57 protein-coding genes (2 of these 57 only partly in view) are annotated in these 56,288 nt (G+C 64.4%); 28 read left to right on the top strand and 29 right to left on the bottom strand.

The genetic code is table 11. The features are described from left to right. On the bottom strand, positions 1–437 hold the 5' portion of the coding sequence (locus tag ACFOSU_RS10115; RefSeq protein WP_380689045.1) for a GbsR/MarR family transcriptional regulator. 40 nt of this gene lie to the left of the window's left edge; 437 of the gene's 477 nt are visible here — the first part of the coding sequence; it begins with the start codon at positions 435–437; its stop codon lies beyond the left edge, outside the window. A gap of 176 nt (positions 438–613) precedes the next feature. Between ACFOSU_RS10115 and ACFOSU_RS10110 the strand changes: the two genes are divergently transcribed. From ACFOSU_RS10110 to arsH, 7 genes are all read left to right on the top strand, one after another. Then, the gene (locus tag ACFOSU_RS10110; RefSeq protein WP_380689043.1) at positions 614–1,720 is read left to right on the top strand and encodes a permease; all 1,107 of its coding nucleotides are present in this window, start codon (positions 614–616) and stop codon (positions 1,718–1,720) included. Between the two features lie 211 nt (positions 1,721–1,931). Beyond that, positions 1,932–2,597 carry an HAD-IA family hydrolase gene (locus tag ACFOSU_RS10105; protein ID WP_380689041.1) on the top strand — a complete coding sequence of 222 codons (666 nt, stop codon included), beginning with the start codon at positions 1,932–1,934 and terminating at the stop codon, positions 2,595–2,597. Positions 2,598–2,699: 102 nt separating this feature from the next. Then, the gene (locus ACFOSU_RS10100) at positions 2,700–3,230 is read left to right on the top strand and encodes an arsenate reductase ArsC (RefSeq protein ID WP_380689039.1); all 531 of its coding nucleotides are present in this window, start codon (positions 2,700–2,702) and stop codon (positions 3,228–3,230) included. Next, positions 3,227–3,613 carry a metalloregulator ArsR/SmtB family transcription factor gene (locus tag ACFOSU_RS10095; RefSeq protein ID WP_380689037.1) on the top strand — a complete coding sequence of 129 codons (387 nt, stop codon included), beginning with the start codon at positions 3,227–3,229 and terminating at the stop codon, positions 3,611–3,613. Before ACFOSU_RS10100 ends, ACFOSU_RS10095 begins: the two co-directional genes overlap by 4 nt. A gap of 27 nt (positions 3,614–3,640) precedes the next feature. Beyond that, positions 3,641–4,063: an arsenate reductase ArsC gene (locus ACFOSU_RS10090; protein ID WP_380689035.1), complete on the top strand. Its 423-nt coding sequence runs from the start codon at positions 3,641–3,643 to the stop codon at positions 4,061–4,063. A 69-nt stretch (positions 4,064–4,132) separates the two neighbouring features. Beyond that, on the top strand, positions 4,133–5,422 hold the full coding sequence (locus ACFOSU_RS10085) for an arsenic transporter (RefSeq protein WP_380689033.1): 1,290 nt from the start codon (positions 4,133–4,135) through the stop codon (positions 5,420–5,422). A 34-nt stretch (positions 5,423–5,456) separates the two neighbouring features. Continuing rightward, complete coding sequence (arsH, locus tag ACFOSU_RS10080) at positions 5,457–6,149, top strand: arsenical resistance protein ArsH (protein WP_380689031.1); 693 nt, start codon at positions 5,457–5,459, stop codon at positions 6,147–6,149. 9 nt (positions 6,150–6,158) lie between these two features. On the opposite strand, the gene ACFOSU_RS10075 is transcribed toward arsH, so the two are convergent. The 9 genes from ACFOSU_RS10075 to ACFOSU_RS10035 all read right to left on the bottom strand — a co-directional run bounded on the left by ACFOSU_RS10075 (position 6,159) and on the right by ACFOSU_RS10035 (position 15,196). Beyond that, a complete protein-coding gene (locus ACFOSU_RS10075) occupies positions 6,159–6,476 on the bottom strand; it encodes a DUF190 domain-containing protein (RefSeq protein ID WP_380689029.1) in 318 nt (105 codons plus the stop codon). Next, positions 6,473–6,871: a fluoride efflux transporter CrcB gene (crcB, locus tag ACFOSU_RS10070; RefSeq protein ID WP_380689250.1), complete on the bottom strand. Its 399-nt coding sequence runs from the start codon at positions 6,869–6,871 to the stop codon at positions 6,473–6,475. Before crcB ends, ACFOSU_RS10075 begins: the two co-directional genes overlap by 4 nt. 141 nt (positions 6,872–7,012) lie before the next feature. After that, positions 7,013–8,188 (bottom strand): TDT family transporter, encoded by a 1,176-nt coding sequence (locus ACFOSU_RS10065; RefSeq protein WP_380689028.1) that lies wholly within the window; start codon positions 8,186–8,188, stop codon positions 7,013–7,015. Between the two features lie 33 nt (positions 8,189–8,221). Next, entirely contained in the window at positions 8,222–8,740 is a 519-nt protein-coding gene (locus ACFOSU_RS10060) for a DUF1269 domain-containing protein (RefSeq protein ID WP_380689026.1), read from the bottom strand. 236 nt (positions 8,741–8,976) lie between these two features. Continuing rightward, complete coding sequence (locus tag ACFOSU_RS10055) at positions 8,977–9,315, bottom strand: DUF202 domain-containing protein (RefSeq protein ID WP_380689024.1); 339 nt, start codon at positions 9,313–9,315, stop codon at positions 8,977–8,979. Positions 9,316–9,321: 6 nt separating this feature from the next. Next, positions 9,322–9,717: a YidH family protein gene (locus ACFOSU_RS10050; RefSeq protein ID WP_380689022.1), complete on the bottom strand. Its 396-nt coding sequence runs from the start codon at positions 9,715–9,717 to the stop codon at positions 9,322–9,324. Positions 9,718–9,787: 70 nt separating this feature from the next. Further along, a complete protein-coding gene (locus tag ACFOSU_RS10045; RefSeq protein ID WP_380689020.1) occupies positions 9,788–10,687 on the bottom strand; it encodes a molecular chaperone TorD family protein in 900 nt (299 codons plus the stop codon). Between the two features lie 5 nt (positions 10,688–10,692). Then, entirely contained in the window at positions 10,693–13,605 is a 2,913-nt protein-coding gene (locus ACFOSU_RS10040; RefSeq protein ID WP_380689018.1) for a molybdopterin-dependent oxidoreductase, read from the bottom strand. A 22-nt stretch (positions 13,606–13,627) separates the two neighbouring features. Then, positions 13,628–15,196 (bottom strand): 4Fe-4S dicluster domain-containing protein, encoded by a 1,569-nt coding sequence (locus tag ACFOSU_RS10035; RefSeq protein ID WP_380689016.1) that lies wholly within the window; start codon positions 15,194–15,196, stop codon positions 13,628–13,630. Positions 15,197–15,325: 129 nt separating this feature from the next. On the opposite strand from ACFOSU_RS10035, the gene ACFOSU_RS10030 reads away from it, so the two are divergent. Further along, the gene (locus ACFOSU_RS10030) at positions 15,326–16,213 is read left to right on the top strand and encodes a LysR substrate-binding domain-containing protein (protein ID WP_380689014.1); all 888 of its coding nucleotides are present in this window, start codon (positions 15,326–15,328) and stop codon (positions 16,211–16,213) included. Positions 16,214–16,262: 49 nt separating this feature from the next. Here the strand turns inward: ACFOSU_RS10030 and cyoD are convergent, their stop codons facing one another. The 7 genes from cyoD to ACFOSU_RS09995 form a co-directional block, all read right to left on the bottom strand. Further along, positions 16,263–16,595 carry a cytochrome o ubiquinol oxidase subunit IV gene (gene cyoD / locus ACFOSU_RS10025; protein ID WP_380689012.1) on the bottom strand — a complete coding sequence of 111 codons (333 nt, stop codon included), beginning with the start codon at positions 16,593–16,595 and terminating at the stop codon, positions 16,263–16,265. Continuing rightward, a complete protein-coding gene (gene cyoC, locus ACFOSU_RS10020; protein WP_380689010.1) occupies positions 16,592–17,218 on the bottom strand; it encodes a cytochrome o ubiquinol oxidase subunit III in 627 nt (208 codons plus the stop codon). The genes cyoD and cyoC overlap by 4 nt, the downstream gene beginning before the upstream one ends. 42 nt (positions 17,219–17,260) lie before the next feature. After that, positions 17,261–19,324 carry a cytochrome o ubiquinol oxidase subunit I gene (gene cyoB, locus ACFOSU_RS10015; RefSeq protein ID WP_380689009.1) on the bottom strand — a complete coding sequence of 688 codons (2,064 nt, stop codon included), beginning with the start codon at positions 19,322–19,324 and terminating at the stop codon, positions 17,261–17,263. A 26-nt stretch (positions 19,325–19,350) separates the two neighbouring features. Beyond that, on the bottom strand, positions 19,351–20,289 hold the full coding sequence (gene cyoA, locus ACFOSU_RS10010; protein WP_380689247.1) for a ubiquinol oxidase subunit II: 939 nt from the start codon (positions 20,287–20,289) through the stop codon (positions 19,351–19,353). 558 nt (positions 20,290–20,847) lie between these two features. Continuing rightward, positions 20,848–22,827, bottom strand: a complete 1,980-nt coding sequence (locus ACFOSU_RS10005; RefSeq protein ID WP_380689007.1) for a c-type cytochrome — start codon at positions 22,825–22,827, stop codon at positions 20,848–20,850. A 28-nt stretch (positions 22,828–22,855) separates the two neighbouring features. Continuing rightward, positions 22,856–24,190, bottom strand: a complete 1,335-nt coding sequence (locus ACFOSU_RS10000) for a molybdopterin-dependent oxidoreductase (protein WP_380689005.1) — start codon at positions 24,188–24,190, stop codon at positions 22,856–22,858. 187 nt (positions 24,191–24,377) lie between these two features. Further along, positions 24,378–25,454, bottom strand: a complete 1,077-nt coding sequence (locus ACFOSU_RS09995; protein WP_380689003.1) for a YeiH family protein — start codon at positions 25,452–25,454, stop codon at positions 24,378–24,380. Positions 25,455–25,563: 109 nt separating this feature from the next. Here ACFOSU_RS09995 and ACFOSU_RS09990 point away from each other — a divergent pair, with 109 nt between their 5' ends. From ACFOSU_RS09990 to ACFOSU_RS09965, 6 genes are all read left to right on the top strand, one after another. Next, positions 25,564–26,475 carry a LysR substrate-binding domain-containing protein gene (locus ACFOSU_RS09990; RefSeq protein WP_380689001.1) on the top strand — a complete coding sequence of 304 codons (912 nt, stop codon included), beginning with the start codon at positions 25,564–25,566 and terminating at the stop codon, positions 26,473–26,475. Positions 26,476–26,558: 83 nt separating this feature from the next. Then, positions 26,559–27,191 carry a PRC-barrel domain-containing protein gene (locus ACFOSU_RS09985; protein ID WP_380688999.1) on the top strand — a complete coding sequence of 211 codons (633 nt, stop codon included), beginning with the start codon at positions 26,559–26,561 and terminating at the stop codon, positions 27,189–27,191. Between the two features lie 146 nt (positions 27,192–27,337). Continuing rightward, positions 27,338–27,775 (top strand): MerR family transcriptional regulator, encoded by a 438-nt coding sequence (locus ACFOSU_RS09980; protein WP_380689244.1) that lies wholly within the window; start codon positions 27,338–27,340, stop codon positions 27,773–27,775. Next, a complete protein-coding gene (locus ACFOSU_RS09975; RefSeq protein WP_380688997.1) occupies positions 27,772–28,251 on the top strand; it encodes a DUF4396 domain-containing protein in 480 nt (159 codons plus the stop codon). Before ACFOSU_RS09980 ends, ACFOSU_RS09975 begins: the two co-directional genes overlap by 4 nt. Before the next feature lie 34 nt (positions 28,252–28,285). Beyond that, a complete protein-coding gene (locus tag ACFOSU_RS09970) occupies positions 28,286–29,098 on the top strand; it encodes a DUF1223 domain-containing protein (RefSeq protein WP_380688995.1) in 813 nt (270 codons plus the stop codon). A 97-nt stretch (positions 29,099–29,195) separates the two neighbouring features. Next, positions 29,196–29,918 carry a DsbA family protein gene (locus ACFOSU_RS09965; protein WP_380688993.1) on the top strand — a complete coding sequence of 241 codons (723 nt, stop codon included), beginning with the start codon at positions 29,196–29,198 and terminating at the stop codon, positions 29,916–29,918. Positions 29,919–29,927: 9 nt separating this feature from the next. On the opposite strand, the gene ACFOSU_RS09960 is transcribed toward ACFOSU_RS09965, so the two are convergent. The 4 genes from ACFOSU_RS09960 to ACFOSU_RS09945 all read right to left on the bottom strand — a co-directional run bounded on the left by ACFOSU_RS09960 (position 29,928) and on the right by ACFOSU_RS09945 (position 35,460). Further along, positions 29,928–31,424, bottom strand: coding sequence for a DUF3482 domain-containing protein (locus tag ACFOSU_RS09960; RefSeq protein ID WP_380688991.1), 1,497 nt, complete (start codon positions 31,422–31,424; stop codon positions 29,928–29,930). A 1-nt stretch (position 31,425) separates the two neighbouring features. Beyond that, positions 31,426–32,853: a DUF2868 domain-containing protein gene (locus tag ACFOSU_RS09955; RefSeq protein ID WP_380688989.1), complete on the bottom strand. Its 1,428-nt coding sequence runs from the start codon at positions 32,851–32,853 to the stop codon at positions 31,426–31,428. Positions 32,854–33,061: 208 nt separating this feature from the next. After that, positions 33,062–34,069: a cytochrome d ubiquinol oxidase subunit II gene (cydB, locus tag ACFOSU_RS09950; RefSeq protein ID WP_380688987.1), complete on the bottom strand. Its 1,008-nt coding sequence runs from the start codon at positions 34,067–34,069 to the stop codon at positions 33,062–33,064. Beyond that, on the bottom strand, positions 34,066–35,460 hold the full coding sequence (locus tag ACFOSU_RS09945; RefSeq protein WP_380688985.1) for a cytochrome ubiquinol oxidase subunit I: 1,395 nt from the start codon (positions 35,458–35,460) through the stop codon (positions 34,066–34,068). Before ACFOSU_RS09945 ends, cydB begins: the two co-directional genes overlap by 4 nt. Before the next feature lie 283 nt (positions 35,461–35,743). On the opposite strand from ACFOSU_RS09945, the gene moaA reads away from it, so the two are divergent. The 3 genes from moaA to ybaK are packed head-to-tail and all read left to right on the top strand — an operon-like array spanning position 35,744 to position 38,137. Next, positions 35,744–36,784 (top strand): GTP 3',8-cyclase MoaA, encoded by a 1,041-nt coding sequence (moaA, locus tag ACFOSU_RS09940; protein ID WP_380688982.1) that lies wholly within the window; start codon positions 35,744–35,746, stop codon positions 36,782–36,784. Then, positions 36,774–37,616, top strand: a complete 843-nt coding sequence (locus ACFOSU_RS09935) for a hypothetical protein (protein WP_380688980.1) — start codon at positions 36,774–36,776, stop codon at positions 37,614–37,616. The genes moaA and ACFOSU_RS09935 overlap by 11 nt, the downstream gene beginning before the upstream one ends. Before the next feature lie 50 nt (positions 37,617–37,666). Further along, positions 37,667–38,137, top strand: coding sequence for a Cys-tRNA(Pro) deacylase (ybaK, locus tag ACFOSU_RS09930; protein ID WP_380688978.1), 471 nt, complete (start codon positions 37,667–37,669; stop codon positions 38,135–38,137). 33 nt (positions 38,138–38,170) lie between these two features. Here ybaK and ACFOSU_RS09925 read toward each other — a convergent pair whose 3' ends face one another. The 5 genes from ACFOSU_RS09925 to ACFOSU_RS09905 all read right to left on the bottom strand — a co-directional run bounded on the left by ACFOSU_RS09925 (position 38,171) and on the right by ACFOSU_RS09905 (position 42,400). Continuing rightward, entirely contained in the window at positions 38,171–38,587 is a 417-nt protein-coding gene (locus ACFOSU_RS09925) for a PaaI family thioesterase (RefSeq protein WP_380688976.1), read from the bottom strand. Continuing rightward, complete coding sequence (locus ACFOSU_RS09920; RefSeq protein WP_380688974.1) at positions 38,587–39,807, bottom strand: MFS transporter; 1,221 nt, start codon at positions 39,805–39,807, stop codon at positions 38,587–38,589. Before ACFOSU_RS09920 ends, ACFOSU_RS09925 begins: the two co-directional genes overlap by 1 nt. 101 nt (positions 39,808–39,908) lie before the next feature. Further along, positions 39,909–40,778 carry a non-homologous end-joining DNA ligase gene (ligD, locus tag ACFOSU_RS09915; protein ID WP_380688972.1) on the bottom strand — a complete coding sequence of 290 codons (870 nt, stop codon included), beginning with the start codon at positions 40,776–40,778 and terminating at the stop codon, positions 39,909–39,911. Positions 40,779–40,785: 7 nt separating this feature from the next. Continuing rightward, positions 40,786–41,793, bottom strand: coding sequence for a non-homologous end-joining DNA ligase (ligD, locus tag ACFOSU_RS09910; RefSeq protein WP_380688970.1), 1,008 nt, complete (start codon positions 41,791–41,793; stop codon positions 40,786–40,788). Beyond that, a complete protein-coding gene (locus ACFOSU_RS09905; RefSeq protein ID WP_380688968.1) occupies positions 41,786–42,400 on the bottom strand; it encodes a DNA polymerase ligase N-terminal domain-containing protein in 615 nt (204 codons plus the stop codon). Before ACFOSU_RS09905 ends, ligD (ACFOSU_RS09910) begins: the two co-directional genes overlap by 8 nt. Positions 42,401–42,508: 108 nt before the next feature. On the opposite strand from ACFOSU_RS09905, the gene ACFOSU_RS09900 reads away from it, so the two are divergent. Then, positions 42,509–42,973, top strand: a complete 465-nt coding sequence (locus ACFOSU_RS09900; protein WP_380688966.1) for a nucleoside deaminase — start codon at positions 42,509–42,511, stop codon at positions 42,971–42,973. Between the two features lie 86 nt (positions 42,974–43,059). On the opposite strand, the gene ACFOSU_RS09895 is transcribed toward ACFOSU_RS09900, so the two are convergent. Together ACFOSU_RS09895 and ACFOSU_RS09890 are read right to left on the bottom strand one after the other, a co-directional pair. Further along, complete coding sequence (locus tag ACFOSU_RS09895) at positions 43,060–44,748, bottom strand: methyl-accepting chemotaxis protein (protein WP_380689242.1); 1,689 nt, start codon at positions 44,746–44,748, stop codon at positions 43,060–43,062. Between the two features lie 321 nt (positions 44,749–45,069). After that, positions 45,070–45,783 (bottom strand): RNA polymerase sigma factor FliA, encoded by a 714-nt coding sequence (locus ACFOSU_RS09890; protein WP_380688964.1) that lies wholly within the window; start codon positions 45,781–45,783, stop codon positions 45,070–45,072. A gap of 266 nt (positions 45,784–46,049) precedes the next feature. Between ACFOSU_RS09890 and ACFOSU_RS09885 the strand changes: the two genes are divergently transcribed. Beyond that, positions 46,050–47,165, top strand: coding sequence for a FliC/FljB family flagellin (locus tag ACFOSU_RS09885; protein WP_380688961.1), 1,116 nt, complete (start codon positions 46,050–46,052; stop codon positions 47,163–47,165). Positions 47,166–47,254: 89 nt separating this feature from the next. Here the strand turns inward: ACFOSU_RS09885 and fliE are convergent, their stop codons facing one another. After that, positions 47,255–47,602 (bottom strand): flagellar hook-basal body complex protein FliE, encoded by a 348-nt coding sequence (gene fliE, locus ACFOSU_RS09880; protein WP_380688959.1) that lies wholly within the window; start codon positions 47,600–47,602, stop codon positions 47,255–47,257. A gap of 285 nt (positions 47,603–47,887) precedes the next feature. Between fliE and fliF the strand changes: the two genes are divergently transcribed. From fliF to fliN, 9 genes are all read left to right on the top strand, one after another. Then, positions 47,888–49,693: a flagellar basal-body MS-ring/collar protein FliF gene (fliF, locus tag ACFOSU_RS09875; RefSeq protein WP_380688957.1), complete on the top strand. Its 1,806-nt coding sequence runs from the start codon at positions 47,888–47,890 to the stop codon at positions 49,691–49,693. Continuing rightward, the gene (fliG, locus tag ACFOSU_RS09870) at positions 49,686–50,690 is read left to right on the top strand and encodes a flagellar motor switch protein FliG (RefSeq protein WP_380688955.1); all 1,005 of its coding nucleotides are present in this window, start codon (positions 49,686–49,688) and stop codon (positions 50,688–50,690) included. The genes fliF and fliG overlap by 8 nt, the downstream gene beginning before the upstream one ends. Beyond that, positions 50,683–51,357, top strand: coding sequence for a flagellar assembly protein FliH (locus ACFOSU_RS09865; RefSeq protein WP_380688953.1), 675 nt, complete (start codon positions 50,683–50,685; stop codon positions 51,355–51,357). Before fliG ends, ACFOSU_RS09865 begins: the two co-directional genes overlap by 8 nt. Beyond that, positions 51,357–52,748 (top strand): flagellar protein export ATPase FliI, encoded by a 1,392-nt coding sequence (gene fliI / locus ACFOSU_RS09860; protein WP_380688951.1) that lies wholly within the window; start codon positions 51,357–51,359, stop codon positions 52,746–52,748. The genes ACFOSU_RS09865 and fliI overlap by 1 nt, the downstream gene beginning before the upstream one ends. A 1-nt stretch (position 52,749) precedes the next feature. Next, positions 52,750–53,193, top strand: coding sequence for a flagellar export protein FliJ (gene fliJ, locus ACFOSU_RS09855; protein WP_380688949.1), 444 nt, complete (start codon positions 52,750–52,752; stop codon positions 53,191–53,193). 22 nt (positions 53,194–53,215) lie between these two features. After that, positions 53,216–54,634 (top strand): flagellar hook-length control protein FliK, encoded by a 1,419-nt coding sequence (locus tag ACFOSU_RS09850; RefSeq protein ID WP_380688947.1) that lies wholly within the window; start codon positions 53,216–53,218, stop codon positions 54,632–54,634. A 68-nt stretch (positions 54,635–54,702) separates the two neighbouring features. Then, positions 54,703–55,197: a flagellar basal body-associated protein FliL gene (fliL, locus tag ACFOSU_RS09845; RefSeq protein ID WP_380688945.1), complete on the top strand. Its 495-nt coding sequence runs from the start codon at positions 54,703–54,705 to the stop codon at positions 55,195–55,197. A gap of 7 nt (positions 55,198–55,204) precedes the next feature. Beyond that, complete coding sequence (fliM, locus tag ACFOSU_RS09840) at positions 55,205–56,218, top strand: flagellar motor switch protein FliM (RefSeq protein ID WP_380688943.1); 1,014 nt, start codon at positions 55,205–55,207, stop codon at positions 56,216–56,218. After that, positions 56,215–56,288, top strand: the 5' portion of a protein-coding gene (fliN, locus tag ACFOSU_RS09835; RefSeq protein WP_380688941.1) for a flagellar motor switch protein FliN. The gene runs 451 nt beyond the window's last position; only the first 74 of its 525 coding nucleotides appear in the window; it begins with the start codon at positions 56,215–56,217; the stop codon falls past the right edge of the window. The genes fliM and fliN overlap by 4 nt, the downstream gene beginning before the upstream one ends.

Here is a 56,288-nt window from a genome sequence, read left to right as displayed (position 1 = left end):
GCGATCAGATCCCCGGTGTGTTCACGCGCCACATCGACGAAATTATGCATATCGGCCAGTCGTTCGCGGGCGCCGTCCCAGTCATCCGGCAGATCGCGTTCGGCGCGCGCCAGCGAATCGCGCAGGGTGCCCATGCGCTCGACGTAGCCTTCCAGCATGCGCAGGTAGTGCTGCTCGGCGAGTCGGTAATAATCCTGGCGGTCGCCGGGCACGGCGGTGGCTTCGAGCACGCCGAGGCCGCTGAGAATGCGGGCGTTGGTGCTCACGCTGGCGCGCGAGACCTGCAGATCGATGGCCAGTTGGGCCAGACTCGCCGGACCGCCGTGGATGATGAAATAGCCGAGCATGCGCCCGGCGATACGCGGCAGACCGTCGGCCTGGGCCGACAGGCCCATGCGTTCGATGAAGGCGGTGACCGCCTCGGGGGAATTTTCCATGCGCAGAGGATAGTGTCATCGGTTTGTTCAATCAATACTGAACGAACAAAAAGAAGCTGGCCCATACAGCCACTTGAGCCCGTACCCCACTACGGCCTTATCATCTGCAGCACACATTTACAGGCCAAGCCCACGGACAGTTCTGCCCGCCGGCCTGGCTGAAACGAGGGACGGTCATGGACATCTTTTCGATGCTGGGCGACACGCTCTACACCATCGCCGGCATGGCCTGGAAAATTCTCTGGGCGCTTGTACTTGGCTTCGGTATTTCGGGCGCGGTGCAGGCCTTCGTGCCCAAACGACGCATGGCCCGGGTCATGGGTGACGACGGCGCCGGCTCGCTGGCGCGGGCTGGTTTTTTCGGCGCGATCAGTTCGTCGTGCTCTTATGCCGCGGCGGCAATGAGCCGCAGCGTGTTCATGCGCGGCGCGAGTATTGCCGCGTCGGTGGCCTTCATGATCGCGGCCACCAATCTGGTGATCGAACTGGGCGTGGTGCTGTGGTCGCTGATGGGCTGGCAGTTCGTGGTCGCGGAGTTCGCCGGCGGTATCCTGTTGATCGCGATTGCGACCACGCTGGTCAAGGCGTTCAATCTGGCGCCGGCGTTCGAGCGTGTGCGCGCGGCCGAAACCGGCAACGACGAGGAGGACGACGCCGCCGTACCCAGCGTGTTCAGCCTCGACGGCTGGCGCGCCGCGGCGTCGCACTTCGCCATGGACTGGTCGATGATCTGGAAGGATATCGTCATCGGCGTGGTGGTCGCCGGCGTGATCATGGTCTGGGTGCCGCAGGGTTTCTGGCAGGCCATATTCCTGTCCGGCGGCGACAGCGTATCCCTGCTACAGATGATCGAGAACGCCCTGGTCGGGCCGATCGTCGCGGTGTTCAGCTTCGTGTGTTCGGTCGGCAACGTGCCCATGGCGGCCGCGTTGTTCAACGGCGGCATCAGCTTCGGCGGGGCGCTCGCCTTCATCTACGGCGATCTGATCGTGATCCCGATGCTGCTGGTCTATCGGCGCTATTACGGCACCCGGCTCGCGGCCATGCTCGGCCTGGTGCTCTATATCGCCATGGCGATCACCGGCTTCGTGATCGATCTGCTGTTTACCGCCGGCGGCTGGGTGCCCAAGGCCAGTGCCACGAGCGTGGGCTCGATGGACTTCTTCGCGCTGGACTACACCCTGTGGTTGAACCTGATCTTCATCGTGGTCGGCTTCGGGCTCTGGCGGCTGTCTAAACAGGCCCCCGAGCAGGCGCACTGCTGCGCCCATCACGGGCACTGAGGCATACCGCGCCGCCACGCGGCCCGTTCGAGGCGCCGGCTCATCGCAGTCGGCGCCTCGCCTGCTCCAGGCAGAGCGCAGACACGCGCGGCCGACCTGCATTGCGGTTGTCTGACTCGATCGCGGCCCCATGCTCGGCAGGGTTCACAGAGTAGAAACCACCCACGCCGGCCGCGCGCATTCGCCGCCGCCTCAGCAGAAGCCTTTCGCCATGACAGACACATCCGGGTCGCCCCCCATCGCGGCGGTCATATTCGACTGCGACGGCACGCTCGTGGACAGCGAGGGCCTGAACGCGCGCGGCGTGGCCGAACTGTTCGCCATTGACCATGGTCTCGACCTCGATGCCGATGTCCTGGAGGCCGAGTTCCGCGGCGGCAAGTTCGAGACCATGATCGAGACCCTGGCCGCACGCCACGGCGTGGCCCTCGCCAACGATTTCACGGATCGCTACCGCGCGCATATGTACGATCTGTTCGAACGGGAACTGCAGCCCATGCCCGGCGTGCGCGAGGCGATCGAAGCCATCGATCTGCCGATGTGCGTCGCATCCAGCGGGCCCGAGAGAAAGCTCGGGGTCGCGCTGGCGGCAACCAGACTGGCCAACTATTTCGGCGATCTGGTGTTCAGCGCCTACACCATCGAGATCTGGAAGCCCGAGCCGGATCTTTTCCTGACGGCCGCCGCCGCGATGGATGTGACACCTGCCGCCTGTGCGGTGATCGAGGACAGCGATGCCGGCGTCGAAGCCGGCCGGCGTGCCGGCATGCGTGTTTTCGGCTACGACCCGCACGGCGCGATCGGCCCGCATCCGGATGCCGACCTCACCCGTTTCAGCGATTTCGCCGAACTGCCCGCCCTGATCGCCGCCGGCTGACGCGAGAACCGTGGCCCCATAGCGACGCGGCCACAATCAACGCGCTTGCAATATGCGAATTTCCGTATATTCTATATTTCGAATATACGCGGAGGCATATCCATGAGCGACGTCGAGCGAACCTACAACGTACTGTTCCTTTGCCACCGGAACAGTGCACGCAGCATCATCGGCGAGGCGCTGCTCAACAGCCTCCCGCATATCCCTTTGCGTGGTTTCAGCGCGGGTAGTGAACCCGGCGAGCGTATCCACCCTCTCGCCGCCGAACTGCTGACTTCCATGCATATCCCGACCCACGACCTGTACCCGAAGCACTGGGACGTGTTCGCGCGCGACGGCGCAGCGCCCATGGATCTGGTGTTCAGCGTCTGCGACAAGACGCTGGGCCAGACCTGTCCGAATTGGCCCGGGCATCCGGTGACCGGCCACTGGGGCATCGAAGACCCTTCGCAGGTCGACGGCGACGCGACGATGCGCCGTCAAGCCTTTCGCAATGCCCTGCATGCCATGCGCACGCGCATCCAGCTTCTCGCCAATCTGCCGATCGCCTCGCTCGATCGCATGAGCCTGCAATCCGAGGTCGATGCCATCGGCCGGCTCGAGGCGGGCAACCCCGTCGGGACCGAGACATGAATACGTCTGCCACGACCGCGCGCCCGACCAGCGCGGCGGCGCCAGAGGAGGTCTTCCAGGCGCTGGCCGACAGCACGCGCCTGCGCTGTCTGGCGCTGATCGTGACCCACGGCGAACTGTGCGTGTGCGAACTGGTGCATGCGCTGGAACTCTCGCAGCCCAAGATCTCGCGGCATCTCAAGCTGCTGCGGGAGACCGGCCTGGTGGCCGACCGGCGCGAGCGCATCTGGGTGCACTACCGCCTGGCCGACACGCTGCCGTCATGGGCGCGCAGCACGCTCAACGATGTCGTCGCCGCGCACGCGCAGGACGCGCCGTTCGCCGACGACGCGCGCCGCCTGGCGCATATGCCCGATCGCCCGGACGGGCGCTGCAACAACTGACCTGCAATGCCTACAAGGAATTTGGCGATGAACATTCTCTATCTATGCACGGGTAACAGCTGTCGCTCGCAGATGGCCGAGGGCTGGACCCGTCATCTCGGCGGCGCCGATATCGCCGTACGCTCCGCGGGCCTCGAAGCCCACGGCCTGAACCCAAATGCGGTGGCGACCATGCAGGCCGCCGGCGTGGACATCAGCGCCCAGCAGTCCGCCGTGCTCGCCGATGCCGATCTGGACTGGGCCGATCGGGTGGTCACCGTCTGCGGCCATGCCGACGAACACTGTCCGCTGTTGCCGGCCGGCACTCACAAGCAGCACTGGCCGATCGACGATCCGGCCGGGGCGAGCGGCAGCGCCGAGCAGATCGCGGCGGTGTTTGCTGACACCCGCGATCTGATTCGCGGCCACGTCGAGGCGCTGCTTGCCGAACTGGGTACCGCCCGCGACTGAGCATCCGCAGCCGTGCATCCCGGTCGCGCGCCGACGGCCGGCTCGTTCCTGTCATCCGAACCAGACGCCATGTCCATTGCCATTCTCATCTTCATTGCCACCCTGACGCTGGTCATCTGGCAACCGCGCAGGCTCGGCATCGGCTGGAGCGCGGCCGCGGGCGCGCTGGTGGCACTGGCCACCGGCGTGGTGGCCTTGGGCGATATCGTCACCGTCTGGGGCATCGTCTGGAATGCGACCTTCACCTTCATCGCCATCATCCTGATCAGCCTGACCCTGGACGAGGCCGGCTTTTTCGAATGGGCTGCGCTGCACGTGGCGCGCGCCGGCGGCGGGCGCGGCCCGCGCCTGCTGGTGCTGGTGATGCTGCTGGGCGCGCTGGTGGCGGCCGTGTTCGCCAACGACGGCGCCGCGCTCATCCTCACGCCCATCGTGTTCGAAATGCTGCTGGCACTGGGGTTCTCGGCCGGGGCGACGCTGGCCTTCGTCATGGCGGCCGGCTTCATCGCCGATACCGCCAGCCTGCCGCTGGTGATCTCGAACCTGGTCAACATCGTGTCTGCGGACTTTTTCGGACTGGGCTTCGGCGCCTATGCGGTCGTGATGATGCCGGTCTATGTCGTGTCCGTGGCCAGTTCGATTCTGGTCGTGCGCTGGTATTTCCGGCACGACATTCCGGCCACCTTCGACCCGAAAAACCTGCGCGAACCGGTCGCCGCGATTCGCGACCGCGCCGTGTTCATTGCCGGCTGGTGGGTGCTCGCACTCCTGCTGGTCGGGCTGCTCGTTGCCGAGAACATCGGCATTCCGGTCTGTCTGGTCGCCGCCATCGGCGCCGCCATCCTGCTGGCGATCGCCCAGCGCGGGCATGTCATCGACAACCTCAGGGTCATCCGCGGCGCGCCCTGGGATATCGTGGTGTTCTCGCTGGGCATGTATCTGGTCGTCTACGGCCTGCAGAACGCCGGACTGACCCAATATCTGGCCGGCCTGCTGGATGTGATGTCGCAGCAGTCCCTGTGGATTGCCACGGTCGGCACCGGCCTACTCGCGGCGTTTCTGTCTTCGATCATGAACAACATGCCGACCGTGCTGGTCGTGGCCCTGTCGATCGATGCCAGCCATGTCTCCGGACTGGTGCAGGACGCCATGATCTACGCCAACGTGGTCGGCAGCGATCTCGGCCCCAAGATCACGCCGATCGGCAGCCTCGCCACCCTGCTCTGGCTGCATGTGCTCGCACGCAAGGGCCTGAAAATCAGCTGGGGCCAGTATTTTCGTATCGGCATCGTGCTCACCCTGCCGGTGCTGCTGATCACCCTCACCGCCCTGGCCGGCTGGCTGGCCGTGCTCGGCTGACTGCAACAAGAGTGCCTTTGATGGACGACCTGCGATGAACGACCTGCCCAATCTCGATAGCGACTGCCTGACGCTGCGCCCCGCGGCCGATGACAGCCATCCGCCGCGTATCCTGCTGCTCTACGGCTCGCTGCGCGAGCGTTCCTACAGCCGCCTGCTCACCGAGGAAGCCGCACGCCTGTTGCAGGCCTTCGGCGCCCAGACGCGCACCTTCGATCCGCACGGTCTGCCGTTGCCCGATGGCGCCGAGGCCGAGCACCCCAAGGTCGCCGAACTGCGCGAGCTGTCGTTCTGGTCGGAAGGCCAGGTCTGGTGCAGCCCGGAACGCCACGGCAATCTGTCCGGCGTGTTCAAGAGCCAGATCGACTGGCTGCCGCTGTCGATCGGCGGCATGCGTCCGACCCAGGGGCGCACACTCGCGGTGATGCAGGTCTGTGGCGGTTCGCAGTCGTTCAACGTGGTCAATTCGCTGCGTGTGCTCGGGCGCTGGATGCGCATGTTCACCATCCCCAACCAGTCATCGGTGCCCAAGGCCTTCAACGAGTTCGACGAGGCCGGGCGCATGCTGCCCTCGCCCTACTACGACCGCGTGGTCGACGTGATGGAGGAACTGGTCAAGTTCACACGCCTGCTGCGCGCCGAATCCGCGTATCTGACCGACCGTTATTCGGAGCGGCGCGAAGCCCCCGAGGCGCTGTCGGAGCGAGTCAACCAGCCGGCGCTGTAGGCGCGCCGATCAGTCGTCGCCAAACTGCCAGTAGTCGATCTGCCGGCGCAGGCAGAACACGTGCATTTCCTTTGCCTCGACCGCACGAATCAGCGCGTCGGCGTCGCCGCCGTCGAGTACGAACATCAGCTCTTCCGGCTCGTCGGCCAGCTCGAAGAAATGCGCGGAATGGCAATGGCCGCCGGCACCGGTGCCTTCGGCATTCACGCGCCGGGTCATGCGCGTGATGTCATGCTCCCTGGCGATGTCGACGATCGCGTCCAGCACCGGCGTACCGTCGTGGCGGCGTGACCGGGGCGCCATGAAGATCACTTCGAAACCTTTCATCGTGTGACTCCCGATATTTGACGAATCACCGCAAAGGTAGCCATGCCGAGCCCGGTCATGGCAAGCGAGCCGGCGACATGAATCGCGATGCCGGCGAACGCCCAGGCCAGCCGGCCGGCCTGGAGCTGGGTGAAGATTTCCGCCGAGAAGGTCGAGAACGTGGTCAGCGCGCCGAGAAAACCGGTCACCACCATCAGTCGCCAGAAGCTCGACAGCTCGGGCAGCGCGGAGAACGCCGCAATGGCGATACCGATCAGGAAGGCCCCGAGCAGATTCGCCACCAGCGTGCCCGGCGGCAGATGGGGCAGGTAGCTGTTCAAGCCGATGCCGAGCAGCCAGCGGATATTGGCGCCGATCGCCGCCCCGATCGCGATCGCCAGGATGGAATAGATCAGGGGCATCGTTCGATCCTCGGCATATTCGGCGCCGTCCCTGGATTCGGTAGTCTGGCCGGCGCTGTGGTGTTCGCTGATGGAAGTCTCCGGCAATCAAGCCTGACCAAATAAAGTGTAGCACGCAGGTTTATGCCGTATTTCTCATGCCGGATCCGCAGCCCGCTCGCCTGCAAGCTCGGCGTCGCGCATGCCGGTCTCGGCCGACAGACAGGGCGCACGAAACAGGGCGCCGTGATAGATGCCGGGCAGCGTACGGCTGGTCACGATCAGCCAGAAGCCGGCCAGCATGACCACAAATACGCTGCCGATGAGGTTATAGAAGCCGATGCCGGTCAACTCCGCCAGCTTGAGCGTGGCCACCGAATACACGCCCAGCGGGAAGGTGAAACCCCACCAGCCCATGTTGAACGGCAGGCCGCTCGGCAGATGATAGGCCGTGGTCATCACCGCCAGTACCAGCCACCACAGCCCGTAGCCCCAGAGAATCACGCCGCCGACAATCCCGAAGCCGTAGGCCGCATTGGCAATCGCTTGACCTTCCGGCCCCAGCAGCACCTGCGGGGCGGCCGTACCGAGCGTCAGCAGCCCCAGCGTGCCGGTGCCGATCGGCCCTAGCGACAGCCAGCTCGACACGGCCATGTCCTTGCCGGGCAGCTTGTGCAGGACCATGCGCAGAAACAGGATGACCAGAATACCCATCGCCGGCAGCACCGAGGTCGCCCACAGCGCATAGCTGAAATAGAGCATGCTGCGGGCCTCGTCGGTGGCCCCCAGATGCGGAATGATCAGGCCACCCGAGCCGGCGGTGACCTCGGCGGCCACGATCGGCAGCAGCCAGACGGCGGTCATGTTCTCGAGCGCGTGCTCCTGGCGGGTGAACATCAGAAACGGCACGAACCAGGCACAGGCCAGTGCCATGGCGGCATCGAACCACCACAGGTTCGCCGCGATCCGTACCGCGGTCTCACCCCAGTGGGCAATCCCGAACACCAGGAACCCGTTGACGAGGGTGATCAGGCCCATGGGTATGGCGCCGAAGAACATGCACATCGTGCCATGGCCGAGAATACGGCGGGCGTCGGCCGTGAAGAATATCCAGCGGGCGGCATAGAGCAGGCTGCACAGGCCGAACAGCAGCATGTTGAACCACCACAGGCCTTCTGCCAGCACGCCGAGCCCGGGCACATCGACGGGAAAGCCCGCCAGTGCGAGCGACAGGATGCCGGTACCCATGGTCGCGGTGAACCAGTTGGGAGTGAAATGCCGGACCAACTCGCGCGGATGGCTGAGCTGGGTCAGCGGTGCGGTGAATGCCATGAGTATTCCTTTAAAAACGGTTGGGCAGCCGGCTCAGGCCGCGCCCGACAACCATCGACTGCTGTAATTGATCCGGACGTTGGGATGATGGCGCCGTATATGGGCCGCGATCTCGTCCTGGCGTTCGGTTTCTATATCGATGAGCAAAAGCAATGCGCCGTCCTCGATCGCCTGGCTGAATGCCTCGATATCCTGATGCGGCAGCGATATGCCCACCATCGACGCCATCCAGGCTCCGAAACCGGCACCCGCGACCGTCGTGCCGATCAGCGCCGTGCCGCCAAGCGCGAAGCCCGCGGGCGGAAACACCAGTGCGACCAACCCAGCACACAGACCGGTGACACCGCCAGCGGCCGCGCCCTTCTCCAGCGACGGCAGCAGATCGCTGTGACGGATCTGGCCCAGTTCCTCGGCGCTCAGGTGCTCGTCGAAGCGGATATTCCGGTGCGCGACGATGCCGATGCGGCCGGTATCCACACCCGCCGTGTGCAGTTCGCCGATCACGGCACGCAGGGCGTGTTCATCGGGTAGCAGACAGTAGAGCTTGCGCATGACGCGCTCCGTTTTGTTGAATCCGCAGTCAGGCTAGCGATACCTATATAAAAATAAAATCGAATTGTAGTTATCAGATCATTCGTTTTTACTTAACTTTAGAATACTCTGCAGCCCCCACCGACCCCGTAGCGATGGGATGTTCAACAGGCAGAAGCGCTCGCCCGTGTCGTTGCTCGTCTCCGTTGCTAGGGCCTGTTCGATCGATGCAAGCGTCCCCCGGCCGGCCGTGCCCGCTACGGCTCGAACGGTACGATCAACGCGATCAGCGTACTTACGCCGAGCAACAGGGCGCCCACGGCCAGCCAGCGCACGGCGCCGGGCGCGGCCACGGGCTGGGGCAAGGGCCGCGTCGTGAGCACCCGTCGCCGCTGTGCCGCCACGCCCAGGGTGAGAATCGCGAGAAAAAGAGCGATCGCGCCGCTGAGCAGTTGCAGCCCGTTGGGCGCGCTCAGATCGTGGCGCAGCAGCAGCAGGCCGCCGTTGGCGAGCATAGCGGTGCTGGTGCGCACCCAGGACAGATCGGTGCGCTCGGCCTGCAGCCCGGGGCGATCGCCGATATCACGTGTCGACATGAACGCTCAGCGGCCGCCATCGCCGATGCCGAAGGCGATGATCGTCGCCATCAGTGCCAGACTCACCAGCAGAATCGCGCCGGCCAGCAGCCAGGGCATCAGCGTGGACGGCATCGGTTGATCGCGGCGCATGGCCTTCTGGGTGCTGTGCCAGCGCAGCGCGCTCGCCGCCACCACCGCTATGCTGATCGCGGCCAGCACCGCGCCGATGATGCGCCGGGCGCCCGGGATACCCAGCTCCGGAACCAGGTGCACGAAGGCGACCGAGCCGGCGAGCAGGGCCAGCGCCGTGCGGATCCACGCCAGAAACGTGCGCTCGTTGGCCAGCGTGAAGCGATAGTCCGGTTCGCGGTCCTCGCCTTCGGGCGGCGCGTCGCGGTCACGGTCGGTGGAATCGTTCACGAATGCGGTCCCCTTCTCTGCGCAAGTGTCTTGTGCGGCATCCATCGATCGCCGCTTGCGGTGGCTTCGATCATGCCGTGACCCGCCCGTCGACATAAGGGCGTGCCGTATCGGCCATGGCCGCCAGCGCATCTTCGCTGGCTTCGGCGCGCTGTGCCCAGAACGTCGCGGCGTGTCCCAGCGCCAAGGCCTCCACGCGGCGCGCATCCGCCTGGCGGCCGGCTTCACCGGCGAGCCAGTTTAGTGCGGCGCGCGCGTCCTGGCGCATGAGCAGTGTCAGCATGAAGACACGGCTACCACAGACCAGCGCGATACCCAGCGTCTGGCCCGCCGCGGCCAGATCGGCACGAGACAGCACCAGACCCGTGGCTGCCGGCACGCACAGCGCACCTACCGCGGCGTCGATATCGGCCGCATCGTGCCCGATCGACCAGGCCGGTACGCGGCGAAGATGCAGCGCCGGCTGCGCGGGCGCACCCAGCGCCTGTGCCTCGGCCAGACAACCCATCTTGACCAGCCGCGCCCAGCCGGCGTAGGGCGCCGGCGCCGAGCGCTGCAGCGCGTCGCACAACGGCATCAGCCAGCAGGCCAGATGTTCCCAGAACAGCGCCGTGCGCGCATGCGCGGCCTGCGCATCGGCGGCCGAGAGCGCGGTCAGTTCTGCATAGTCGGCCAGCAGTTCGGCCACGTGATCGCAGGCCGTATCGGCAGGCTGTGTCGTCGAACCCAGCAGGCGGCGAAAATCGGCCACGCGATCGGCCGTCTCGCCGCCGATGGCACCGTGCGCGCCCAGATAGATCGAAGCCTGCGGCACGCACTGGACGACGAACGCTTCGGTATACGCCGCCTGCCAGGCCTCGAACGCGGCGGGCACGCTCAGGCCCAGCGCATCGAACACCGGCCGGCTCGCTTCGGCCGGCGGGCGCGCAGCGATTGCCAGCAGCGCCCATAGATCGGCCGATGGCGCCACGCCGCTCACCGGGTCGGCCCGTCCAGGCGGTAGGCCGGCGCGCCCGGCTTGAGCGGGCGCAACATCCAGCGCGGGCGCCGGTTGCCGTCCGGCGAGACCTGGGCCGCCGGCCGGGTCCGGGCCATCCATTGAGCATAGACGGCGTCGGAGGCGTCGATATCGACATGAATCTGTCCCGGCATGTCGCCGCGCTCGGCCGGGGTCACCCGTACGCCTTGGTGCCAGCAATGCTGGCCCGAGATCGGGTCGGGATGCACGCCGAAGGTCAGGTTCTGATGCACGCCCACGGCCGTCCACCAGACCCGCTGTGCGTCGACACCGGACTGTGGCGCCATCGCCGACTCGTCGGCCACCGGCGTGAGCGACCATTGGCTGCCGGTATTGGACAGGTCGGTCTGCATGGTGCGCTGGTGGTTGTCGGTGCCGCCGGTGAACTGCCAGCGCCCCATGTGATGACTGCAGGCCACCACACCGGGACGAATGCCGTCGGTGACCCAGGCCTCGGCCACGAAATAGCCGAGATCCGCGTGCACACGGATACGGCCGCCGTCGACGACCCCGATCCGGCGCGCGTCCACGGGGTTCATCCAGACCGGATTGTTGTGGGCGAGTTCGTCCAGCCATTTGGAATTGGCGCCGCGGGTATGGATCTGGGTCGGCAGGCGGAAGGTCGGAATCAACGGCATCTGATCGGTGGCCAGATTGTCGCGATGGATATGGCTTTTGATATAGCTGGGCAGCGCATATTCCGGCCAGCCCCATTCGACCAGCGTGGACGAATAGAACTCCAGCCGCCCGCTGGGCGTGGGAAAGCCGTTATGGATGGTATCGCCGATCTTCACGCCCACCGGCAAGCGGCCCTGCGGATCGGCAGCCGGGGTCGGACCATCGCCGAAATCGACCGGCCGGCGTGTGAACACCCGGCCGCGGGCGTCGATCTGCTCGTCTTCCAGCGCCTGCTCGTCCACCGCGGCCTCGAACCACGCCCCCGGGCCTTCGTCGACCTGGAAACTGCCGTAGCGACGCATGTATTCCAGCGGGCTCATGTGCTCGGCCGCGGCCGCTTCCGGCAGGCCGGGCACGGAATGATCGAAGATCCAGGCGTAGTACTCGTTCATGCCCATGGGCTGACCGGGGCTGATCTTCGACTCGATATGCCGGCGGATACCCAGCGTACCGTCGTGGTCGATACGCCAGGTAAGTTCGAACCAGAATTCGTTTTCTTCCCAGACCTCGCCGGGGTTGGTCTGACGAGAGTCGCCGATGGTTTCGCCGAGGCGCTCGCGCGCCACCCGCGCCACCGGCTGGCGAAACGAGATCCAGCGTCCGTTGTGAGTCTCCATCGACACCAGGTCGTGGCGCTCGGAGGCATGGCCCATGGGCAGGATGAGATCGGCGAAGTAGGCGGTCTCGTTCCAGGTGGGTGTGAGGGCTGCGTGCAGGCCCACCTTCGAGGTATCGGAGAGCGCCTCGACCCAGTCGAAGCCGCCGGGATTGGTCCACACCGGATTGTAGACACGGCTGAAGTAGGTATCGAGCCGGCCGCGGCCTTCCTTGAGAAAATGCGGCAGCAGAAACGACATCTCGTTGACCGACAGCGGGAACTCCTGCGGGTAGATCATTTCATTCCACCACGCCGGGTGCTCGGCCTGCATCGGACTTTCGGGCACGAACTTGTTCCAGGCGTTGGGCATCATTGCGCCTTCGGTGCCGATCGCGCCCATCAGGGCGTTGAGCAGGAACAGGGTCCGCGGCACCTGCCAGCCGCCGAGGTTGCCGGCCGCCGCCGAGCGCCAGTTCTGGGTGCACAGCTTGGTGCCGGCTCCGGCGATGACCTCGGCTACGGCCCGCAGCTGGCCCACGTCGACCTGCGATTCGGCCGCGGCATATTCGAAGCTGTAGTCGGCGTACTCCGCGGCCAGCCGTGCCTCGAAGTTGTCGAAGCTAACCGCGTCGTCCGGATACAGGGATTCGAGATATTCCTGCCAGTTCCACCAGCGCCGCACGAAGGCCCGGTTGTAGGTCTTCGTCTCGATCAGATGCCGGGCCATACACAGGAAGATCGCAGCCTCGCTGCCGGGATAGGGCGAGACCCAGTGATCCGCATGGGTCGAGGTATTCGACATCCGCACATCGACCACGATCAAGCGCGCACCGCGCTTCTTGGCCTCGATGATGCGCTGGGCGTGCGGATTGAAATAGTGGCCGGACTCCAGATGCGCGCTGGTCAGCACGATGACATCGGCGTTGGCAAAGTCGTTGCTCGGCCGGTCGAAGCCCATCCAGTACTGGAGCCCGGTTCGCCCCGCCGCCGAACAGATATTGGTGTGGGTATTGATGCTGTCCATGCCCCAGGCCTTGAATACACCCTCGGTGAAACCGTCCTCGCCCTCGCGGCCGACGTGGTACATGATCTCGTCGCGCCGGTCTTCGAGCATGGCGGCTCGAATGCGCTCGGCGAGCGTGTCGAGTGCCTCGTCCCAGCCGATGCGGCTCCACTTGCCTTCGCCGCGCTCGCCCACGCGCTTGAGCGGATACAAGATGCGATCCGGATCGGTGATCTGGTTGAGCGTGGCCGGGCCCTTGGCGCAGTTGCGCCCGCGCGAGGCCGCATGTTCCGGGTTGCCCTCGAACTTGCGCACCTCGAGGCTTTCCTTGTCGACATAGGCCAGCAGACCGCAGGACGACTGGCAGTTGAAGCAGGTCGTGGGTACCAGCATGTAGTGTGTTTCGCGGCGCTTGCCGGTGCCCTTGATCGGCTCGAGCGAAATCCAGTCGTCCCAGTGCTCCTTGGGCGGAAAAGCGGCCAGATTGATCCGGCTCGCGCCCGGATAGAATGTCTCGCCGCGCGATTCTGTCTCGCTCTTGAGCGACGAGATGCGTTCGTTGAGGGTTTTGATCAGGTTCTTCGGTTTCATCTGGATCACTCCGAACAGATCGTCAGGCCAGCGGCACGGATTGGCCGCCCTGCACAAAGGCATGCTCATAGGCCAGCGGCCCGAGGAAAGCGAACAGACATACCCATACACCGAGCCACGGCGCGGCCAGGCCGATGGCCGAGAGCACGACGCCGGCCGCAAAGAAATGCCGGAACCGACCGCGGGTCATTTCGTAATGCGCGATGCGCGCATGCTCGCTGGGCGTGGGCGAGGCGAACTCGCTGGCCACGAACGCCAGGTGGGCCAGCGTTGCGCCCGCCGTCCACCACAGCACGAAGTCCACGGCCTGCGGCGCGAAGAACAGGGCGAACGGGACCACGATCGCCGAGCCGGCCGCCATGGCCTGTACCAGCAGATGCGGGGCCAGCAGCGGGTTCTGCCAGAGATCGCGGGCCTTGGCCTGGCCGAACAGCCAGGCGGTATAGATAGAGCTGGCGATCGCCAGCGGCGCGCCGATCCACATCAGCCATACGCCGATCCAGGTCGCGCCCAGAATGCTGGCCACGAAATGCACGGCCAGCACCGTGCTGTAGGACACCAGAATCACGCCGCCCCTGACCAGCCAGCTGTTCCACTGCGGGCGCCAGAAGATCATCCAGAAACGAAACGGATGCGACAGATCGGCGACCAGCAGCAGACAGGTCACGGCCACGAAGAAACCGCCGCCCACCGGGGCGACCCAGCGCCAGAGCGGATTCTCGGGACTCACCAGTCCCGTGGCCACCAGCATCAGCGCGATCAAATAGATACCGCTGCCGACATTCTTGGTCCAGGTATAGGCCGACACGCGCCAGTCCCAGGGCCGGTGATGGGGCTGATCGTAGGACAGCTTGGCCGCGGCCGAGGAATTGCCGCGGCCGGATGCGTCACCCAGCGGATTGCCGGAGGGCACCAGGCCGTCGTTGAACGAGCCGTCGTTGCGCGGCGCCTGGGTCCAGGCATAGTTGCCGCCTGCCGGACGCGCGGCAGCCAGCGGATCGAGGGTGGCCTGATGCGCGCCCTTGTAGAACATCTTCGGCTTGGTGTTCTTCTCCGGCTTGCGTACGGCCACGGGCTCGCGGTTGACGGTCTGGGCCACGCGTGAGCCGGGATCGTTCAGATCACCGACAAAAATAGACTGGGTCGGGCAGACCGACACACAGGCCGGCTCCAGCCCGGAATCGATCCGATGCGAACAGAAATTGCATTTCTCGGCCGAATGATCCTCCGGATTGATGAAGATCGCGTCGTAGGGACAGGCCGCGATACAGGCCTTGCAGCCGATACAGATATCCTTGTTGAAATCGACGATGCCGTCGGCGCGGGTGTGCATGGCGGCAGTCGGGCAGGCGTCGGTGCACGGCGAGTCCACACACTGATTGCAGCGGGTAACCTGAAAAGCCCGACGCGCATCCGGAAACTCGCCCACGTCGACCGATTTCACATAGGTGCGCGATACGCCGATCGGCACATCGTTCTCGGCCTTACAGGCCGTGGTACAGGCATGACAACCGATACAGGTGGTCTGGTCGATGACCTTGGCCCAGCGGGGCAGGCTCGGCGCGGTGGCTTCGGGCGCATGTAACGTCATGGACTTTCCGGCGGCCGGACGGCCTCGTCGATTGCTATAGTCTGTCACCATACGCCGCCTGCAACGACGCCAGAACTACAATAAATCGATACCCGCCATGTCTTTTTTGCACGTCTTCACGAGCCCTCGATGAACTCTCGGCAACTTCAGATCTTTCTGGCCGTGTACGACGGCGGCAGCTTCAGCGCCGCGGCACGTCAGCTCTATCTGAGCCAGTCGGTGGTATCCCGACATATCGCTGCATTGGAGGATATGGTCGGCAACACGCTGCTGGTGCGCGGTGCACGCGGCGTTACGCCGACCCCGGCGGGCGATCTGCTGGCCGGCTATGCACGGCGGCTGTCGGCGGTCACCAGCGAAGCCAAGGCCGCACTGAGCGGCCTGAAGGAAGACGGTACCGAGCCGCTGCGAATCGGCGCCAGTCTGACCATCGGCAACTACCTGCTGCCGCGCCTGCTCACGACCTTTCATCAACGCTATCCGGACATCGAGATCGAACTGTCGGTCGCCAACACCGAAACCACCCAGCAGCAGCTTTCGTCCGACGATCTCGACGTGGCCCTGACCGAAGGGTTCGTGGATACCGACGTCTTCAACGCCGACTCGTTCACCGACGACCAACTGGTCGTGGTGGCCGCACCGGGCGCCGACGTCGCGCGCCTGCAGCATCCGACGCTGGCGCAGCTGATGCATTATCCCTGCGTGGTGCGCGAGCGCGGCTCGGGCACGCGGGCAGTGGTGGAAAAGGCGCTTGCCGAGCGCGGATTCACCCTCAGGCACTCGGTATCCATGGGCAGCACCGAAGCGGTCAAGGGCGCGGTGATCGCCGGGGCCGGCTTCACCATCACCTCGCTGCGCACCGTGGAAGACGAACTGGCCGCCGGCTCGCTCGTGCGCCTGCGCCCGAACCATTTTTTCCTGCACCGTCCGCTGCACTTGGTACAGCGCAAGGATCACCCGGCATCCGCTGCCGTGGCGAATTTCATCGCCCTGCTCAACGACCCGGACGCCTGCTGAGGCGAATATAGGTCAGCACAGCGCGACGCGCGAGCGCCGCGGGATCACGCTACATCCGGTAGTGCAGACTGTAGAACAGCCATATCGTGCCGCCGACGAGCACGAACATGATCACGGCCGAGAAGGCTACCGAGATCGTGTTCCAGCGCTGCTCTTCGGACATGTCGAGATGCAGGAAGTAGCGCAGATGCACCACCACCTGGATGGCGCCCGCGACGGCGACGACGATCAGCGTCGCCGGCACCGAGAACCAGCCCAGACTGACCAGCGCAAACGGGACGATGGTCAGCACCAGCGCCGCGACGAAGCCGGTGAGATAGCCCGACAGCGTGGGCGCATGCCCGGCCGTGGTGGAATGGCTGTGGCTTGAATGATCGCTCATTGCATCACTCCGGCGAGATAGACGGTCGAGAACACGGCAATCCAGACCAGATCGAGGAAATGCCAGAACAGACTCAGGCGTGCCATGCGCGAGACCACGTGCGCATTGAGGCCTTTGGTCGCCACCTGGCCGGCCATTACCGCAATCCAGATCAGGCCCGCGGTCACATGCAGACCGTGGGTGCCGACCAGCGAGAAGAACGCCGACAGGAAGGCGCTGCGCTGCGGCCCGGCGCCGTCGGCAATCAGATGGGTGAACTCGTAGAGTTCCATGCTGATGAACGACAGGCCGAGCACGAACGTCACCCCCAGCCACATCATTACCCGCTGCCGATTGCCGGCATGCATGGCCAACATCGCAAGGCCGAAGGTGAGGCTCGAGATCAGCAGTGCCATGGTCTCGGCGAACACGAGCGGCAGCTCGAAGATCTCCGCGGCGATCGGCCCGCCGGCAGTACGGTCCGACAGGTCGATATAGGCCACGAACAGCATCGAGAAGAGGATGACGTCGCTCATCAGGTAGATCCAGAAGCCGAAATTGACTTCCGTATCCGCCCGGCTGGCACTGCTTATCTCGGCGTCGTGCTTGATATCGGCGTCGTAGCCGACTGTTTCAGTAGACATGGCTGATCCAGTTCGATTCCAGAAAACGAATGCGCATGTGTGTCACAGGTTCGCGTTCGACATCTTGTCCACCGGCACGCCGGTGCGATCGTCGCCGAAGTCCTTGATATGCTTGATGCGTTCGAACACACCCGATGCCTTGAGCTGGTCGTAGCGGGCATCCTCGATGCGCTTGACCTCTTCCGCCGGGATATGGAACCCGTGGTCGTCGCGGCAACCGCGCACGATCACCGTGGCGATAATACCCAGCGCGGCGAGTGCGGCCAGCCACCAGATGCTCCACACGAAGCCGAAGCCGAAGATGAACGCGAAGCCGGCAATGATGACCCCGTCCGGCGTCGAGTTCGGCATATGAATGTCCTCGTACTTCTCGGGACGCGCGTACGCCGTACCGCGGATCTTCATGTCCAGGAACGGGTCTCGATCGGTGACGGTCGGGATGATCGCGAAGTTGTACTCCGGCGGCGGCGACGACGTCGACCACTCGAGCGTTCGGCCGCCCCACGGATCGCCGGTGACATCACGGTTCTGCTCACGGTCACGCACGCTCACATAGATCTGCATGAACATGGCAAAGATGCCATAGGCCACGATCAGGGCGCCGATGGCCGCGATGATCAGCCATATGCCCCAGGACGGGTTGTCGTAGGTGACCATGCGGCGCGGCATACCCATGATGCCGAGCATGTACAGGGGCACGAACGCGACATAGAAGCCGATCAGCCAGCCCCAGAACGAATGCCGGCCCCATTTCTCGTTCAGCGTGAAGCCGAACGATTTCGGGAACCAGTAATAGAAACCCGCCAGCAGCCCGAACATCGTGCCGGGCACCAGCACGTTGTGGAAATGCGCAACCAGGAACAGGCTGTTGTGCATCTTGAAGTCGGCGCCCGGAATAGCCAGCAGCACGCCGGACATGCCGCCCATGGTGAAGGTGATCAGAAAGCCCAGCAGCCAGAGCATCGGCAGCTTGAACTCGATACGGCCGCGGAACATCGTCCACATCCAGTCGTAGATCTTCACGCCGGTGGGAATCGCGATGATCATCGTGGCGATACCGAACGCGGCGTTGCGGGTCGAATCCTGGCCCATGGTGAAGAAATGATGCACCCAGACCGTGAACGACAGGAAGGCGATAGCCATGGTCGCCCACACCATCGACGTGTAGCCGAACAGGCGCTTGTTGCAGTAGGTCGCGGTGATTTCCGAAAACACGCCGAACGCCGGCAGCACCAGAATATAGACTTCCGGGTGGCCCCAGATCCAGAACATGTTGATATACATCATCTGGTCGCCGCCCATGTCTCCGGTGAAGAAATGAAAGCCGAACGACCGGTCCAGCGCCAGCAGGGCCAGCACCACGGTGAGCGCGGGGAACGACAGCACCATGAGAATATTGGTGCACAGCGCGGTCCACACGAACATCGGCATGCGCATGAGCGTCATGCCGGGCGCGCGTTTCTTGAGAATCGTGACCAGGAAGTTCACGCCGGTCAGCGTGGTGCTGATGCCGGATATCTGCAGCGCCCAGATCCAGTAGTCCACGCCGGCAGACGGGCTGTACGGCAGCGCCGAGTATGGCGGATAACCGGTCCAGCCGGCGGTCGAGAACTGGCCCACGAGCAGCGACACCATCACCAGCGCGCCGGCGGCGGCCGTCAGCCAGAAGCTCAGCGAGTTCAGGAACGGGAACGACACGTCGCGGGCGCCGATCTGGGTCGGAATCGCGATATTCATCAGGCCGATGAGAAACGGCATGGCCATGAAGAAGATCATCATGGTGCCGTGGCCGGTGAACAGCTCGGCAAAGTGCGAGGCGTGCAGATAGCCCTCTTCCGCACCGGCGCCGATCGCGGCCTGCTGGGCGCGCACCATAGCGGCATCGATGAATGCGCGCAGCAGGAAAATCAGCGCAAAGATGATGTACATGATGCCGATCTTCTTGTGATCGACGGTGGTCAGCCATTCGCGATAGAGATAGCCCCACTTGCCGTAGTAGGTGATCGCAGCCGCGATCGCCAGCCCGGTACCGATCATGATCACGTTCGCGAACACGATGATCAGGCTGTCGTGCATGAACGCGTCGAGCGAGAGTTTGCCTAGCATCTTGGATAAACCTCAGCGCGAGCCGATTAGTGGGAGGCCGAGCCGCGATGGCTGGTGTGATGTGCGTTGCCGTTGGCGCTGTTGAACTCGTCGATGACATGCTGGAACAGATCCGGGCGCACGGACGAGTAGTAGCTCACCGAGTCGTCCTCGCTCGGTTTGACGAGCTTTTTGTAGGCCGCCGTATCCAGCGTTCTGCCCGAGGCTTTCGCCTTGGCGATCCACTGGTCGAACTCGTCCTGCGTCACGGAGTGCGCCTCGAAGTTCATATGCGCAAACCCATCGCCGCTGTACTGGTAGTTCTTGCCGAAGAACGTGCCCTTCTGATCGGCCATGAGATGCAGCTTCGTTTCCATGCCTGACATGGCGTAAATCTGGCTGCCCAGGCGCGGAATCATGAACGCGTTCATCACCGACGCGGAGGTGAGATGGAAGCGCACCGGCACGTCGACAGGCATGGCGATCTCATTGACCACGGCCACGTTGTATTCCGGATAGATGAATAGCCATTTCCAGTCCATGGCGATGGCCTGTACCTCGATGGTCGGATGCTCCGACTCGAGCGGCTTGTACGGGTCCAGATCGTGGGTGGTGAACCAGGTCAGCGTCGCCAGAATGAGGACGATCACGACCGGCCCACCCCACAGGAAAATCTCGAGAAGGCCGGAATGGTGCCAGTTCGGCGTGTACGTGTTATTCCGGTTCGATGCACGGTAGTGCCAGGCGAACCAGAGCGTGAAACCCACTACCGGGACCAGCACGAACAGCATCACGGTGAATACGAACAACATGAGGTTGCGTTCATAGGCCGCCACCGGGCCGGCCGTGAAGAACGTCACCAGGCTATCGAGATGGAATGTGTTTATCCAGTCGTCGACACCACAGCCGCTGAGCAACAGCGGCAGCCCGACGCCCAGCACCAGCATGAACACGCCGCGGGCACGGCGGAGATTGTTTCCCGGCATTTTCACGAACATCACCTTGCTGTCGGCAGGCCGGCCATCGTAACCGCCGCCCGATCCGCTGAAATCATGTCGAACCCCGATCTGGCGTGCCATGGTACATAGGGCATTCGGCCAACCTTGTGGCATGGGAGCCTGGCGCTGCGCAGACACGCGGCGACACCGCCCGTCGAGGCGGGCTCGGAATCATTGCGGTCGTTGTGTAGCGCAGTTAATGCTACGCCCACGGCGTGACCAGCGAAAGTACGAAATACACATGGCTGCGGTGCAGAATGCGCAAATCGGACATTCACTGGGTTGGCGCAATACGCAAACATGGCCCCTTATACGCACCCCAAATCCAAGTCGATGCCGACTTGACTATATATCCATAGAAAATCGCAGAACCGAGGCCCGACATCGAGCGCGGCTCTTGCGGCACCACACCACGTTGACGAGCCATTCTTTACGCTGACCAGAGCGCGTCTGTAAGCCAAACCAACCAGGTTAGGTCAACCGGCGCATGCGCTGTAACCCACACGCCGACATGACGAGACGAAAGCAGAATGGCTGGCCGTCATCTCATGCGTTGCCTTGGATCGCGACCCAGAAAGGAAACCCGCCCTGAGTCGGCACCTCCCGCACGACCTTGAAGGTGTTCATATCGATCACCGCGATCTTGTTGTCCGAAGTAACGCTCACATACAGCCAGCGCCCATCGGCGCTCGCACGTACCCCATGCGGGCTCTGGCCCACTTCAATCGTAGTGACCTTTTTCAGTGTCTTCTGGTTTAGGATCGTGACTTCGCGACCCCCGATGGCAACCGTGGCTACGTAATCACTATTCGGAATCACGTCAATTCCACCGTGACTGGGTCCGACATCGAAATGCGCCAGAACCTTCTGCGTGGCGAGTTGCAATACGGCCACGTGGCCCGTGAAGTCGCGTATCCACAGACGCTTGCCGTCGGCGGACAGATCCAGATTATGTGGTTTGGCCATCCCTTCGACCGGGATTTCGCCGCTCTTCGTCTGCGTTGCCATATCGATGACGGCGATGGCGCCGCCGTCCTGCAGGGTCACATAAGCGGTCTTGCCATCGGCCGTGAAACGCGCATTGTGCGGCGTCTTACCGACCGCGATCTTCTTGATCAGCGTGTGTTTTTTCAGATCCAGCAGCGCGACCTCGCCGGGGCCCGGCACGGCCGCCAGGCCGTAGCGCCCATCGGGCGAGATCTTGACGCCCTGGGCGGCTTCGCCCACATCGAAAGTGGCCAGCTTCTGACCGGTACCGGTATCCAGCAGATAGACCGCGCCGGTATCGATATTGCTGACCAGCAATTGCTTGCCGTCTGCGCTCAGTGAATCGTAGTGGGCACTGCCAATATCCGGGTAGACCTTACCGGACGCAATGTTCTCGACCGCATTAGCGTTTTGCAGCGCGGCATAGACCGGCGCCGGCACGGCCGTCGCCAACGGCACGTCGGCCTTGAGCGGCTTGCTGTTCTCGGCCGCCTTGTCTTGCTCTGACCCGGCAACCGTCGCGCCTGCATCGGCCCCAAGATTCAACGTCGAACGCGCGTCGTGCACCGCGCTGGTATTGAGCGATTTGCTGCGCTCGGCGGCAATCTCCTGGGCCGTGTACGGCTTGAAATCGGCCGGCAGGTCCTGGTTGTTGCCCCAGGCGGTCAGCACATAGTTCAGTGCATCAGCGATCTGGGTATCGTCGAGTCCTGCCGCCCAGGGCGGCATGGCCCCGTTGTAGGTCGTGCCCTCGACATCGATTGCCCCCTGCAGACCGAACAGCAGCACATGCGCCAGATACTCGCGGCCACCCTCGGCTGCCAGCAGCGACGGCGCATGCCCGGCCTGGGGCGGAAAGGCGCCGGGTATGCCCTTGCCATCGGCCTGATGACAGGCCGCACAGTTCTGGTTGTATACAGACGCACCGGGCCCGTCGCTTTTCGCAGGGGCGACCGCGGCAGACGCGGGATCACTCGAGCCACCGGCCGTAGACGACGATTCATCGGCCGCCATGGCTGACTTGTTGTCGGCCTGGCCGCCCTCTTTCGGGCTGACCGTATTCTGGCCGATGGTGTCTGGTGTGTAGTGCGATTGCAGATACTCGATGATCTGCGGCACCGCTTTTCCCGGTATGTACTGCTTCGCACCGAAGGTATTCAGCATCTTGTGAACGGTGTCGTCCCATTGCTGGGCCGACAGTGGCGGCTGCATGTTGATATAGGTCGTGTTGTGGCAAACTGAACAGTAGGCCTTGACCTGATCCTTGCCCTTGCCGTCCGCCAGCGGCGGGGTATAGCTCGGCCAGTCGCCGTGGATACCGTAGCTGGACCCGGTATCAAAGCTTTCCGGCTTGGGCTGGTCGGCGCTGCCGAGCACGCCCTCGCCGTACTGGCCCTCGCTGACATAGCCCGGCGGATTGGCGTTCGCGCCGGCCTCGTCGGACTGATAGGCCCAGGCCGCTCCGGCCGCGACGACGATCGTCACCGCCAGCATCGGGATCGCCGTGAGCCGCAACCGTCTTGTATGTGTCTGCTTCATGTTGTTCTCCCTGCGTGCTGTGCGGCGCTCAAGCGGCCGGGCCGACCGTGAGTTGTTGTTGTTCGATCTTGTTCCACAGATAACCGCCCGGGTTCCAGAGCCCATCCTTGGGCTGGACATGGCCCTTGGCGTCGGTGGCGCGCACCGCCAGCATGTACTGGCCCGGCTTGTCCGGGGTGAAATCGGCATGCCATTCGCGGAAGCTGTACGGTCCATGATCGGTGCCCAGCGTCGCCTCGCGCCAGTTCTGGCCGCCGTCGGTAGAGAACTCCACCTTGGTGACCGGCCCGGTACCCGAAAAGGCCACCCCGCGCGCGGTCAGCGGCATGCCGGCAACGGCCTTGGTCGCGCCGTCCGGTGTCGCCATGAATGAACGCACCGGCATGTCGGCAACACCGATCGGTACCATGTTCACATCGCCGTTCTTCACCGCCTCCGGCGTGGTCGCGCCGTCTGGCGTGTCGGGAATCTTGTAGGCCTTGGCCATCCAGAAGTTCGTGTCCTCGTGGTCGAGCAGACGAATCCAGGACACGTGCTTGACCCAGTACGTCGCGAACTTGCCGGGAAAGACCATCCGCGTGGGAAAGCCATTGAGCATGGGCATCGGCGCGTCGTTCATGGCATAGGCGATAATCGCCTCGTCCAACGCCGGATCGTCCATATCCCACGATTTGAGAAACGCATGCGAGCCATAGCCGGCCGGGCCCTTGCCGAAGTCGAGGCCCTGGAACTGGATCTGTACCGCGCCCTTGGTGACTCCGGCCTTTTCGAGCACGTCGCGCAGACGCACACCCGTCCATTTGGCGTTGCCAATAGCGCCGTTGCCCCATTGGCCACCACCAACGCGCGGGGTGAAATAGCTGCGGCTGTTGCCGGAGCACTGCAACACGGCGGCCACGTCGTGCGGCTCGTAGTCGTTGAGCAGGTCGGCAAACGTCAGTGACAACGGGCTCTCGACCTGACCTTCGACCTTGAGTCGCCATTTGGCCAGGTCGACGCTGTTGGGTTCGCCCGGCAGGTGATACCGCACGAACATTGCCTCGTTGGGCGTGAACGCGGACGCGAAATAATGACGCGGCGTCTCCAACTGCACCGGCCGATCGGTCAGGCGCAGCAGCGGCAGCTTCTGCGGGAAGTTCACATACGGGCCGATCGAATTCCAGTACGGGTTGGCCTCGGGACCGACATACGCCGGCATGGCGGTCCCGGTCTGACTGGCCACCGCCGCACTGGCCCGCCCCATTCCTGCCCCGAGGCCGAGCCCGGCAAAAGCCAGCCCGGCCGCGCCCATGCCGGCGCCGCGCAGCAGCGCGCGCCGTGACGCATCGGTCGGGTTGTTGCCGGTTGAATCCTTATCTCGCATGGCCTGTCTCCCGTTATCTATTTATTCAGCTATACGCCGCGGCTTGCCGCGGCCACCTTCCCAAAGGGTGAGAGACATCAGTTCTCCCCTGTGGTCGACCGCGTGGTTTCATACCGCACGGTTGAAAGACATTTGATTGTGCTGCGGCGTTTGCGTGCCGCTTGTGTCGACTGTGCGCCCCGGCCTGTCAGCCTGCAAGCAGCAGGCCGCCGCCCAATGCAAGTCCGCTAATCCATACTGCGACAACCGCACCTAGAAACAACGGCTTCCAGCCCAGCCGCGCAACCGAAACCAGACGCGTCTGCAGTCCCATGGCGACCATGGCCGCGGCCAGCAGCGCCGAATCGGCGGTGGTGAGCGTCTTGTGCACGGTCTCGGACATCGGCACGAAAGAGTTCACGATGACCATAAGCACGAACAACAGCACGAACATCGGAAACGGCGAACCGGTCTTGCCGCCGTCGGCTTGCTCGTCGGCGCCGGCACGACGACGCCACCACACGGCCAGGACCGCACAGACCGGGGCGAGCATGGCCACGCGTGAGAGCTTGTAGAGGCTGGCATCGATACCGGCGTGCTGATCGAAGGCAAAACCGGCCGCCACGGCCTGCGCAACTTCATGAATCGAGCTCCCGGCCCAAGCCGCGTAGACCGGCTCGGACAGGCCGATGGCGTTAGCAATGGCGGGATAGGCAAACATGGCAATGGTGCCGAACACCGTGACCATGGCGATGGCACAGGTTACGTCCTGCTCACGGCCTTTGATAACGCCGTCCACCGCGACCACTGCGGAGGCGCCGCAAATACCAGTGCCGCAGCCCACCAGCACGCTAAGCGTATCCGGCAATTTCAGCGCGCGGCCTATGACTACCGACAGCGTGATGGTGCTGGCCACTGCCAGCAGGACCAGCGCCAGGCCGCCGAATCCAACTGACAGCATATCCTGCAGTACGAGCCGAAACCCGAGCAGAATGATGCCGGCGCGAAGTAGATAATAAAGCGTCCAGCGGATACCCGGCTCGATCGTCGCCGGCATGGGCACGCACAGACGGATGACCACGCCCAGCAGGATACCCACGGTCAAAGCGCTCAAGGGCACGACTTCATTGAGGGCCGGCCAGGCGGCGATTGCATAGGACACGCCCGCCAGAGTGACGCACAGAAGCAGGCCCGGCAGTATCCGCGGCAGATCGCTGAACCATTGGCTGAACCATTGATTGAGTCGATCGCCGGCGGCTGTCGATGCGAGTTGCTGTGTGGCCATGGCCATCTCCCGTGATTTCGATGGCCCAACCCTAGATCGACGCACTATTATTTAAAATAGATTTATATCAATATTACGATTCGATTTTTCTAAACAGTAATGAGCACGCATGGCGATTACCCGATTCACCCTGCGTCAGCTGGAGATATTCGCCACGGTCGTGCGTACCGGCCAGGTCAAGCGTGCGGCCCAAGCCCTGCACTTGAGTCAGGGCGCGGTCAGCCAAGCGATACGGGAACTGGCGGACGCGCTCGACGTGGCGCTGTTCGAGCGTCAGGGCCGCACGATCGTGCCCACCGCCGCAGCCCGCCAGCTGCTGCAGCTGACCGCCGCACCCATGGCCACGCTCGACGACGTCGCCGGGCAATTCGGCCCGGCCGGCCCGTCGCAGCAACTCGCCGGCGATATCCGACTGGCCGCATCGAGCACGATCACGCGCTATATCCTGCCGGCGGCGCTGGCCGCACTCCGGCGAAGCCATCCGGCGCTCTCCATCACGGTCATTTCCGGCAACAGCGCCAACGTCGAAGAGCGGGTTGCCGCACTCGACGCCGATATCGGCTTCATCGAAGGCCCGTCACAGCGCGACGATCTCGACGCCGCCGCCTGGGGCACCGATACACTGCAGATCATCGCCCCGCACGACTATGCGACGGATACGGTCTCGATCGACGCCCTCGACATGCACCCCTGGGTCGCCCGCGAGCGCGGATCCGGCACCCGCGCCGTATTCGAGCAGAACCTCGCGCTTGCGGGCTACGCCGCGCCGCGCGCAAGCCTGGTCATCGACGACAGCGGTGCGATCGTGCGCGCGGTGGCCGCCGGTGCAGGGCTGGCCTGTGTAAGCCGGCGCGCGGCGACCCGGGCCAGTTCGACCTCACCGGCCGTGCAATTCATCGAACTGACCGGCCTGTCTCTGGCCCGGCCGCTCTGGCGTGTTCAACGCGCCGCGCCCGGTCGCGCCCCGCTGCTGGACCGCTTCCTGGGTGTGCTCGACATCGCGCTCGCCGACGCGAGATAAACCACTGCGGGCAGAGGTTTTTCATCTGCGGTTAAGGCACGGGGCCTACACTCCGCAGCAGATTCAGTCTGAAGGAATACACGATGACGATTCACAAAATCACTGCCGCCGGCCTCGTTGGCTTCGCCCTCGCCGCTTCCAGCAGCGCGGCGCTCGCCGCCCCGCCGGAAGGGCTGTATTCGGCCGACCAGCTGCTCGACGCCGATGTCTATGCCGAAGGCTCGGACAAGCAGATCGGTGAAATCGACGACATCGTCTTCGACAACAACATGACGATCAAATCGTTCATTGTCGAAACCGAGGGCAAGTTCGGCCTGGGTGGCAAGTCTTACGTGGTCGAGCCCAACCAGTTGTCGGTCGAGACGATCGCCGGCCCCAAGGCCATCGAACCCAACTACCGCGTCACCCTGAACGCCAGCAGCAGCGAACTGAGCGGTTATCCCGTCTACAACGACGCGTGGTGGGAAGGCGCCCAGAGCCAGGCCTCCGACGCCTGGGAGCAGACCCGCGAGTCCGCCAGCAGCGCCTGGACGCGGCTCAAGGAAGGCACCAACGACCTGATCGACCGTGCCCAGGGCCAGAACGACAACCAGAGCGACAACGAGGCTTCCGGCGCCACCACCGATCAGAGCAGCGACGCTGGCGCATCCACCGGCACGGTGATCGACAACTCGGCAGACGACAGCATGAGCAACGCGGACGACACCAACCGCTAATCTTTCTGTCATCGGCATATCGCAAGAGGGGCTTCGGCCCCTCTTTTTTTGTTTCATGCAATAGCCAGACGGGCGCGGGCTTGAAATAACGCTTGACCCTGTACCTCTATACGGCGTTACTTTGATGACGCAGCTATGAGGTGAATATGCGCATCGGCGAATTGGCACAACGTTCGGGCATAGGCGTGGAAACCGTGCGTTTCTACGAGCGAGAAGGCCTGTTGCCGGAGCCCGCCCGCGGCGCCAACGGCTATCGCCGTTACACCGCCGACAGCAGCGACCGGCTCGTTTTCATCGTGCGCGCCAAACGGCTGGGGTTCACGCTCGCCGAAATCCGCGAGCTGCTCACCCTGCAGGACGGCCAGGGCTCGCGGGCGCAGGTCATGGCCCTGGCCGAGCACAAACTCGGCGAAATCGATGCGCGTCTCGCGGATCTGCAGCGCATGCGCGAAACGCTCGGCGATCTGGCCCAGCGATGTGCCGGCCACGGCGATATTCGCAGCTGCCCGATCATTTCCGCGCTCGCCGGCGCCGGCGAGGAGCCGCCCGAGCCGCGCGTCACCGAAAACGAGTCCGGCACATGAACACGCCGCGGGCCGCGCTCGGCAAAGGTCGCGGCAGCGACCACTGCGCCCCGAAGACCACCGCCGCCACCACGTCGGCCGTCACCCTGCATTGCCTGACCGGCTGCGGCATCGGCGAACTGCTGGGCCTGATGATCGGTACCGCGCTCGGCTGGCACTGGATGCATACGATGCTGCTTGCCGTCGTGCTGGCGTTTGTCGTTGGTATCAGCCTGGCGGTCCGGCCGGTCATGAAGAACCATGGTCTGTCACTGGCGGCGGCACTGTCGACGGTCTGGCTGGGCGAGCTGTTCTCGATCACGGCGATGGAAATCGCCATGAACGGCATCGACTACGCCATCGGCGGCATCCAGGCCGGCTCGCTCACCGCGCCGCGTTTCTGGATCGGCTTTATCTGTGCACTGCCGGCCGGCTATATCGCCGCCTGGCCGGTGAACTGGCTGCTGCTCGAGCGCAATCTCAAGCACTGTCACTGACGTGGCGCTACGCAAACGTGCTATACCGACAACCATGATTACCGAGTCAACGAGATCTGGAACCCTCCTGGGTGGCGGCTCGATACTGGTCGTTGCCGCCAGCCTGTTGGCCGCCTGCAGCGTTGCACTCGCGCAGGCCGGCCCGACGCAATCGTTCGAGAGCGGCGTCAAGCAGACCACGCTGCTCGAACTCTATACCGCCGAAGGCTGCAGCAGCTGCCCGCCGGCCGACGCATGGCTCGGCAGATTCACCGACAACGACGCGCTCTGGCACCGGATCGTCCCGGTGGCTTTTCATGTCACCTACTGGGATCAATACGGCTGGGTCGATCCCTACGCGCGCACCGAGTACACCCGGCGTCAGCGTGATTATGCGAGCCGGCGCAGTAACGGCGTGGCCTACACACCCAATTTCATCCGCAACGGCCACGACTGGCGGCTGTGGTTCCGGCATCCACGCCCGAGCCCGATCGAGCCGCTCGACGTTGAAGCCGACGCCGGCGTGCTGCGCGTGACCCTCGACGGGGATGCGGTGGGCGCCCTGTTCGCACCGCCGGCCACTATCGACGGCGCCCTCGACCTGCATATCGCCGTCCTTGCTTTCGGCTTGAGCAAGGTCATCAGCGCCGGCGAGAACACAGGCCGTAGATTGCGGCACGATTTCGTGGTCATCGGCGAGAACACGACGCCGCTCGTCGACGCCGACAGCGGCTACACGGCGACCGCGATACTGCCGGCAACGATGACCGTCGACGCCAGCCGCTATGCGTTCGCGGCCTGGGTGGAAAGCCGCGCCAACATGCAAACCTATCAAGCCACCGGCGGCTGGCTGGCCGCCGCGCCCTGATGCCATCGCGTTCATGGAGCACTTCGGCTGACCGTATCTTTCACGCACGCTATGATGGCGGCGCTTTCACCCTATCGTCGGCACAAGGAGCCGCTGCATGAGTCAGAACAACACCCGATCGAGCCTGTTTGGTGCCCTGTTCGTGCCCGCCCTGATTCTGGGTGTGCTGATCATTCTCGCGATCCTGGTGATCAGCTTTCGCTCCGGCCCGACCGCGCCGACCGCGGGCAACGACAACAGCCGCCAGCTCGACTCGTCGCTGATCAGCCAGTTCGAGTCCGATTACGACGCCCTGGGCGAGTCGGTCGGCGAGGCCGATGCACCGGTCACCATCCGCGAATTCGCCGACTACCAGTGCCCGGCCTGCGGCGCGTTCGCGCCCACGGCCAAGCGCATCCGCGACGAACTCGTGGACTCCGGCAAGGTGCGCTTCGTGTTCTTCGACTTCCCGCTGCCGATGCATGACCACGCCCATCAGGCGGCCGTGGCCGCGCGCTGTGCCGCGCGTCAGGACAAGTTCTGGCCCTACCACGATCGCCTGTTCGAGACCCAGAGCGACTGGTCGCAGCAGGACGACCCGACCTCGCGTTTTCTCGACCTGGCCGTCGAGACCGGCGTCAACGCCGATCGACTCAAACAGTGCATGGCCCAGGGTGCGGTCGACGACGTGATCGCCCAGAACCAGGAAGCCGGCAAGGCCGTGAGCCTGCGCGCCACGCCGACCGTGATCGTCGGCGACACCCTGTTCTCGGGCGCGGTGAGCTTCGATCGTGTCCAGCAGGAAGTCGATCGGCAGAGCGCCGGCGAAGGCGACAGCTAGAGTTCTGAACTAGAGTTCTTTCTCGACCGCCGCGAGCGCATCCACGAGGGCGGCGAGCGCGGCGCTGTCGCCTTCGGCGTCCTCGCGTTCGCGCATGACCTGACGAAACCAGCGGCCCAGCGTCTTCTGCAGATCGCCGGGCAGATCGCGGGCCACGCTTTCGTTGTCGTCGCCGGCGGCGGCCAGTTCGCCGTCGCCGCGACGGGCGTGGGCACGCAGCAGGATCTGGCGGTAGCGGATCAGGATGGAATCGAGAAGCACCCAGGCGAAATTCGGATTACGCGGCGGCCCAAGCGTGATCTGGCGTCCGCCGAGCGCGCCCATGCGCCCGAAATCGAGTTTGAGCTCGGGCAGCGCTTCGCCCTTGAAGAACGCCAGCGCGCCGCCGCCGATACCGCCGAGCAACGCGCCGACGCCCAGGGTATGACCCAGCGCCGCCGCATCGACGCCCAGCCCGGCGCTCGCGCCTACCGCGGCGCCGACGAAGGTGAGCTGCTGGCGGGTCAACCCGAGCCGGCGCCAGGTCTCGTCGCTGGCCAGATCGAGATCGCCGCCGAAGCCGTCGCGCAGCTGCGCCCGGATAGCGGTATGCCGATAGATGCCGAGCAGCGCGTCGGCGGCCTCGCGTTCGAGTGTGGCAATACGATCGAAATAGCGGCCGCTCGCGCGCTTGACCGCGTCGCGTTTCGCGGCCACCGGCGCCGGGCCGTCCTCGGCATAGGTTTCGCGCTCACGCAAAGTCAGCCCGGCGCGTAGAAACGACTGGATATGCTCGGCGGCCAGTTCGCGACGCTGGGCCCATTCGGCGTCGAGCAGCGCCATGGTGGTGTCCAGATGGGCGCGATCGCGCTCGTCGATCTGGTTGAGCGCGGCCAGCAGGTCGCGACGGGCGGCGAAACGGGCCTGATGGGCATCGAAGGCGCGCACCAGATTGAAGGCCTTGCCCAGATGGGCCCGCCAGTCGGCTTCGTGATCGGCGCGGCCGTCGCCTTCGCTACCGCGCTGATTGAGCACGGCCAGGCGCGCACGCCCGGAAAAACGCAGGATTTCGATCTCGGCCAGAAAACTGTCGTAGACCGGCACACCGGGATCGACCACGTAGAGGATGCCCGCCCCTTCCAGCAGCGGCTCGAGCAGACGGCATTCGTCCTCGAACTCCCCGGAGCCGCGGTATTTTTCCACGAAGCGCGCGAGCGCCGGCAGGCCTGGCGTGGTGGCCGCATCGTCGTGCAGGGCACGAATCGCGCGCAGCGCCTCGATCGGCTGCTGAAAACCGGGCGTATCGATGAAGCGCAACCGCTCCACGCCGTCCAGTACCAGCGACAACCGCTGGCAACGCGTGGTTTCCCCCGGCTCGGGCGAGATCCGGATGATGCGATCGTCGTCTTCTTCGAGCAGCGTGGCCAGAATCGCCGACTTGCCCATGTTGACCTTGCCGACCACGGCATAGCAGGGCAGGTCCGGCGTCACCCATGCGCCCGCGTTGAGGGCCTTGTCGTGGTTCATGTCAGGCACCGGGGGCATACCCCAGAATTTCGGTCGCCGGGTCGCGCAGCCCGTCGATGAATCGGGTCCAGCGTTCCAGATGGGCGGCATCCGGCGGCGTCGGCTGGCCGTCCCGCACACCGAGCACCACCCAGGTCATCGGCGTATCGCTGCCCGCAGCTTCGCGCACCCGTGCATGCAGGTTGTACGCCTGGCGCGGCGACAGGCCCCAGTCCTCGACCAGCAGCACGACGTGCGCGGGGGCTTTGGCCAGGGCCGCATCGGCCGCGTTTTCGGCGGCCTCGTCGAGCACGTTCACCCGCTGCTCTTCCTGCGGATTCACACGCAGTGCACGCAGCAGAAAACCGCGTATGTCCTGACCGTGAATACCGCTGCCGCCCACATCGAGCAGCAGCGCGCCGTCGGCGGATTCGGGCGCCACCGTGCCGCGTTCGACGGCAGTAAGCGTGCGCCAGAGCGCGCGATGGCGCGGCGCCTGAAAATCCAGCCCGGCCAGTGCGCGCCGCTGTCGCCACTGATACAGCGCGATCAGCAACAGCCGCGGCAACAGACCCCAGACCACAATCGACATCAACAGGAATCGCCACCAGGCGGCCGTCGCCTCGACGCCGCCCGGCACCCGTTTGATGCCGTCGACATAACGCGCGCGGCTGGCCTCGATCGCCGCGGCATCCGGTACCGCCGCCGGCCAGGCCCATTGCCAGGGCATGGCAATGGCCTCGGTGGTCGCCTGCATGAGCTTTCCCGTCTGCGGCGTGGCCTCCCAGTAGAACCGCACATCGAACACCATCAGGCAGCCCAGAAATGCGAGCAGAAGACCTACACTGAAACCCAGCCCGCCGCGCTGCAGCGTGCCCCCGAGCGCGGCACTCAGCGCCTGCCGCGGCCGGCTGCCGTCGAGCAGCCGCTCGCGCCAGATATCGACCTGATCGGCCGAGCGCTTGCCGGCGCTGCGCCGGGCCAGGTGCACCGCCAGCGACAGTCCGCGCTCGAGCAGGACACGCCGGCGCGAGCCCAGACGCCGCGCCAGCGACCACGCCAGGAAAACGCCCCACGGCAGCACCAGCGCCAGGCCGAAGAACACAATCACGTGCACGGCCTGCGAAACGCCCACGCACAGCCCGGCGGCCAGCACAAAGCCCGCCACGGCCATGCCGACGAACAGTGCCAGCCGCAGCAGAGCAATACCGTTGTGCCAGAGTCGTCCTGCGTCGACGCTCGAACGCTCGCGCCGCATCGCCAGCCACAGCCACAGCCCCTGACGACGGCGCATGCGCTCATCGCCGCTGCCCAACTGGGGGCGAATATCGCGGGCGAAATAAAGACGGTCGGCGACAATCTCGTCTTCCGACACCGACGCCAGTATGGCTTCGAAGTCGATCAGATCGGCCAGGGTCCAGCGATGATGGGCACGGCGGGCAGCTCTCATACCGCTATTAGAACATCGCCGGCGTCTTCAGCGCGGGGTTCAGCGACACACGCCGCGGCGCGATCAATGGTCGAGCACGAAGAAGATGAACTCGCGAAACACGAACGCGGCGCTGGCACAGACGACCAGACTGGCCGCCGCCAGACCCACGAACCACAGCAGTCGGCGCGGTCCTTCGCGCATCAGCCGAAACCCATCAGCCCGAACATCAATGATAGCCCATGTCACGGGTGACTTTGCCGCGGAATATCCAGTACGACCAGCCGGTATAGAACAGGATGAACGGCAGCAAAATCGCCAGACCTACGATCAGAAAGCGCTGTGTCTCCGGCGGCGAGGCCGCGTTCCAGATGGTCAGGTCGGGTGGAATGATATGCGGCCAGAAACTGGCGGCCAGACCCGCGTAACCCACCGCGAACATGGCCAGGCTGAGCAGGAACGGCAGGTATTCGCGCCGGTTCATCACACTCCAGTACAGGAAATACGAAACCGCGATCGCGGCGATCGGGAACGGCGCCATCAGCAGCGCGTGCGGAAAGCCGAACCAGCGCTCGGCGTAGTCGACGTCCAGGAACGGCACGTACAGGCTGACCAGGCCCATGAACACGATCACGCCGGTCAGCAACATGCGGCTCCAGCCATAGGCTTTCTGCTGCAGGCCGCCGCTGGTCTTGAGCACTACCCAGGTGGCGCCCAGCAGCGCATAGCCCGCCACCAGCGCGAACCCGGTGAGCACAGTGAACGGCGACAGCCAGTCGAAGGCGCCGCCCACATACTGGGCGCCGTCGGCGTTGATACCCTGCACGATCGAGCCCAGCGTGACGCCCTGGCAGAACGTGGCCACGATCGAGCCCAGATTGAAGGCCGTGTTCCAGCCGAACTTGCGATTGGCCTTGAAGCGGAATTCGAAGGCCACGCCGCGAAAGATCAGCGCGATCAACATCAGCGACAACGGCAGATAGAGCGCCGGCAACAACACGGTGTAGGCCGGCGGAAACGCCGCCAGCAGGCCGACCCCGCCCAGCACCAGCCAGGTTTCGTTGCCGTCCCAGATCGGCGCCACCGAGTTCATCATGATGTCGCGCTCGTGCTCGCCGTGGGCGAAGCCCGACAGAATGCCGATGCCCAGCACGAAGCCGTCCAGCAGCACATACATGAACACGCCAAAGCCGATGACGCCAAACCACAGCAACGGCAACAGATCGGTCGTGCTCATGGGCGCTCTCCCACCGGCTCGTCGGGATACGACAACGGCCGTGCCGGCGTCGCGAAGGGATCGTGGCTCGGATGCGCCGGGCCTTGCTCGGGGCCGGTGCGCACGACCCGGATGATGTAGTACAGACCGGCGCCGAAAACGATGCCGTAGACGATCACGAAGGTGATCAGGGTGGCCAGCACGCTGGGCCCGCCCACCGGCGACACCGAGTCCGAGGTGCGCATGAGTCCATAAACCGTATAGGGCTGGCGCCCGATCTCGGTAGTGATCCAGCCAGCCAGCACGGCGACGAATCCCGATGGCGTCATCGCGACCAGAAAACGGTGATACCAGGGGGTGTCGAACAGCGCCCGCCGCCAGGCCAGCCACAGCCCGGTCATGCCGGCGAGCAGCATCAGCATCCCCAGCCCCACCATGATGCGGAAAGAGAAGAAGATCGGTGCGACCGGCGGTCGCTCGTCGCGCGGAAAATCCTTGAGCCCGACCAGTTCGCCGTTCCATTCATGGGTCAGGATCAGACTGGCGAAATGCGGAATCGCGATCTCGAAATGATTCGTCTCGTTAGCGCTGTCCGGCCAGGCGAACAACGCGAGCGCCGCACCTTTTTCCGTATCCCAGTGCGCCTCCATCGCCGCGATCTTCTGTGGCTGATATTCCAGCGTCTTGAGGCCATGGAAATCGCCGGCCACGATCTGCAGCGGCGTGACGATGGACACGAAGCCCACACCCATCATCAACATCACCCGCGAGGCCTCGTGGGCGGTGTCACGCAGCCGGTACCACGCGCCCACGCCGAGGATCACGAACGCGGTGGTCAGATAGGCTGCCAGCACCATATGCACCAGCCGGTACGGGAACGACGGGTTGAATACGATCTTCCACCAGTCGACCGGGTAGAAGATGCCGTCGCGCAGTTCGAAGCCGTCCGGGGTGTGCATCCAGGAGTTGGCGGAGAGGATCCAGAACGCCGATAGCGTCGTGCCCACGCCCACGGTCACCGTGGCGATGAAATGCAGCTTCGGGCCAACCTTGTCCCAGCCGAACAGCATGATGCCAAGGAAGGTGGCTTCCAGAAAGAAGGCGGTGAGCACTTCATAGGTGAACAACGGGCCCAGCACCGGCGCGGTCGCCTCGGCGAAATGCGACCAGTTGGTGCCGAACTGGAAGCTCATCACGATGCCCGAGACCACGCCCATGCCGAACGAGACCGCGAAGATCTTGACCCAGAACTGATACAGGCGCCGGTAGATGTCCCGCTTGGTGAACAGGAACAGGCCTTCGCACATCGCAAGCCAGCTCGCCAGGCCGATCGTGAACGCCGGAAACAGGATATGGAACGACACCACGAAGGCGAACTGGATTCGCGAGAGAACTTCCGGATCGAGGTGCATGCCGTCTCCTGCAATGACTACGACAGCCGCAGACCGGCCCGCTGACCGTGCCCCAAGCGACCACTCATACTACAAAAGTATAACGCGTTCAGGCGCGGCGCGGTCGCGACCTATTGCCGCAAGTCACGATATCGTCGCTGACAGTCTGGCACCGGGCGCCGGTACAGGCGAATCCCATGGGCACGCGAATAGCAGCAGTTTCGACCGGCGCGATGCACAACCGGCGCCGCGAGCGCGAATGCGTGGGCTTGAGACCGGGGACAAAAGCCCTGATCATAGGATCATGCCCGCTACCCAAGCCGTCACCGATACCCTTGCACGCCCGCTACGCGACTTGCGTATCTCGCTGACCGATCGCTGCAATTTCCGCTGCACCTATTGCATGCCACGCCATCTGTTCGGCAGCGAACATCTGTTTCTGCCACGCAAGGAACTGCTCAACTTCGACGAAATCGAGCGCCTGGCGCGTCTGGCCGCCGGCCTGGGCGTGACCAAGCTGCGCCTGACCGGCGGCGAACCGCTGCTGCGCCGCGATCTCGAGGTGCTCGTCGCGCGGCTGGCCGCGATCGACGGCATCGACGATATCTGCCTGACCAGCAACGGCTCGCTGCTCACCGCGGAGCGCGCCCGCGATCTGAAAGCGGCCGGTATCAATCGCGTCACCCTCAGCCTCGACGCCATCGACGACGACGTCTTCAAGGCGATCAACGATGTCGGCTTCCCGGCCTCCAAAGTGCTCACCGCGATCGACAACGCCAAGGCCGCCGGTCTGGGCCCCGTCAAGGTCAACTGCGTATTACAGCGCGGCGTGAACGAACACCAGATCCTGCCGATGGTCGATCACTTCCGGCATTCGGACGTGGTGCTGCGCTTCATCGAGTTCATGGATGTGGGCACATCCAACGGCTGGCGCATGGACGACGTCATTACCGCACGCGAGATCGTCGACACCATCCGCACGCGCCATCCGATCAGCCGCCTGCCGGCCACCGCGCCGGGCGAGACCGCCAACCGCTGGACGTTCGACGACGGCGCCGGCGAGATCGGCATCATCGCCTCGGTCAGCCAGCCTTTCTGCGGTGGCTGCACCCGCGCCCGACTTTCGGCCATCGGTGAGCTCTATACCTGCCTGTTCGGCGTGCACGGGCGCGATATCCGTGGGCCGATGCGCGCCGGTGCCAGCGACGCCGAGCTGTCCGACCTGCTCGCCGGCATCTGGCACGTCCGCGACGACCGCTACTCGGAAATCCGCGGCGAGCAAACCGCCAACCGTCGCGGCAAGGATGCCGACGGCAAGGTGGAGATGTCGTATATTGGCGGGTGAACAATCGCAAAGTCGGGTTCTGAGCTATACGACATCCAAGATGTCGTGGAGCTTTCTACACTCTGCGATAACACATGCGCAAAATACCGGAAGTCCCCCGAAGGCCATTGATTTCAACGTGGGTTCCCCGGCGGTCGTAATTCTGGCCTGCTCGGCAATCGAAGCCTTTGTTAACGAAGTATCGTCTTCGGCCCACAGCTTTCTATTCGATGCTGATCGCGACTCCACCTTCATCTCTGACCCCATTCATGACAGATGGGATGCTGCTGGCATCGAAGAAAGCGATTTGCAAAAAATCGCGTCAATCAGAGTGGACGAATCGGGCTCGTTGATTGATCGCTATAAGCGGCTGCTTAAAGCTATCGACTTAGAACTGCCTGCCCGTTGGAATAATCTTTGCCAGCTTCAAAAAGTCCGCAACGGCCTAGTCCATTTTCGCGAGTGCGATATCCCAATCGTAAATGATAAGGATAGTAGGATCCGCAGCGGCCAGAAACTGCCGGATTTTTTACTGCCGTTAACGCGACAAAAGATAGAAAGCTGGCCGATATTGGCTTCCAACCCGGAAATCGAAGGGGAAGACTGGACGTTACGGATAGCAACAAACGCCTTTTCGATCTGGGCCTTGGAAATCGCCATGACGACAAATAGCTACATCTTGGACAATCTCGCCGAAGGAAAATACGCTAAACATCTGCGCGCGCTCTACAGCAGCCGCGAAAGACATTTCGATCATCTCTTTGAAATGGGGCTCGACGAGATTTCGAACTGGAAAGACTATATTTACAAAGGATACGATTTCCGCACTCATTTCAAGCGTCCATTTTCCTAGCCACCTGTTAATTATTATTTATTAACGGATCTCTGCCCGAATCTGTGTCCGTGACTCCCGCTATTAAACAACTAGAAGCAGCCGGATTGCCCCATAAAGTACTTCGCTACGAGTCGGATAGAGCCATCTCGGGTTACGGCATCGACGCGTCGGAGCAACTTGGGGTTCCTGCGCAACGCGTATTCAAGACACTGGTCGCCGAAACCGACGCGCATGAACTGATCGTCGCCTGCGTGCCCGTCTCGGGACGGTTGCACATGAAAAGCCTGGCGACGGCGGCGGGCGCCAAGAAAGCGTTCATGGCCGAGGGCGCGCAGGTCGAAAAGACCACCGGCTATGTGCTCGGCGGCGTCAGCCCGCTAGGCCAGAAGAAAGCGTTGCGCAGCTTCATCGATGTCTCGGCGCAGGACTTCGACACAATCTTCGTCAGCGGCGGGCGACGCGGCCTGGAGATCGAACTGGCGCCAGCGACGCTGGCCACGCTGACACAGGCCACGTTCGCGCCACTCAACGACAGCTGATCGATCCGATGTTCGGCCGGCGCGACGCCCGCCCTAGCCGGGGTTCGTCAGTATTTTCCAGATACCCCGGGCCGTCATCAGCAGCCGCTCATCGGCGAGCAGGCGTGCATCGATGAACGCCAGGCTGCGGGTGACGCGAACGATGTCGACGTCGGCCACGATGAACTCGCCGATCCGGCCCGCGCTGACGAAATGGGTATCGAGCTGCACCGTCGCCACCGGCTGATCGTTCAGGGCCGTGCTCGCGGTCACTCCCATCGCCCGATCGGCCAGTGTCACCAGCATGCCGCCCTGGACCACGCCGCGCTTATTGCGGTGCTTGGCATCGGCCCTGAAGCCCAGCACGATCCTGTCGCCGTCACGCCGCTCCAGCACGGGCCCGACGAGCCCCAGGAAACCGTCCTCGTCGTGCAGTGTCCAATCGCCCGCGGGCACGCTTTCGTCACACATCAGTGTTCGATCTCCTTGGGTCTGGCGCTGAAGTCAAGCCGTAGTGCCGCAAGTGCGCCCAGAAATCCGCATAGTGAATAGACCGCGAACGTGGCACTGAAACTGGTCAGTCCGGCGGCGACCAGCGCGAAGCCGGCCGGGCCGATGATGACGCCGCCGAACACGTAGACAAGTACCGCGCCGGTGGCCTGGCCGACCTGCGACACCGGCGCCTGGTGGGCGACTTCCGCCAACAGCACGCCGTTCCAGCCCAGCCAGACCGCGCCGAGCCAGATGAACAACAGCAGCTGAACCCAGCCGGCCATATCGATGGCCAGATACAGGGCGAGCGAACCCAGTCCGCCGAGCAGGCCGAGCAGCGCCAGTACCCGCATGCCACCGCCGATCCGGTCGGCCACCCAGCCCCAGCCGATACGCCCACCGGCGCCGGCGAACTGCATGGCGGCAGCCACCGCGCCGGCGGTGACCAGCGGCCAGGCGCCGTCTTCGACGAGCGTGGTGACCGCAAACGCGCTCAGCGACAATTGCACCACGGAATAGAAGAACCCGATGAGGGCGAGTCCGGCGAGGCGCGGGTCGGCCCACAGGATCTTCTGGTCGATGAAGAACCCGCTGCGCCGCGCGGTGCCAGCCCCAACGCGGCGCGCGTCGTCGGCATGGCTGTAGTAGCGCAGCGCCGCCAACGCGGCGAAGGGCACGATCGACGCCAGCACGAGTACCAGCCGCCAGTCGATGAATACAGCCAGCGCGGGAATGGCAAGGCTTGCGATCACACCGCCCAGCGGCACCCCGGCCTGCTTGACCGAATACACGAGGTTGCGCGTACGCGCGTTGACCACCGACGCGAGCAGCTGCGATGCCGCCGGGTTCTGCCAGCCATAGCCAATCCCGACAATCAACGAGCCGGCAACGAAGCCCTCCACGCGGGCGGTGGCGAAACACAGCAGGCCGCATCCGAACGTAAAAAGACACAGCTGCTCCACCCTCAAGGCACCAAGCCGCTCGATGGCGCCGCCCGCGCCGGCCGAGGCCAGCGTCGCGGCTAGGTAGATCAGGCTGATCTGGAAGCCCACGAAATGAACATCCAGCCCCACATCCGCCACCACCAGCGGCACGATAGCGGTCAGTGACAGCGCGGCCGCCGTGGCGATGATCTGAATCGCGGTGGCGAAACCGAGCGTCTTGGCCAGGCCATCGGCGGGGCCCTCGATCGCAGCCATCACGAAGCGGTGCGCCGGATGAAAGCGGCGAAAGAACAGGGTCGAAATGCATGCATGAATGCATGATACATCGGGCTATCGATACCGGCGTCGCCCCGCCGTCAGTCGAGTTTCTTCGCGGCGGTAGCAAGCCGCTGACGATGGCGGTCGATATCGGCCCAGGGACAATCGCGCTGGGCCAGCCGGCGGAAGATGTTGCCGATATGAAAGCGCCGCGGGCCGAGCCGGGCGTCGCCCAATTCATCCCAGGCCAGCGGCGTGGCGATCGGCGCGCCGGGCTTCGGGCGTACCGAGTACGGCGCGACGCCGGTCTGGGCATAGGCGTTACGACGGATATCCAGATACAACCGGCCGCGGCGTTTGTTCTTGCGGTGTTCGACGGTGAAGCGATCCGGCTGGTCGGCGGCAAGATCGTTGGCAACACGCCTGGCAAACGAACGCGTGGCATCGAAATCCGCCTCGCGATCCAGCGGCACGGTGACATGCAGGCCGGACGAGCCGGTGGTCATCACGAATGCGCGCAGATCCACCGCGGCGAGTCTATCGCGCACGGCGCGCGCGGCCTCGACGACCACGCCGAAATCATCGCCCGGCGGATCCAGGTCGAAGATCAGCCGGTCCGGGCGATGCGGCGTGTCGTGGCGCGACAGCCAGACGTGAAACGCGATCGTGCCCTGATCGACCAGATAGACGAGCGTGTCGGCATCATCCGCCAGCGGATGCGTGATCGTGCCGTCTTCCTTGTCGACCGTAACGCGATCGATCCAGCCCGGGTAATGATCCGCCACATTCTTCTGGATGAAATGCACGCCGTCGATACCGTCGGGAAATCGGTTCAGCGTCAGCGGTCGGCCTGCGATATGCGGCAGCATGGTCGCTGCGATACGGCGGTAGTACGCGGCTAGATCTCCTTTGCTGATCCCCGCGTCCGGGAAAAAGATCTTGTCGGCGTTGGCGATGTCGACACTCATGGCCTGCTCATGCAGGGCATTCGCGCACGACGTCCTGCGGCGCCTTGTCGTCGCGCTCGCCCAGATAGCGTGGATGACGCAGCTTGCCGTCGACCGTCCACTCGTTGAAGCCGATCTCGACCACGCGCTCTGGCGTGACCCAGTGCAGGCCATCACCACTACCCGCCGGCGGATCGGCAAACGGCGAGGTCTGGCGCTCCGCAGCCGCCAGCGCGCGGTGCAGACGCGCCAGTTCGTCGTCATCGAAACCGGTGCCGACCCGGCCGGCGTAGACCAGGGCATCGTTCTGGTAATAGCCGACCAGCAGTGCACCCAGCCCGTGGCGGCTGCCCTGCGGATCGGTGAAGCCGCCGATCACGAACTCCTGGCCGTGCTCACACTTGAGCTTGAGCCAGCGCTTTGAGCGCCCGCGCCGATATACGCTGTCGGCCCGCTTGGCGACAATGCCTTCCCAGCCCTTGTCACAGGCTTGCGCCAGATAGGCCTGGCCGCTGCCATTGCGGTGCGCGGTATAACGCAGCCCGCCGCCGAACCCGAAGGCCGAGCGCAGCACCTTCTTGCGCTCGCGCAGGCCCACACGACGCAGATCGATTCCGTCCAGCCAGGGTACGTCGAAGGCATAGAAATAGATCGCGATACCACTGGACCGAGCTTCATCCGGATCGGATATTCCGGCGCGCTGCTGCAGGCGGGCGAAGCGGGTGATTTTGCCATCGAATGCCACGACCTCGCCGTCCAGAACGAAGCGCCGGCAAGGCTGGCGTGCAAACAGTTCGACCAGCTCCGGAAAATGGGCGTTGCGAGCCTTGCCGTTACGAGTCAGCAGTTCGATATGATCGCCCTCGCGAAACACGAGCAGACGAATGCCGTCGAGCTTGCGCTCGAATATCCAGCCGGCGTGTGAGAACGGCGTATCCGACAAGGTCGCCAGCATCGGTTCGAAATGCTGCGGCATCGCACTCCTGACAATCATTTCCTGGGCGTCGTGGGAGAGTCGATCGCGCCATTCAGCCATCGTCGCTTTCCTCGCGCGCAATCGCGGCAGTGCTGCGTCCGCTCAGCACGGACTTATCCTGGGTACTGACCGGATTGCGCCGCGCGTCGGCGGCGGCGTCGTCCATCTTGACGAGCAGCCACTGACGCTTGCCGTGCTCGGTGCGAAAGTGGGTCAGCGAATAGCCGCCGGTAAGCTTTTCGCCCGCCAGGGTCACGATGAGATGACCGTCGGCCAGGCATTGCGCCAACGATCGCGTGATGTTCCCGGCCTCGTCCCGCTTGGCGTTTTCGAAGGTGCCCTTGTCCCAGACCAGCACCGTGCCGCCGCCGTATTCGTTTTCGGGAATCACGCCCTCGAAGTCGGCGTAGGCCAGCGGATGATCCTCCGTCTGCACGGCCAGTCGTTTTTCGCTCGGGTCGGTCGACGGCCCCTTGGGTACAGCCCAGGACTTGAGTACGCCATCGATCTCGAGACGAAAATCGTAATGCAGGCTCGACGCATCGTGTTTCTGAATCACGAAGATCGGCGCTGAGCCTGCGCTGTCGCGGGCCCTGCCGCCGCATGGCTCGGGACTCTTGCCCGAGGCACGCCGATCGCGATAGTTCTTGAGTCGGTCGTCGGCCATGTCGCGAAACGCTGCCCGTGGATGAACTGTTTTTGTATCGCGTTCGCCCGCAGACGCCTATCCGGGCGTTTACGCAGCCTGGGGTTTACCCGCTAAACTCGTTGATCTATGGATACGAAAAACAGGGAAAGCAGCGACACGCACTTCATGCGCAAGGCGTTCGAGCAGGCCCGGCAGGGCTTCGACGAGGGCGGCGTGCCCATCGGCTGCGTGCTGGTGAAGGCCGGCGCAATCGTCGGCGCCGGCCACAACCGCCGGGTGCAGCGGGACAGCGCGATACTCCACGGCGAGATGGACGCGCTCGAAGCCACCGGTCGCCGGCCCGGCGCCTTCTACAAGGACGTCACCCTCTACACCACGCTCTCACCCTGCTCGATGTGCAGCGGCGCGATCCTGCTCTACGGGATTCCGCGGGTGGTGATCGGCGAGAACCGCAGTTTCATGGGCGAGGAAGCGCTGCTGGCCGAGCGCGGCGTCGATGTCAGCCTGCTGCACGACGCCGACTGCATCGCGCTGATGCGCCGTTTCATGCACGAAAAACCCGAGCTCTGGAACGAGGATATCGGGGTCTAGACCAGGCACGCGCCCGAAGGCAGGGCGCGGCGGTCGGTCGGCCGAATCGAGCGGACCCGAAATCGGGCCCGCCCGTCAGGCAAGCGTCAGAACGATGCCCATTCACCGTCGCTGGCGACGTTCATGGCCACGGTCGCGCGCGGCGACGCCGCGGCAGGCGCCGCGTCTACGAAAGCCGGCACGGCGGGCGCCGGTTTGGGCGTGTCGTGATGTTCGGCCACGTCGGCTGCGGCCTCGTCCCCGGCCTTGAAGAACGCCACCTGGGCCTTGAGCGCGTGGGCCTGTTCTTCCAGTGAACGGCTGGCAGCGGCCGATTCCTCGACCAGCGAGGCATTCTGCTGGGTCATGCTGTCCATCTCCGACACCGCCAGGTTCACCTGCTCGATGCCGCTGGACTGTTCCTTGCTGGCCGCCGCGATCTCGGCGACGATGTCGCTGACCTTGTTGATGTTCTCGACGATCTCTTCGAGCGTCTTGCCGGACTGGCTGACCTGCTCGGAGCCGTCCTTGACCTTGGCCGCACTGTCCTCGACCAGGCCCTTGATGTCTTTGGCGGCCGCCGCGCTGCGGCTGGCCAGGTTGCGCACCTCGGAGGCCACGACCGCGAAGCCGCGGCCCTGTTCGCCCGCACGCGCCGCCTCGACCGAGGCATTGAGGGCCAGCAGGTTGGTCTGAAAAGCGATGTCGTCAATCAGACCGATGATGTCGGAGATCCGGCGGCTGGCCGCGTCGATCTTCTCCATCGACTCGACTGCCCGGCCGACTACCTGACCGCCCTCCTCGGCCTGGGCCCGAACGCCGCGCGCCAGCTGATCGGCCTGGGCCGCATTGTCGGCGTTCTGTCTGACCGTCGAGGTCATCTGTTCCATCGACGCCGCGGTCTCCTCGAGGTTCGCCGCCTGTTCCTGGGTACGGGTACTCAGTTCGTCGTTGCCCGAAGCAATCTGGCTCGCGCCCACACTGACCGCGTCAGACCCCGCCCGCACCTTCTCGACCATCTCCGCCAGGCGATTCTGCATCGCCCCGAGTGCGCGCAGCATGACGCCGAACTCGTCGCCGCGATCGATGTGTACCTGGTTATCCAGACGGCCATCGGCAATCGATTCCGCCAGCCGACGGGCGCTGGCCAACGGCCGCGAAATCATGCGCGTGAGCAGCCAGGTGATCACCAGCGTCATCAGCAACGCAGCAACGATCACGGCGACGACAATAACCTGGTCACGCTGGGTCGCCTGCATGCTCTGGGCGTGGAAAATTCCGGCGCGCTTGACCTGATAATCCTCCAGCTGCATCAGCTGAAAGCTCAGCTTGATGAAGCTCGGCTGCACCTGTTCGGTATAGAAGATACCGCCGCCGTAGACGCCGGTGCTCTTTAGTTCCGCGATGAACTGATCGAGCTTGTCGGTGACTGCCTGGTACTCGCTCCACATGCTGTCGGCCGCCGCGCGCTCTTCGTCGGTGGTCAGTTTGGCGGGATAGTACTCGCTCCAGCGCTTCTCGATGGCCTCGCGCCGGGCCCCGAGATTCTTCACGAAAGTATCGATACCTTCGGATTTCTGGCCCAGCATCTCCTCGGTGATATCGCTGCGCATACCGGCAATCAGGCTATCGACCATGGCGATGTCACGCAGGCCCCTGAGATTCTTGGTATACAAGCGATCCGTGGTGGCACTGGCGCCACTGATGGTAATCACCGAATAGACGCCCAATGCACACACCAGCGCCAGGATGAGCCCGAATCCGAGCCCCAGCTTGCCCTTCACACTCTTCTTGATACTGAACATCGTGCCCCTTCCCGCTATGGACAATCATTTTGGTATCGATGCGGCCGTGTCTTGCCGGGATCGTCACGAGCGGTCTGGCAGCGTGGGGGCACGCATGCGGCCAACGCTGGAAGCGTCGGCGGTCCGGTCCGTTCAATGAATCTTCGGTTTGCCTGCGGCTGCGCTCTTGCGCCGACTATCGGCCATCGCCGCAGAACCTTGAAACAGCCCGAACGGTCGCCAGTCGAAGCGGGAGAAGACGGCCGTAGCCGTCGGCCAGCCCTTGGGTCACTAACCGGGCGCCAGCCAGGAAAACGGAGCTCGGAAAAGGGTTCAGGCGACCTTGGTCAGGGTGGCACGCAGACGCGCAACCGCCTGACTGTGAAGCTGACAAACGCGCGATTCACCCACACCCAGCACCGCGCCGACTTCCTTGAGATTGAGGTCTTCCTGATAGTAGAGCGCGAGCACCAGCCTATCGCGCTCGGGTAGCTTCTCGATCGCGCGGGCGAGTTCCTCGCGTTCGACGAAGGCCATCAGCGCTTCCAACGGCGTGGCCGTGGTGGGCACGTCATCGGCAAGTACCGATGCACTGCTCTCCTCGGTTCCGCTTTCCTCGAAGGCCTCGATGAAGCCGTTGTTCACGTCGTAGAGCAGGCGATGGTATTCCTCCATCGGCATATCGAGTTCAGTAGCGATTTCGCGTTCGGTTGGAGAGCGGCCCAGCCGATGCTGCAGGCGCTGGATGGCGCGATTGAGCTCGCGGCTGGCCCGGCGCACGCTGCGCGGCAGCCAGTCGCGGCTACGCAGCTCGTCGATCATCGCGCCACGCACCCGCTGCGACGCATAAGTGGCAAACGACGCGCCCTGACTCGAATCGAAACGATCCAGCGCGTCCAGCAGGCCGACCATGCCGGCCTGGATCAGGTCGTCCAGATCCACGCTCGACGGCAGGCGTGCCCTCAGCGCGAGCGCCTGACGGCGCACCATGGGCAGGTACTGTTCGACTACCTGCGAACGATCGATCGTGCCTTGTGCCGTATACATAAGAATTGCGCCCTGAAACCCGGCTTTGATATCCGCCCCAAGCGGCTCCCACAAGGCCGCAACGCGGCCAGCCTGATGATTATTGGCCGCTAGTGGCGCACGCCATGTAACGAACAGGCACGACTTTCGCCCACTGCTCGCCCGATTAGCCGATCTCGGCATTAAAGAAGCAGCGCGCGCTGACGATAGTCCCCCCACGGCGGCACCTGAGCGCCGTATCGCGGCATCGCCGCCACCGGTTCAATAACACTAAAGGACTTAACACCATGGCTTTCACGGTTAACACCAACACCCTGTCGCTGGTTGCTCAGAACAATCTCAACCAGTCGCAGAAATCGCTCAACAGCGCCATCGAGCGTCTCTCCTCGGGCAGCAAGATCAACAGCGCCAAGGACGACGCCGCCGGCCAGGCCATTTCCAACCGCTTCACCGCGCAGATCAAGGGCTTGCAGCAGGCATCCAGCAACGCCAACGATGGCATCTCGATTGCCCAGACCACGGAAGGCGCGCTCGATCAGGTCAACGACAACCTGCAGCGGGTACGTGAGCTGACCGTGCAGGCGGCCAACGGCACCAACTCCGCTGAAGATCTACAGTCCATCCAGAACGAAATCGACCAGCGCCTGGGTGAGATCGACCGGGTTTCCGAGCAAACCAACTTCAACGGCGTCAAGGTCCTGGCCAGCGACCAGTCGCTGTCCATTCAGGTCGGCGCCAATGATGGCGAATCCATCAGCATCGATCTCAAGCAGCTTAACTCTCAGACCCTGAGCTTGGACAACTTCAGCGTCTCTGGCTTGTCCGACGAAATCACGGAACTTTCGGTCGATGATGCCAACGGCAATGAAGTAACAGCGAAAGTGGATCTTAGTGCCATTACCCTTACCGACTTTGAAGCCACGGACGCTGATCAGTTAAAGCTCCGCTCATATGAAGACAGTGCCGGCGCTACCCAATACGCTATCGAGGATGTCGACGGCACGCTGGCTAAAGTCGCCATCGACGCCGACGAAACTAGCGCCACCTTCGGTCAAGTTACTGACCCCGCCGACGTTGCCGCCGCAAAAGCCGCCTACGACACCGATGCCGCTGCCGGCCTCACCGCTACAGCTAACCCGCTCAAAGCATTGGACGATGCGCTGAGCCAGGTCGACGACCTGCGCTCCGACCTCGGCGCGGTGCAGAACCGCTTCGACTCGGCGATCACCAATATCGACTCGACCACCATCAACCTGAGCTCGGCGCGCTCGCGTATCGAAGACACCGACTACGCCACCGAGGTATCCAACCTGTCCAAGGCCCAGATCCTGCAGCAGGCCGGCACTTCCGTCCTGGCCCAGGCCAACCAGACCGGCCAGGGCGTGCTCTCGCTACTCGGCTAAGATCGGCAACCGCTTCAACGCGGGCGATAAAAAAGGGGCGCCTCGGCGCCCCTTTCCTATATCTGCCACTTGTAGTGAAGCGCGCTGCCCTACACCTGCATGTTCATGATGTCCTTGTACGCATTGACGACGCGATTACGGACCTGGACGCCCATCTCGAAGGCCACGCCGGCTTTTTCCATATCCACCATCACGTCGTTGATGCCGATGCCGGGCTCGCCGCGCTCGAAGGCGTGCCCCTGCGCGGCGGCGCTTTGCTTGAGCGCGTCGATCTTGTCGATGGAATGCATCAGCGCCGAGGCGAAGCTGTCCGGCGCGTTGACGTCGGCATTGGTGGTGGCGACGGGATCGCGTGCCGGCGCCGTCTGGCCGGCCTGGGCCGCGGTGGCCTGAAGTTGCTGGACGACACTCTGAAGAACCGGGCCGACTCCACTCATGACGTTGGTCACTCCCTGAATTCGAGGTAAGGCGGGTACGGCGATGACCGTACAGCGCTTGGATTGAACGCAGGGTAGCGCAGTGTCGGTTCGGCTTAAGGCGGCAAATGACGCACAAATAGCGGGCTTTTCGTGCCTTTGAAAAAACACGCCTACGCAATAATGGCCACCACGCCGGCAGCCGTGGACGGGGGATGTCCACACCAGACATAGCGGCTGACACCGGATTTTCTTCAGGCGCATTCGCCAAGCAACGCGAATCGCCGCTTGTTACGAGGGGAATGGATGGCCAGCGCGGATCCGCCGCAAGGCGCCGCCGGGGACAATAATCCCGGGCTGTTGGAACATTTGCGCTCGAACCCGTGGTTGCCACTGGTACTGGGCGTGGCGATCGCGATCACCATACTGGCCGGCGTGTTCATGTGGAGCACCGGCCCAGACTACAGCGTGCTCTATTCCGGGCTGTCCGATCGCGATGGCGGCGAGATCATTGGCAAACTCGATCAGATGCAGGTGCCCTACCGCTTCGCCGCCAACGGGAGCACCATCCTCGTGCCCCACGATGCCGTCGACCAGACGCGTCTGTCACTCGCCGGCGAAGGCCTGCCCAAAGGCGCCGGCGTGGGTTTCGAGCTGATGGACAATCAGTCCTTCGGCATCAGCCAGTTCGCCGAGCACGTCAACTACAACCGCGCGCTCGAAGGAGAACTCGCGCGGTCCATTGAAACCATCAACGAAGTGGCCAGCGCCCGCGTGCACTTGGCCATCCCGGAATCCTCGGTATTCGTACGCGAGCGCCAGCAGCCCACGGCTTCGGTCGTACTCGATCTCTACGACGGCCGCAGCCTGAGCGAAGGTCAGGTCAGTGCGATCGCGCATCTGGTGTCCAGCAGCGTGACCCAACTGCCGGTGGACTCTGTCACGGTGGTGGACGCGGCCGGGCATCTGCTGTCGCAGAACGCGCAGCCGGCGGGCAGCGGCGCCAACGGCACCCAGCTCGACTACGTCGCCCAGATCGAGCAGACCTATCGCAAGCGTATCCGCGACATCCTCGCCCCCATCGTGGGCGCCGACAACGTTCGTGCGCAGGTCGTGGCCGACGTGGACTTTTCGGTGGGCGAAAGCACCCGCGAGACCTATGCGCCGAACCAGGATCCCAGCAAGGCCTCGGTACGCAGCGAGCAGCGCAGCGTGAATCTCGCCAACGGCGGCGCCGGCATCAAGGGCATCCCCGGCGCGCTGAGCAATCGACCGTCACCGGACGAGCCCTCGCCGATCAACAATCCCCAAGGCAACAGCAACGGCAACAACGGCGGCAGCGCGCCCAACAACTCCAACAACGCGAACAGTGGCCAGCTGCAGACTGCCGGCGCGGCCGGCCTGGCGCAGGGCGGCACGCAGGACGGCTCGTCCACGAGCGCCTCGACCATCAACTACGAAATCGACCGCACCATCCAGCACACCAAGCTGGAGACCGGCCGCATCCGTCGCCTGTCCGCGGCCGTGGTGATCAACGAAGCCGCCCTCGGCGTTCCCGCGGCCGCCGTGAACGCCAGCGAAGGCCAGACCGAAACGGACAGTGCGGCGGCGAGCGCCGACAACGCGGCGCTCGTGGCCCAGCGCATGCAGCAGATCCAGGATCTGGTGCGCGGCGCCATCGGCTACTCGAGCGAACGCGGCGATTCGCTGCAAGTCGTCAATACCGTGTTCACCAGCGCCCCGCAGGCCAGCGTACCGCCGGCGCCGCCGTGGTGGCAGAACCGCGACCTCATCGAGATGGCCAAGACGCTGCTGAAGTATCTGGCCCTCGCGATCGTCGCCTGGCTGCTGTGGCGCAAGCTGGTCAAGCCCCTGATCGATCGTACCCCGGGCCTGGCACCGGTGCCGCGCGCGGCAACCGCCGGGGCCGGCGGCGCGGCCGTCGATTCCGGGCAGGCGGCTGCGTCCCCGAACGGACAGGACGGCGAGGCCATCCTGCGCCAGCAGCGCCGCCAGCAGTACACCGCCCTGCTCGACAATACACAGGAGCTGGCCCGCAGCGATCCGCGCATGGTGGCCATGATCGTCAAGGGGTGGATGAGCAATGGCTAGATCCACATTCGACGATGCGGGCCTCGAGCGCAGCGCGATCCTGATGATGGCACTCGATGAGGATACGGCCGCCGAGGTCTTCAGGTATCTGCCGCCGCACAGCGCCCAGGAACTGGGCCTGCGCATGGCCGGGCTCAGCCATATCTCCAACGAGCGCATCGGCGAGGTCATGCGCGAGTTCAGCGACGAGCTCGACCAGTACAGCGCCGTGAGTCTGCACTCGAGCGACCATATTCGCTCGATTCTGACCAAGGCGATGGGCGAGGAACGTGCCTCCAGCCTGCTGGAGGACATCTTCGAGTCCAGCAACGGCTCCGGCATCGATGCGCTGAACATGATGGAGGCCAACGTCGTCGCCGAGATGATCCGCGACGAGCATCCACAGATCATCGCCACGATCGTCGTGCATCTCGAGCGCGCCCAGGCCTCGGAAGTGCTCACCCACTTCCACGAGAATCTGCGCAACGATGTCATCCTGCGCGTGGCGACCTTCTCCGGCGTACAGCCGGCCGCGCTGCAGGAGCTCACCGAAGTGCTGTCGAACATGCTCGACGGCCAGAACCTCAAACGCAGCAAGATGGGCGGCGTGAACACCGCGGCCGAGATCCTCAATCTGATGAACTCGGCCCAGGAAGAGAGCGTGATCACCAGCGTGCGCGCGCACGACGAAACCCTGGCCCAGAAGATTCTCGACGAAATGTTCGTATTCGAGGATCTGGAGAACGTCGACAACCGCACCATCCAGCGCCTGTTGCAGGATCTGGACACCAATACGCTGGCGATCGCTCTCAAAGGCGTACCGGCGAACCTGCTGCAGCGTTTCACCGACAACATGGCCAATCGCGCGGCCGAGCTGCTGCGCGAGGACATGGAAATGCGCGGCCCGCTGCGCCTGTCGCAGGTCGAGGCCGAGCGCAAACAGATCCTGGAACTCGTGCGGCGTCTGGCCGATGCGGGCGAAATCACCCTGAGCACGGACGACGACGAGTATGTCTAGCGGCTCGCCATCCAGCTGGCAGCGCTGGGAAATGGGCCGGCTGGAACGGCGCACGATCGAGCGCGGCGCGAAGAGCAAGGCACCAATCCGCCGGCGCGAAGACCAGATCAGCATGACACTGTTCGATCTGGCCAAGGAAGAGGCCACGAAAAAAGGCTTCGAAAAAGGCATGGCCGAGGGCTTCGCGCAGGGCTATGCAGAAGGCGAGGCCAAGGTGCGCGCCGAACACGAGCAGGCACTGGCCGCCGAACTGGCCGAGCGCGTGCGCCCGATCGGCGATCTGGCGACCGCTTTTCGCCATGCCGCCGACAACCTCGACGACCAGCTCGCCTACCAACTGGTGGAACTGGCCATCGAGACCGGCCGCCAGCTCGCCGGCCGCGCCCTGGAGATCAAGCCCGAACACATCCTCGACGATATCGAGGAACTCATGGAAACCCATGCCGGGCTGACCGGTAATCCCACGCTCTACGTCAACATGGACGATTTGGCCCTGATCGAGTCCACGCTCTCGCAGGCGCTGGCGGCCGCCGGCTGGCAACTGCGCGCCGACATCAACCTGGGGCGCGGCGATTGCCGTATCGAGACGGAAAGCGCAGAAATCGATGCCAGCGCCGACGACCGCTGGACCCGCCTGCTGCACGCCGTCGGGCACGGAGAGCACTGATGGACAGCGCCACGACCGACGCCGACGCCCTGCTCGGCCGCTGGCAAAGCCATCTGAACCGCACCCGCGCGCGCGTGGCCGCGCTCAGCCGGACCCGCGAACGCGGCCGGCTGGTGCGCGCCAGCGGTCTGATCCTGGAAGCCGTCGGCCTGCGCCTGCCACTGGGCGCGCATTGCTGGATCGAACAGGCCGGGGGCGGGCGTCTCGCCGAAGCCGAGGTCGTGGGCTTCAACGGCGATCGGCTGCTGTTGATGCCGTTCGTGGAAACCGCCGGCCTGGTGCCCGGCGCGCTCGTGTGGCCGGTGCTCGATCCGCCCGGCGCTCGGCCCGGTGCCGGCAAGCAGCTGCCGGTCGGCGATGCCCTGCTGGGCCGGGTGGTCGATGCGCGCGGACGGGTGCTCGACGATCGCGGCCCGCTGGTCGGCGCCGAGCATGCCTCGCTGGCCGGGCCCAAGCTCAACCCGCTCAAGCGCGCGCCGATCAACGACGTGCTGGACGTGGGCGTGCGCGCGATCAATGCCCTGCTCACCGTCGGCCGCGGCCAGCGCCTAGGCCTGTTCGCCGGTTCCGGCGTCGGCAAGAGCGTGCTGCTGGGCATGATGGCGCGCTTCACCAGCGCCGACGTGATCGTGGTCGGGCTGATCGGCGAGCGCGGCCGTGAGGTTAAGGACTTCATCGACAACATTCTTGGCGCCCAGGGCCTGGCCCGCGCCGTGGTGGTCGCCGCTCCCGCGGACACCTCGGCGCTGCTGCGCCTGCAGGGCGCGGACTATGCCACCCGGCTGGCCGAGGATTTTCGCGAGCGCGGCAAGCACGTGCTGCTGATCATGGATTCGCTCACCCGTTATGCCATGGCCCAGCGCGAGATCGCGCTCGCGGTGGGCGAACCGCCGGCCACCAAGGGCTACCCGCCGTCGGTATTCGCCAAGCTGCCGACCCTGGTCGAACGGGCCGGCAACGACTCACCCGACAAGGGCTCGATCACCGCGTTCTATACCGTCCTGACCGAAGGCGACGACCAGCAGGACCCCATCGCCGACTCGGCGCGAGCCATTCTGGACGGGCATTTCGTGCTCTCGCGGCGACTCGCCGAGGCGGGCCACTATCCGGCGATCGATATCGAAGCGTCGATTAGCCGCGCAATGACGGCGCTTATCGACGAAACGCATTTCACCGACGTGCAGTATTTTAAGCGCATGTTCTCGCGTTACGAGCGCAACCGGGACCTGATCAACGTCGGCGCCTATGCCGCCGGCAGCGATCCCACGCTCGATCGCGCGATCGCACTGTATCCACAGCTCGAGGCTTTTCTGCAACAGCCGATGACCCGGCGCAGCGACTATGCCGGCGCCTGCGCCGAACTCGCGCGTCTGATTCCGGACGAGGACTAAAATGCCCGCTTCCAAGGCTCTCGATACCCTGCTCGAACTCGCGACCGATCAGCGCGATGCGGCCGCGGTCGCGCTGGGCAAGCTCAATAACGCCCACCAGCATTCCAAGCAGCAGCTCGACGCTCTGGTCACCTATCGCGAGGAGTACCGGCGCCAGCTTGAGGCGAGCATGGCCGAGGGCCTGAGCGTGGCCAGCCTCGACAACTATCGCCGCTTCCTGGCCTCGCTCGACGCGGCCATCGCGCATCAGTGCCAGAGCCTGGATCACAGCGAACAGCGGGTGGCCGGCGGCAAAACGCAGTGGCAGGCGCGTCAGCGCCGGCTGCAGTCCTACGACGTGCTGGCCACGCGCCGCCGCGACAGCGCGGCGCGCGCCGAGGCGAAAAGCGAACAACAGACCAACGACGAATACGCCAGCCGCCTCGGCGCGCGCGGCTCACGCTAGTTTTCGAGGTGGGGGGAACACAATGAGCGTCGATCCAGCGCGTCTTGCCGCGGTCAGTGGCACGGCCAGCAGTCAGACCAGCCAGGCCCGCAAAACGTCCGGCAGCGACTACGACCCGGGTCCGTCCGGTTTCGCCCAGACGCTGGCCGAACGCCGCCAGGCGAATCAGCCGGCCGGCGAACGCGCCGACAACAAGCAGACGCAGCCGGCCAGGGCAGGCCAGACCGAGAACCGGACCGAAGGCGCCCGGCATGCGGCCGACTCGGCCGGTAAGCAGACGCAGCGCCCGGCAAAACACCAGACGCAGGACAATGGCGACTCATCCACGCTGCCGGCGCGCGCACAGAGCAGGCAGCCCGTCATGGCTGAGCAGGCCGCGGGCAAGGACGCCGCAACGGTGAACGCGGCCGGCAAACAGGCGCCGGCCGATACGCCTCGCCTCGCAAATCCAAAAGCGGACGCGGGCGAAGACGTCAAAATCGCCAAGGCGATGTCTACCAACGAAGGCACGAGCGACGACAGTCGCCCGCCACATGCCGCCCGTGATGAAGCGCTCGCAAGGGACGGTGAGCCGCTGGCGGACAACAAGGCGCCGCAGCCTCTGATCGGCCTGATCGATCCGGCACCGCTCGCGCAGAACATCCGCATGGGCCCCCGGGGCAACGTCCAGAGCGACGAGGCGCGCGTCACAAGCGGCGGCGGCGAACGCCGGCCGGCCGGCAGCGCGTTACAGGCTCGTGCACGCGCAGGCGCCGAGCCGCAGCTGCAGCGGGCCGATCTGGCCAGCACCCTCGGCCGGGATACCGACTCGATCGGCTTCGCGCGCCATGTTCAGCGCGTCATAACGCGCACCGCCGATGGCGCCGGTGCGCGCGGCCTGGGCCAGGACGCGGGCAGTACGCCATCCTCGCTCGCGGGTCTGGCTTCCACGGCCCATGTGTCTTCCCCGGCCACGGCTTCTGCGGCCAGTCCCGCCCCGGCCGCAGGCGCGGTATTCACCGCAGCGCTGGACGCGCCGGTGGGCAGCGATGTCTGGAGCCAGGCCGTCACCCGGCAGTCGCTGCGGCTGAGCCATGCCGACGGCGGTCGCGCCGAACTCACGCTCTACCCGCGCGATCTCGGCCAGCTGCAGATTTCGCTCAAGATGGGCGAGCAGGCCCAGCTGCATTTCAGCTCGCCGCACGCGCATGTGCGCGCGGCGGTCGAATCGGCGCTGCCGCAGCTGCGCCACGCTTTTGCCGAGAGCGGCATCGCGCTCGGTGACACCTCGGTCAGTGATCAGCGTCCGCAGCAGAACTTCTCGAACGAGCGCCGCCGCCCCCCATCGGCCGACGCCGTGGGCGCCGTCGCGGCCACCGCCGAATCGGGCATCGCCACCGCTGCCACGTCCGTGCCGGTAACCGGCCACTCACTTGCGGGCGGCATCGATATCTTCGCCTAATCCCGAGAGATTCTATTTTCCAGGCGCACCCGCGCGATACGCGCCCTGCACAGGCCACACACGACACCATGATCCCGAACCCGCCAACCCCACCGCCCTGCCAGGCCGGCAAGGTCTCCCCGCCCCTGCTTATCGCCCTGGTTCTGTGCGTGCTGATCGTCAGCGGCGCGGCCGTGGCCGGGACCTATTTTCTGATGCGTGGCCAGGACAAGACGACGGCCGAGAGCAAACCGGTCAAGGAACCGCTGCCGGACCCGGTGTTCGTGGCCGTGGAACCGTTCACGATCAACCTGCAGGACGATAGTGGCCGGGTGCTCTATGTACGCATGTCGCTCAAGGTCGCCGACGACAAGACCGCCACCTATCTGAACAGCTACATGCCGCAGGTCCGTAACCGCATTCTGATGACCGTCAGCGATCAGCGTGCCGATGAACTGGTCACCAGCGAAGGCAAGCAGCAGCTGGCCTCTATGCTGCGCGAGCGTATCGCCCAGCCGCTGGCCGACGGCGAGGACCCGATCGCGGTCAACGACGTGCTGTTCACCGACTTTATCGTGCAGTAGGCCCGGCATGAGCAATGACGACGTCCTGTCGCAGGAGGAAATCGACTCGCTGCTCAAGGGAGTGAGCGGCGAAGACGAGCCCACGCCCGACAGTCCCGACGCCAGCGGGCGCAAGCGCGTGCGCGCCTTCGACCCGGCTTCGCAGCAACGCGTGGTGCGCGGGCGCCTGCACACCTTCGACATCATCAATGAACGCTTCGCGCGTCATTTCCGCATGTCGCTGTTCAATCTGATCCGGCGCAGCGCCGACATCACGGTGGGCGCGGTCAAGATCCAGAAGTACAGCGAATTCACCCGCAATCTGCCGGTGCCCGCGAACATCAACCTGATCAGCATGAAGCCGCTGCGCGGCAACGCGCTGGTGGTGTTTCCGCCCAACCTGGTCTATCTGGTCGTCGACAGCCTGTTCGGCGGCGACGGCCGCTTTCTCACCAAGTCCGAAGGGCGCGAATTCACCCATACCGAGCAGCGCATCATCCAGCGCCTGCTCGCGCTCGCGCTCGACAGCTACGCCGAGGGCTGGAAGAACATCTATCCGCTCGAACTGGAATACCAGCGCGCGGAAATGCAGGTGAAGTTCACCAACATCACCAGCACCTCCAACGAGCTCGTGGTCAACACCACCTTCCATCTGGAAGTGGGCGCGTTCGGCAGCGATTTTCATATCTGCATGCCCTACGCGATGATCGAGCCGATCCGCGATCTGCTGTCGGGCCCGCTGCAGAAGAAGGATCCGGAGGAAGAGCGCTTCCGCACCAAGCAGCTCGCCAGCGAGGTCAAGCAATCGCACGTGCGTCTGAGCGCCGCCTTCACCGAGCTCGCCAGTACGCTTGGTCAGGTCCAGAACCTGCAGGTGGGGGATGTACTACCGATGGAGCTGCCGCGCGAAATCACCGCGTGCGTGGACAACGTACCGGTATTCAACTGCAGCTACGGCCGCATCGCCGATCGCAAGGCGCTACGGGTCACCCGCGTGATCGACCACGTGGCGCCCGCTTCGTATCAGGGAAACAAGGCATGACCGACTCAAAATCCAGCACAGGCGATGAACAGAAAGTGAGCGACGACGACTGGGCCGCCGCCATGGGCGA

The sequence above is a fragment of the Salinisphaera aquimarina genome (genome assembly GCF_042643355.1).
GTDB classification, from domain to species: Bacteria; Pseudomonadota; Gammaproteobacteria; order Nevskiales; family Salinisphaeraceae; genus Salinisphaera; species Salinisphaera aquimarina.
This window is presented reverse-complemented; position numbering and strand designations above follow the sequence as displayed.

Coding starts and splice junctions, on each gene's coding strand:
- ACFOSU_RS10110 (WP_380689043.1), top strand. CDS start 614: ATGGACATCTTTTCGATGCTGGGCGACACGCTCTACACCATCGCCGGC.
- ACFOSU_RS10105 (WP_380689041.1), top strand. CDS start 1,932: ATGACAGACACATCCGGGTCGCCCCCCATCGCGGCGGTCATATTCGAC.
- ACFOSU_RS10100 (WP_380689039.1), top strand. CDS start 2,700: ATGAGCGACGTCGAGCGAACCTACAACGTACTGTTCCTTTGCCACCGG.
- ACFOSU_RS10095 (WP_380689037.1), top strand. CDS start 3,227: ATGAATACGTCTGCCACGACCGCGCGCCCGACCAGCGCGGCGGCGCCA.
- ACFOSU_RS10090 (WP_380689035.1), top strand. CDS start 3,641: ATGAACATTCTCTATCTATGCACGGGTAACAGCTGTCGCTCGCAGATG.
- ACFOSU_RS10085 (WP_380689033.1), top strand. CDS start 4,133: ATGTCCATTGCCATTCTCATCTTCATTGCCACCCTGACGCTGGTCATC.
- arsH (WP_380689031.1), top strand. CDS start 5,457: ATGAACGACCTGCCCAATCTCGATAGCGACTGCCTGACGCTGCGCCCC.
- ACFOSU_RS10075 (WP_380689029.1), bottom strand. CDS start 6,476: ATGAAAGGTTTCGAAGTGATCTTCATGGCGCCCCGGTCACGCCGCCAC.
- ACFOSU_RS10065 (WP_380689028.1), bottom strand. CDS start 8,188: ATGGCATTCACCGCACCGCTGACCCAGCTCAGCCATCCGCGCGAGTTG.
- ACFOSU_RS10060 (WP_380689026.1), bottom strand. CDS start 8,740: ATGCGCAAGCTCTACTGTCTGCTACCCGATGAACACGCCCTGCGTGCC.
- ACFOSU_RS10055 (WP_380689024.1), bottom strand. CDS start 9,315: ATGTCGACACGTGATATCGGCGATCGCCCCGGGCTGCAGGCCGAGCGC.
- ACFOSU_RS10040 (WP_380689018.1), bottom strand. CDS start 13,605: ATGAAACCGAAGAACCTGATCAAAACCCTCAACGAACGCATCTCGTCG.
- ACFOSU_RS10035 (WP_380689016.1), bottom strand. CDS start 15,196: ATGACGTTACATGCGCCCGAAGCCACCGCGCCGAGCCTGCCCCGCTGG.
- ACFOSU_RS10030 (WP_380689014.1), top strand. CDS start 15,326: ATGAACTCTCGGCAACTTCAGATCTTTCTGGCCGTGTACGACGGCGGC.
- cyoD (WP_380689012.1), bottom strand. CDS start 16,595: ATGAGCGATCATTCAAGCCACAGCCATTCCACCACGGCCGGGCATGCG.
- cyoC (WP_380689010.1), bottom strand. CDS start 17,218: ATGTCTACTGAAACAGTCGGCTACGACGCCGATATCAAGCACGACGCC.
- cyoB (WP_380689009.1), bottom strand. CDS start 19,324: ATGCTAGGCAAACTCTCGCTCGACGCGTTCATGCACGACAGCCTGATC.
- cyoA (WP_380689247.1), bottom strand. CDS start 20,289: ATGCCGGGAAACAATCTCCGCCGTGCCCGCGGCGTGTTCATGCTGGTG.
- ACFOSU_RS10005 (WP_380689007.1), bottom strand. CDS start 22,827: ATGAAGCAGACACATACAAGACGGTTGCGGCTCACGGCGATCCCGATG.
- ACFOSU_RS10000 (WP_380689005.1), bottom strand. CDS start 24,190: ATGCGAGATAAGGATTCAACCGGCAACAACCCGACCGATGCGTCACGG.
- ACFOSU_RS09995 (WP_380689003.1), bottom strand. CDS start 25,454: ATGGCCACACAGCAACTCGCATCGACAGCCGCCGGCGATCGACTCAAT.
- ACFOSU_RS09990 (WP_380689001.1), top strand. CDS start 25,564: ATGGCGATTACCCGATTCACCCTGCGTCAGCTGGAGATATTCGCCACG.
- ACFOSU_RS09985 (WP_380688999.1), top strand. CDS start 26,559: ATGACGATTCACAAAATCACTGCCGCCGGCCTCGTTGGCTTCGCCCTC.
- ACFOSU_RS09980 (WP_380689244.1), top strand. CDS start 27,338: ATGCGCATCGGCGAATTGGCACAACGTTCGGGCATAGGCGTGGAAACC.
- ACFOSU_RS09975 (WP_380688997.1), top strand. CDS start 27,772: ATGAACACGCCGCGGGCCGCGCTCGGCAAAGGTCGCGGCAGCGACCAC.
- ACFOSU_RS09970 (WP_380688995.1), top strand. CDS start 28,286: ATGATTACCGAGTCAACGAGATCTGGAACCCTCCTGGGTGGCGGCTCG.
- ACFOSU_RS09965 (WP_380688993.1), top strand. CDS start 29,196: ATGAGTCAGAACAACACCCGATCGAGCCTGTTTGGTGCCCTGTTCGTG.
- ACFOSU_RS09960 (WP_380688991.1), bottom strand. CDS start 31,424: ATGAACCACGACAAGGCCCTCAACGCGGGCGCATGGGTGACGCCGGAC.
- ACFOSU_RS09955 (WP_380688989.1), bottom strand. CDS start 32,853: ATGAGAGCTGCCCGCCGTGCCCATCATCGCTGGACCCTGGCCGATCTG.
- cydB (WP_380688987.1), bottom strand. CDS start 34,069: ATGAGCACGACCGATCTGTTGCCGTTGCTGTGGTTTGGCGTCATCGGC.
- ACFOSU_RS09945 (WP_380688985.1), bottom strand. CDS start 35,460: ATGCACCTCGATCCGGAAGTTCTCTCGCGAATCCAGTTCGCCTTCGTG.
- moaA (WP_380688982.1), top strand. CDS start 35,744: ATGCCCGCTACCCAAGCCGTCACCGATACCCTTGCACGCCCGCTACGC.
- ACFOSU_RS09925 (WP_380688976.1), bottom strand. CDS start 38,587: ATGTGTGACGAAAGCGTGCCCGCGGGCGATTGGACACTGCACGACGAG.
- ACFOSU_RS09920 (WP_380688974.1), bottom strand. CDS start 39,807: ATGGCTGCGATCGAGGGCCCCGCCGATGGCCTGGCCAAGACGCTCGGT.
- ligD (WP_380688972.1), bottom strand. CDS start 40,778: ATGAGTGTCGACATCGCCAACGCCGACAAGATCTTTTTCCCGGACGCG.
- ligD (WP_380688970.1), bottom strand. CDS start 41,793: ATGGCTGAATGGCGCGATCGACTCTCCCACGACGCCCAGGAAATGATT.
- ACFOSU_RS09905 (WP_380688968.1), bottom strand. CDS start 42,400: ATGGCCGACGACCGACTCAAGAACTATCGCGATCGGCGTGCCTCGGGC.
- ACFOSU_RS09900 (WP_380688966.1), top strand. CDS start 42,509: ATGGATACGAAAAACAGGGAAAGCAGCGACACGCACTTCATGCGCAAG.
- ACFOSU_RS09890 (WP_380688964.1), bottom strand. CDS start 45,783: ATGTATACGGCACAAGGCACGATCGATCGTTCGCAGGTAGTCGAACAG.
- ACFOSU_RS09885 (WP_380688961.1), top strand. CDS start 46,050: ATGGCTTTCACGGTTAACACCAACACCCTGTCGCTGGTTGCTCAGAAC.
- fliE (WP_380688959.1), bottom strand. CDS start 47,602: ATGAGTGGAGTCGGCCCGGTTCTTCAGAGTGTCGTCCAGCAACTTCAG.
- fliF (WP_380688957.1), top strand. CDS start 47,888: ATGGCCAGCGCGGATCCGCCGCAAGGCGCCGCCGGGGACAATAATCCC.
- fliG (WP_380688955.1), top strand. CDS start 49,686: ATGGCTAGATCCACATTCGACGATGCGGGCCTCGAGCGCAGCGCGATC.
- ACFOSU_RS09865 (WP_380688953.1), top strand. CDS start 50,683: ATGTCTAGCGGCTCGCCATCCAGCTGGCAGCGCTGGGAAATGGGCCGG.
- fliI (WP_380688951.1), top strand. CDS start 51,357: ATGGACAGCGCCACGACCGACGCCGACGCCCTGCTCGGCCGCTGGCAA.
- fliJ (WP_380688949.1), top strand. CDS start 52,750: ATGCCCGCTTCCAAGGCTCTCGATACCCTGCTCGAACTCGCGACCGAT.
- ACFOSU_RS09850 (WP_380688947.1), top strand. CDS start 53,216: ATGAGCGTCGATCCAGCGCGTCTTGCCGCGGTCAGTGGCACGGCCAGC.
- fliL (WP_380688945.1), top strand. CDS start 54,703: ATGATCCCGAACCCGCCAACCCCACCGCCCTGCCAGGCCGGCAAGGTC.
- fliM (WP_380688943.1), top strand. CDS start 55,205: ATGAGCAATGACGACGTCCTGTCGCAGGAGGAAATCGACTCGCTGCTC.